Source organism: Pseudarthrobacter linnaei (genome assembly GCF_055412825.1).
The window spans coordinates 1-54,500 of sequence record NZ_JBVAYX010000021.1 but is presented as its reverse complement, the minus strand read 5'-3'; the positions used below and the strand labels follow the sequence as shown (position 1 = coordinate 54,500).

Below are 54,500 nucleotides of genomic sequence, written 5' to 3'. Positions count from 1 at the left end.
CCTGTGACAAAGGGGTGGTCCCTGAACAGCGGGTCCCGCGAGGCATCCGTTACAACGGTGGTCTCGCCGCGGAGGAATACGCTGGCGCACATCGAATCTTCAAGGGAACACACGCCCGGGTCCATCCCCACTGCCGCAACGTGGTGCTGACTGTCAGCGGTGATGATGTTGACCACGCCAAAGGGGATGCCGGTTGAACTGGTGGCCAGGACCAGCAGTTTCTGGAGCTGGGCAAGCGTATCGGGTGTCCCTGCTCCGGTCCGGGCTGCGAAGGGTTTGAGGTGCGGCAGTCCGTATTCAGTGAGCTGTGATTCGCGGCTCGCCACGGACCTGGTCCCTGGGGAGCCAGGTGCCGCGTAGCGGCCTGGCGAAACCGGGGACAACTAAGCTACCTCTTCCGCTGGAGCCATCCGGTATCCGACGCCGCGGACCGTGCGGATGAATCGTGGTTCCCGGCCCCGGTCGCCGAGCTTTTTGCGGAGGTTACCGATATGGACCTCAACGAGATGCTCGTCCATGGCCCATTCATTGCCCCAGACCTTGGTCAGGAGGGCTTTGCGGGTCCACACCCGGCGCGGTGCACCGGTCAGCGATTCCAGCAGGTCGAATTCCGTGCGCGTCAAAACCAGTTCCGTGCCGTCCAGCGAGGCAGTCCGGCCCTCGGGTTCGACAACGAGGGGCCCGTGTCGGCGGACGTCGGCGGACTCCGGAACCCGGGATGGAGCTGCCGCCAGGGCGGCCTCCGAGCCACGGCGACCGGATCCGGCCGCTCCGGCGGCCTCGGGCGGGAAGGATTCCGCCGGGACGGGTCCGACGTCGGAGGCCCTGCGTTGCGGGGTCCTGCGTTCTTCAGTGCCGGAGCTGGAGCGGGTGTTGGCTCGGTGGTCGGTGGCCCCGGCGGGCAGGAAATCACTTGCGCGGCGCTGGGGTGTGGGGCGTTGCGGCGTGGGCCGGTGACGGCGCAGCACGGCGGCCACGCGGGCCTGCACCGTGCGGGGACTGAACGGCTTTCCGATGAAGTCGTCGGCGCCGGTTTCCAGCCCGATCAGCTCGTCGATCTCGTCCACCCGGGCCGTGATCATAAAGACGTAGGCATCGGAGAACTTCCGGAGCCGGCGGCACACTTCCACGCCGTCCAAATCGGGAAGGTTGAGGTCCAGGGTCACGATGTCCGGCCGCTGTTCATTGATGACCAGGAGGGCCTCGGCTCCGGAGGAAGCTTCGAAAACGGCGAAGCCCTGCATTTCCAGTGTCCGGCGAAGGAGCAGGCGGATATCGCTGTCGTCGTCGACGACAACAGCTCGGAGTTGTCCCAGTGAATCAAACATGAACCCAGCTTCTAGACGAAGAGACTCACGTGTCACAGTCACCCCACGTGCCACACGCCGTGACATAGGCCTCATGTGTCACAGTGTTTCAGGCTAACACGCTTTTTTCTTGAGCCAATGTTGAAGATTTGCCGGGTCTGCCGTTGAGGCTGGTCTGCCAAGGTGGAGGTAGCAACTGATCCGCCCGTACAGAAAGCGTTTTTAGTGAACGTCGCCAAGCCCACTCCAGCAGCCCCGCGGGTCTTTCCCGCCTGGCTGGTGCGGCTGCGCGGTCTGCTCACGATCCCGGTGGCCGTGATGCTGGTGCTGGGCGCCCCGGGTCTCTCCTATGCGGCGTTCACAGCCCGAACCACCGCTTCCATGAGCATAGGAACCTACGAGATTCCCGCGCCGGCGACAGCGACAGGCAGCCGGACCTGCCAAACCGGGCCGCTCAGGGTCTCCATCACAATCTCCAGCTTTGCGCCCGTCAGCCGGGCCACGTCCTATATCGCAACCGTGACGGCCCCGGACGGCACGGTCAGCAGCAAGACCGTATCCGCCAGCGGGTTCAGCTTCACCAAGTCTTCCTCGAAGGCAGGTACCTACACGCTGCTGATCAAAGCGCGGGTCGGCGGCTGGACCGGGGCCGCGATCCAGAAGACCTACACCTGCAACTAGGCTGAGCTCGAACCTGCGTCAGCTGCCCTCGCCGCGCCCGGGCCGGCCGGCCTCGAACGCCAGGGTTTAGCGTGCCGGGATCGGGAAGAAGACCCGCGGATCCTGCAGCAGTGCCGGGTAGTCAAAGTCCGAGCGCTTCAGGATCTCGTCGACCTTGAAGTTGCGCGCGAAGCGGCCCTCCACGGTGATCGGACGGCCCAGGACCTTGCCCACGGCGAAGGACGCACCGCCGTCGAACGGGACGGCGACCGTCGAGTTGCCGGGAAGGGTGTTGAAAGCTTCTTCCTGATGCTGGCGCTTGCGGGTGGGCTTCTTCACGAGCTGCTTCGGCGGGAGCTTGCGCTGCTTCGCGGGCCGGCGGGCGCCCGAGTCGGCGTATACGAACTGGTAGTCGTCGTCGCCCGCGGCGGCAGCCTTCGCCTTGCCCATGAGGGGCAGGCTGACGGTGTCCAATTTTTCGGGCTCGGTCTCATCGAGCGGCAGGCGGAGGACCCACATGCGGTCGCCCGCAGGATCCTCCGGCACCAGCTCAAGCCTGGGCTCGGGCCAGACGTACTCCAGGTCAGGCTCGGTATCCGGGAACAGCTCCGTGTAGAACCGCGGGTCCTTGGAGATCAGCCGGGAGCGGTGGCTCAGGTGCAGTTCGGGGGCTCCGAGCCACGGCGGCATGGGGATCTTCGCGGCGTAGTCAGGGTGCGCTGCCTGCGGGGCGAATTCCATGATCTTCTCGCGGGTGGTGTCCTCGCCGCCGCGGGCGGTCCACTCATCGACCACGGTCAGGCCGTAGAGGGTCAGTGCGGGAACGTACCCCATCCACATCCGGATGGCCGGGTGCGACTGCCAGCCGTACTCCGGGATCACCAGCGCACGCAGGGTCTGCAGTGCTTCAACGCGCTGCTTGCCGAGCCGTGCACGGTCCAAAACCGCGGCGCTCTGCTGGAAATCGGGGAACGGGAGAAAAGTCTGCATCTCTCCAGTTTGGGGCCAAGGAGCCAATGCGCCAATTGCGGACGGCCGCGGGTGAGCGTGTTCACATTTTGGAATGGGACAGACAGCCACATCATCGGCGCGTAAACTAACACAAAACAGCCCCGCCCCACGGAAGACACGCGCCCATGTCGAAGAATCCAGTACTTGTTTCTGCGGCGCCGCCTGCGCCTGCGCCCCTGCCCAAATATGGACAATTATTGAGTCCCGACGCGCACGGCATCCTGGTTCTGGAGGAGTTCACGATCGATCCGGCGGCTGCCCGCAAGGAGCAGAACGGATTCCGGATGGCGCTCGCCTCCGTGGCGCTGACCATGCGGCGGCTGCTGGCGCTCCGGCTGTTTATCGCGTTTGTGGCGATCGGCAATCTTCCCCTGTTCCTGCTTTCCAGCGGCTGGGAGATCTATGTCGTCTCGCTGACCCTGGTGGTGGCGGTCCACGCCGGGGTGTCCTGGTTGAACCGGCACGAGCCCAAGATCCGCCAGCGGCGGATGCAGGAACTCCACCTCAACCGCGAAAAAAGCGACAACTACCGAAAGGTCCGCGACGCGGTGAAGTACGTCATCGACGCTCCGGCCCGCATGAACGAGAGCCTCTACCTCGAACTGCTCGCCGCCAAGCGGGTGGCGCTGCACCTGGCCATGGGGACCGTGGCCCTGCTGGACACCAGTGACGACACCGCGTGGAAAGTGCGGATCGTCCGCGAGATTCCGCAGGCCGCCTGAGTGAAAGCCGCCTGAGTGAAGGCAGCCTGAGTGGGGGCCGCCTGAGAGCGGCCGGTTGACTCTGGCCGGTTGCGGCCCCGGCCGCCACAGCCCGGGAAGTACCAAAGAAGCCAGCACGACGCCGGAGAATCCCCCTGGGGGAACGCTCCGGCGTCGTGGGTTAAGCGCTGTTGCCAAAGCCGGCAACGGGCCGGCCGGGCTCAGGTCAGGCCGGCAGCTGCAGCACCTGTCCCGGGAACACCACATCAGGATCGCTGATAGTGGCCGCGTTGGCATCGGCCAGCAGCTGCCAGCCGCCGGCAATGTTGAGCTTCTCGGCGACCTTGCTCAACGTATCGCCGCTCTGGATCGTGTAGCTCTCGCCGCTCAGCGGAACTGCCGCCACGTGGCGCGCAGCCGGGGCGGCTGCCTTAGGGGCTGCTGCCTTGGGAGCGGCTGCCTTCGGCGAGACAGCCTTGGGTGCCGCTGCCTTGGCGGGCGCCTTGGCTGCCGGGGCGGGAACGGATGCGGGCGCCTGCGTCACGGGCACGCTCTGCGGCGCGACTGCGCCGCCGGTCAGTCCGAGCTTCGCGGAGCAGGACGGCCACGCTCCCCAGCCCTGGCCGGCCTGAACCCGCTCGGCGACGGCGATCTGCTGCTCACGGCTGGCGCTGGCCGCAGACCCGGTCCCGCCATAGGCCGCCCAGGTGCTGGGGCTGAACTGCAGCCCGCCTGCGTAGCCGTTACCCGTGTTGATGCCCCAGTTCCCGCTGCTTTCGCACTGGGCCAAGGAATCCCAGACCGAACTGGCGGTGGCGGTGGGGACGGCTGCGTTCGCAGCCGAGGCGGATAGTGCAACGCCGGCGATCGAAACGGCGGCGAGAGTGGCGCCGCGGCGCGCGACAGTGCTGTACGTGGATTTCTTCATGGGATTGATGCTCCTGAGGGCCACCGGTGCTCGGTCCGTCCCCGGACGTTGTCGCACTACTGCCCGCCCCTGACAATAGAGGTCGTTGCGGTGTCTACCGGTCGGGCAGTATGTGGTGGTGGTAGCACCGGGCATTCATGCCCGGTGTCCGGGCATGACCACTAGGCTAATTCAGGCTGGCGCCGTTATCAAGCCGTTATCAAGCCCTAATTTCCGTGGCCCCCTGCTGGCTCAGCCGCCGGCGATTTCCCGGAGCACACTGAGGTGCTCCAGCCAGGCTTCCCTCCCCGTCTTCGTCAGGCTGACGGAAGTGCGGGGCCGCTTGCCCACGAAGTACTTGCGGATCTTGATGAAGCAGGCCTCCTCGAGGACGCTCAACTGCTTGCTGAGCACCGAATCGCTGACTTGCACAGTGTCGCGGAGGTCCTTGAAGTCGAGCTCTTGAGCCGCCGCCAGTCCAGCGAGTATGGAGAACCGGACGGGCTGATGGACGATCTCCGAGAGCCGATGCCGTGGGTGGTCTCCCGCTGGGATCATTGGCGGGCCTCGTGCCAGGCGCATGCGGTGGTCACGGCTGCCAGGGCGCCGGAGGAGAGGCAGACGCCGAGGAGGTTCTCACCCTGTGAGAGGGCAGCGAAGAGGATCGCAACAGCGTAGGTGGCGGTCCAAAGTCCGCCGTAGATCGCCCACCGCTTCGTGAAGCCCTTCTTGATTGACGCCGCGAAGACAGTCATGAAGGCGACCAGGATGATATTCCAGATCATAATGGCCATCATCGCGATGAAGTACGGCTGCCCCGTGGTCAGGCCCATTGCCAGTGTCCCCATGGAAGTGGAGACGCCAAAGCTGAGCATGAAGGCAATGTGCGGCCAGCCTGCGGCAGCTGTGGCTGAATTGCCCAGGGATTCAGCCCTGGCCAGCAGTTCCCGGGCCTCTTCGGGGGAGGGGGCGGTGCTGTCTGTGGCTGGCATGGTGACTGCTGTTCGCTGGCTGTGCAATCAGGATAGAAAGTACTTTCCAATCTGGCAAGTACTTTTCCAGTCTTGACCCTCTCAGCCTCCGAGCACCGCGGCCAGGTACGGCGCAGTCCTGCTCTTCTTGGACCGGGCGACGACGGCGGGCGTCCCCACTGCGATGATCTTGCCGCCGGCGTCCCCGCCTGCCGGGCCAAGATCGATGACCCAGTCGGCGGCGGCCACCACGTCCATCTCGTGCTCCACAACGATCACGGTGTTGCCGGCGTCGACCAGCCGGTGCAGCTGCGCCATGAGGAGTTCGACGTCGGCCGGGTGCAACCCGGTGGTGGGCTCGTCCAGCAGGTAGAGCGAGTGTCCGCGCTGGGCGCGCTGCAGTTCGGTGGCGAGCTTGATGCGCTGGGCTTCGCCGCCGGAGAGCTCGGTGGCGGGCTGGCCGAGCCGGAGGTAGCCCAGTCCCACCTCGCGGAGGGTTTCCAGGCTGCGCGCGGCGGCGGGGACGGCATCCAGGAACTCCGCGGCGGCGTTCACCGTCATGCCCAGGACCTCTGCCACGTTCTTGCCGCGGTAGGTGACCTCGAGGGTTTCCGGGTTGTAGCGCGAACCGTGGCATTCCGGGCAGGGGCCATAGCTGCCGGGCAGGAACAGCAGTTCGACGGCGACGAAGCCCTCGCCCTGGCAGGTCTCGCAGCGGCCGCCCGCAACGTTGAAGGAGAAGCGGCCGGCACCGAACCCGCGGGCCCGGGCCTCCTCGGTGGCCGCGAATTCCTTGCGGACCGCGTCGAAGAGGCCCGTGTACGTGGCGAGGTTGGAGCGCGGGGTGCGGCCGATCGGCTTCTGGTCCACCTTGACGAGGCGGTCCAGCTGGTCGAGTCCGGAGACCGGGCCGACGCTGAGCGGGCCGGCGGACTCGGCGTCCGCGGACTCCAGGTCCGCCGCGTCCTTCTCGGCGGCGTCCGTCTCCGGATGCAGCCGGGCGCCGACGACCTCGGCGAGGACCTGGCTGACCAGGGTTGACTTTCCGGAGCCGGAGACGCCGGTGACCGCGGTCAGCACCCCGAGCGGGAAGTCGGCGTCGAGTGCACGCAGGTTGTGTCGGGTGATGTCGCGCAGCTCCAGCCAGCCAGCGGCGTCCCGGCGGTCTCGGGCGTCGGGGGAGCCGCCGCCGGGGGAGCCGCCGCCGTCGGCTGTTTTCGACCCGTCCGCCTTCCCGGTTTTGTCGACCGAACCCGACCCGGGGAACAGGAACGGCCGGGTCACCGATTCGTCCACCTCCGCGAGCCCGGCGACGGGGCCGCTGTAGAGCACTTCGCCGCCACCCTCGCCGGCGCGCGGGCCGACGTCGACCAGCCAGTCGGCGCGGCGGACGATGTCCATGTTGTGCTCCACCACGAACACGGAGTTGCCGGAGGACTTGAGCTGGTCCAGGACCGCGAGGAGGGGCTCGGCGTCGGCCGGATGCAGGCCGGCGGAGGGCTCATCGAGCACGTAGATCACGCCGAAGAGGCCGGAACGCAGCTGGGTGGCGATCCGGAGCCGCTGCATCTCGCCGGGGGAGAGCGTCGGGGTGGACCGGCCCAGCGCGAGGTAGCCCAGGCCGAGGTCCAGCAGCACCGTGACCCGCTGGAGCAGGTCCCGGGTGATGGCGACCGCCACCTCGTTGGATTCGCCGGAGCTCTGCTTGCGCGAGGCGGTCCCGGCCTCCGTGAGTTCGGTGGTGGGCCGGATGATCCCGGCCAGTTCGCTCATGGGCACGGCGTTGAGCTCGGCGATGGTGCGGCCGGCGAACGTCACGGCCAGGGCGGCCGGGGTCAGGCCGGCGCCGCCGCAGACCGGGCAGGGGCCGGTTTCCATAAAGCGCAGCACCTTCTCGCGCATCGTGGTGCTCTTGGAGTCGGCGAGGGTGTGCAGCACGTAGCTCCTCGCGCTCCAGAACCGGCCCTTGTAGGGCTTGGCGACCCGGTCCCGCTGGGGCGTCACCTCCACGACGGGCTGTTCCTCGGTGAAGAGGATCCAGTCGCGGTCCTTCCGGGACAGCTTCCGCCAGGGGGTGTCGACGTCGTAGCCCAGGTGCGTGAGGATGTCGCGCAGGTTCTTGCCCTGCCAGGCGCCGGGCCAGGCCGCGATTGCGCCGTCGCGGACGCTCAGCGAGGTGTCCGGGACCAGCGAGGACTCGGTGACGGTGTGCGCGATGCCGAGGCCATGGCACTCCGGGCACGCACCGGCTGCGGTGTTGGGGGAGAACGCGTCCGAATCGAGCTGGCTGGCGCCCTCCGGGTAGCTGCCGGCGCGGGAGAAGAGCATCCGCAGGGAGTTCGACAGCGTCGTGACCGTGCCGACCGTGGACCGGGAACTGGGTGTCCCGCGGCGCTGTTGGAGCGCGACGGCGGGCGGCAGCCCCGAGATCATCTCCACCTTGGGGTTGTGGCCCTGCTGGATCAGCCGCCGGGCGTAGGGCGCCACGGACTCGAAGTAGCGGCGCTGGGCCTCGGCGTAGATGGTCCCGAAGGCCAGCGAGGACTTGCCGGAGCCGGAAACGCCGGTGAACGCGACGATCGCGTCGCGGGGCACGTCCACGTCCACGTTCCGCAGGTTGTTCTCCCGGGCGCCGCGCACCCGGACAAAGCCGTCCGTGGGACGGCCGGCGCCTAGCCCGGGAAGGGACGGGCCGGACAGGTGGGAAGCATGCTGATCACTGTGCATCCAATCGACTCTATCGGTGTCTGCTGCCTGCGGGCATATCCTTACCGAATGGAAACTAACGACGGCGTCGCTGCCACCGGGGACGCTGCACCGGACAGCCCACTACCTCCCACCCCCGAGAGTCCCGCCTTCGCCGAGGTTCCCGAGGAGGTGCACGGTCCGCTGCCGGTCGCTGAGCTCCATCTGCACATCGAGGGAACCCTTGAGCCCGAGCTGATCTTCGCCCTGGCGGAACGCAACGGCATCCAGCTTCCGTATGCGGACCTGGACGAGCTGCGTTCCCGCTATGAGTTCACGGACCTGCAGTCGTTCCTGGACCTCTACTACGCCAACATGGCGGTGCTGCGGACCGAGCAGGACTTCGCGGACATGACCCGGGCGTACCTGGCCCGGGCCGCGCTCGCCGGCGTCCGGCACGCCGAAATCATGCTGGATCCGCAGGCGCACCTGTCCCGCGGGGTGGCCCTGGAGACCTGCGTCAACGGCGTGGCGTCCGTGCTGGCCGGATCGGAGCAGGAGTTCGGGATGTCCACCCTGCTCATCGCCGCTTTCCTGCGCGACCTGTCCGAGGACGCCGCCCTGGAGGTGCTGGAGCAGCTGCTCGCCATGGACGCGCCGATCGCGGGCATCGGCCTCGACTCGGCCGAGGTGGGCAACCCGCCCGCCAAATTCGAACGGCTCTTCGCCCGGGCCAAGGACGCCGGGCTGCACCGGACCGCGCACGCCGGCGAGGAGGGCCCGCCGTCGTACATCATCGATGCGCTGGACATCCTGGACGTGGAGCGGATCGACCACGGGATCCGCTGCATGGAGGATCCGGACCTGGTGGAGCGGCTGGTGGAGGGGCTCGTGCCGCTCACTGTGTGCCCGCTGTCCAACGTCCGGCTCCGCGCGGTGGACACCCTGACGGAGCATCCGCTGCCCGCCATGCTTGCCGCGGGGCTGAACGTGAGCGTGAACTCCGATGACCCGGCGTATTTCGGCGGGTACGTGGACGACAACTTCGCGCAGCTGAAGTCGGTGGTTGGGCTGTCCGAATTCGACTGCGTGCGGATGGCGGCCAACTCGATCCGTTCGTCCTTCGCGAGCGAGGAACGCAAGACCGAGCTGCTGGCCGAACTGGCCGCCTCCGGGCACTAACCCCCCAAGCAACGCGGGGTCACCTACGGCCCATCCAGCAGCCTCGCATGGGCCCCAACTGACCCCGCGTTGCCCTGCCACTCCTGGTTGCTAAAACCTGTGGATGGGAACCATAACTGACAGGGCAACGCGGGGTCTCTCACTGCCCGTCGCGGGGCGCCGCTTCGGCTGGGGGTGCGGGATCTGCGAAGAGTCCGATCAGTCCGTCGATTTCCCGGGTCGCTGTGGTGGGGTGGCGGAAGTGCTGGTGGGGTTCAATGGCGTAGCGGGTACGTCGTCCTTCCCGGATGCGGCGCAGGTATCTGCCGTCTTCGAGATCCTTGAGGATCTGCAGGGTTGAGCGCGGAGTGATCCCGACCCTCGCGGCGATGTCGGTAATACGGGCCTGGGGGTCTGCGGCCACCGAGAGCAGCACGTGCCCGTGGTTCGTGAGAAAGGTCCAGGTTGGGCGCAAGGATGTTGGCGGTGCCGGATGAAGGGGCGGTCTCGGTCCCTCTCCCGAACCGGGTGGTGGGATTGTCATGGATTCTCCTTGCGGATGGCTGGTACCGGCAGCATTCCTGTCGGGACGCAGGCGCTGTGCCTTCGTGATGATCGTGCCATCATCTTGCCTTGCCGGCGTTACGAGGATGAAGGCGCGAATTCCCTGCACAATCTGGTGGCCCGTTCTTCGAACAACATCAACCAGTTCGCACGTCAGGCCAACGCCACGAGCGAGTTCCCCGCCGAGGCGCCAGCGCCAGCGCCTCAGCGACCGAGGGGGAGTTCGTCCGCCGTGCCCGGGACACCGGCCTACTGGTTCGGCCGCGCCACGCGAAGGACACGACCGACGTCATTGTCGGGTGATCCGTAGCCGAACGCCCCCAAGCAGGGCGAGCGGCCCATCAAACTGTGTCTCACATCAGTAGTACACCTCACCTGTGAGGCCGCGAACGCGTGCGGGTTGAATTTCCGGCGGTCATCCGTGGCTACCGTCGCCGCCTGTCGGGGGGACCCAGCGCAGGGTGTTCCTGGACTTGAGGCACTGGATCATTTTCTCGGCGGTGCCGAAGATACCCTCACGCTACATATCGGCAAGTTGAGCCTGATCGATAGGATCGAAAGCATGACTGACGCCCGCGACCTGGCACTCCCCACCGGTTACACCGACCTCCTCGGCGAGCTCAAGAGCCGGGTCCGGGCCGCACGCACCAAGGCGCTGCGGACAGTCAACACCCAATTGATAGAGCTGTACTGGTCCATCGATCGGACGATCCTGGAGCGCCAGGACGTTGAGAGCTGGGGGAGCGGGGTCATCGGACGGTTGGCAGATGACTTGCGGCGGAGTTCCCGGAGACGAAGGGGCTGTCCCGCCGCAACCTCTTTTACATGCGCGGGTTCGCCGCAGCCTGGCCGGAGGCAATTGTGCAACAGACTGTTGCACAATTGCCCTGGGGCCACATCACGGTCCTGCTGGACAAGGCGGACACCCCGGAACAACGTGCCTGGTACGCCGCAGCGGCCGTGGACTACGGATGGTCCCGCAACGTGCTCATGAACATGGTCATGAACAGGACCCGGGAACGCACCGGGGCAGCGCCGTCTAACTTCCAGCATCAGCTCGTAGCCCCGGATTCAGAGCTCGCGCAACAAATTGCCAAAGACCCCTACAACTTCGAGTTCCTCGGCCTGAGCGGGGAAGTCGCCGAACGGGACCTCGAGAACGCCCTCACCGGCAGGATCACCGAAACCCTGCGCGAACTCGGGCCCGGCTTTTCCTTCGTCGGCCGGCAAGTCCACTTCGACGTCGACGGAGACGATTTCTATGTGGACCTGCTCTTCTTCCACATCGAGCAATCCCGGTACGTCGTCATCGAGCTCAAGACCGGCAAGTTCCAGCCCGAAGACGCCGGCAAGCTCAACTTCTACGCCGCACTCGTCGACGACGTGCTTCGGCGCGGCCACCATAACGAAACCATCGGGATCCTGATCTGCGGCAGCAAGAATGACCGCAGCGTCCGCTACAGCCTCGGCCGCTCCACCTCGCCCATTGCCGTCGCCGCATACACGTATGAGGCTCTGCCCGATGACGTGCGGCAGGGGCTACCGGGTGCAGAGCACCTGACAGCTGCTCTCGAGTGGACCGAAGCCGAGGAGTCGTAACCATGATCGCCCGTTCCTTCAGGCCTGGACTCTGCGCCGCCATCGCCGCTCTCGTCCTGCTGGGCGGCTCGGTTACCGGTTGCAATGCCATCGAAGGAAATCCTGGGACATGGGGCCCCTCACAGCCCTACGCGCATGAGCCGATGAACGAGATCTCAGTGGCCACTCCGGTGGCGAGTGAGGGAGAAACAGGTAGTGTCGCCCGCTCATTGGAAAAGGCAGGGTTCTTCTGTGCACAGGTGAGGGCTAACGACAATGCCCGCCAGATCTGGTGCCGGCACACCCCTGCGGGGAGTTTTGATTCCGGGGAATCCGCTGTAACCCGTGTGGACCTTGTCAGTACACTCGATGGCCGCCTGCAGTACGCCTATCTCGGTCTTCCCGATCAAGCCGGCACCACCTGGGAGACGGACCAGGCCGGGAACCTGATGGCCGTGCTGGAGGCGTCCATGCTTGCGTTGTGGCCCGGCGACGCGGGACCGGTCCGCGACACGTTGGACAAAGTCGCAAACCCTGACACGGGAATTGGGAAGGACAGGAGCGATCCACGTCCTCCGGCCCGGGCGAGCATCACAACCGGACATGCCATCTACGCCATAGGGGAAGGGCGGCATTTTGGAGAAGGGATCACCGTTAGCGGTGCGCCCGGCCTGACAGTGACCGTGACTACTAAGGCCGCAACGGACCGCAGCTGGCCATATGGAGGCGAGCACTACGCCACAACCACTACTGCAGCGGCACCGGGTCTGGAAGCCGGCGGGTTCGACTGCTACGGCCCGGAACAGTCACCGTGTACTCGCCCCGCGGGAAACCAACAGATCACCTACACCACCCGCGACCGAACGGACCAGATCCTCGCCGCGGACGTGGGAATGGGGGGAGGCATCCTTCAGCCGGCGCAGGGTCCCACCAGCATCAGGGAATGGGGCTTTCCACAGGGTCTGACCTTTCTGACAAACGGTGTCCGACCGGCAGTGGAACAGCAACTCAACCATGCCCGGCTGACGGGCGAGTCCTTCATCGGCATCCTGGAAGGAACAGTAGTGGTGCTCGAGGCCCGGAAAACGCCATCGCAGCCGGACGGGACCTACGCCGTGCGCGTTGATCTCACCATCGGCGCACCCCTTGTCACCGTTCCGGGGAGCTGAAGGGGGAAACAGGGGAGACAGACTCCGGACTCACAGAGCCCGGAGGTCTGTCTCCCCTCAGTAGAAGCGCATAGATTCGGATTATGAAGCTGTGCCGCCATCGTGGAGATATGACCGTTCGACGGGGACGAAGACCGCGCTGGTCCGGTCGGCCAGCGGGGCAATCGGGGCCTTGCCGCTTTGGGCCTGGCGGACCAGCTTTCCCTACAACATCCTGGGGCCCTGATCGTTTCCCGGGAGGCACTGGTGGCGCGGTACCGCAGGCTAGCGGGCCAGGTACTGCTCGTGCTGGCGGTGCGCTTCGGCCACCTCGACGCGGATCGTGTCCACGTCCTTGGCCTTGTTGCGGTACTTCGGCTCCATCTGTTCGATCTGCCGTTCTTCTTCCAGCAGGGCCTTGTAGATCCGTTCGCGCTCGGCGGGGTCCGCGGTGTATTCAAGGTCCAGGTAGCTGACGGCGTGCCGGCGGGCATTGTTGATGGCAGTCTGTGCCATGCCGGCCTTGCTGACCAGCGATGCCACCACCGTGAAGACCAGAACGCCGATGATGACACTCAGGGACAGACCCGTGCTGATCTCCACGACCGGGACCGGCTCGCCGCCGTTGACGAACGGCAGGTTGTTCTCATGCAGGGCATGCAGGATCAGCTTGACGCCGATGAAGGCCAGGATCGCGGCCAGGCCGTAGGCGAGGTAGATCAGGCGGTCCAGCAGGCCGTCGATCAGGAAGTACAGCTGGCGCAGGCCCATCAGCGAGAACGCCGTGGCGGTGAACACGATGTAGACGTTCTGGGTCAGGCCGAAGATGGCCGGGATCGAGTCCAGCGCGAACAGGAGGTCCGTCCCGCCGATGGCCACCATGACCAACAGCATCGGGGTCAGGACCTTTTTGCCGTTTTCCATCGTGAACAGCTTGTCGCCGTCGTAGTGATCGGTGGTGTGGAAGAGCCGGCGGGCCAGGCGGATGATGAAGTTGTCGGCCGTGTCCTCGCCTTCGGGTTCGGGCTTGAGCAGGTTGCCGGCCGTGATCAGCAGGATCAAACCGAAGGCGTAGAAGACCCAGGCAAAGGAATTAATCAAGGCCGCGCCGAGGAAAATGAAGCCGGTGCGGGCAATCAGCGCGAACACGATGCCGAAGAGCAGGACCTTTTGCTGGTCCTCGCGTGGAACGCGGAAGCTGGCGATGATGATCAGGAAGACAAACAGGTTGTCCACCGAGAGCGCCTTCTCCGTGATGTACCCGGCGAAATACTCCGAGCCCATATCCGGGCCGCCGAAGATCAGAACGAGAATGCCGAAAACTACGGCGATGCCCACATAGAGGGCGGACCAGAAGGCCGCTTCCTTCAGCGTGGGGACGTGTGCCTTGCGTATATGGAAGAAGTAGTCAAAGGCCAGCAGGGCAAGAATGACCACAATGGTGATGCCCCAGATCAGGGGAGAAACAGTCAACGGAGTTCCTACTTTCGTAAGGTGGGTACTAGAGAGCCTCATAAGTCTCTCCGCCCGCCGTCCGGCTGGCCGCTGCACCCGGCCAGGCAACGGTGCCTGACGTGTTGACGATTGCAGCGCTTCGGAATACTCCCCTACGCGCCTTCACTCTAACCGGGATCTCAGCTAGACACGAATCAGCCAGCCGGCCGAGGAATAAACGGCCGCGACCGCCGGCAGGCTGGCTCCAGTATCGGAGGAAATCTGGAGCCAACCCAAGGAATCGGCACCTGGGGGTGTGCCGTGCGGTAGTTCCCAACGTCGGTGCCACGTCCCGCGATCAAGATATGGATTGGACCTGCGCATTTCCTTGGGAGTTACCATGACGCCATGGCCTCGGTCACCCTCGATGGGATCTCCGATGAGAAGCTGCGCCCGGACCCGGCCTCGATCCCGCGGCGGCGCCCGCGTGGACGTACGGCCACTATCCGAGAGCCATGGTCATGACCGGCGTGGACCTTGGCCCGAAGCCATCGAACAGCCGTCCTGGTCCGCGAGTCCGGAACGTGTCACCGTGACATGATCGAGGTCACCGCGCCAACGAACATCGGCAATACAGCCAGCGACGCCACGAGGAGCATGCCCCGCCCCGCCCAGAGGGCGGCCCGCGGATGCCCTGACCGTGTGTCGGGGACGACCTTGGCCCACGCCATCACGAGGAGCGCTCCGAGTCCGAGCACGATCCCCGCCGGCGGGAAAAGGACCGCCGCCAACAGCGGCAGATAGGACTTCCAGGTCTTATTGGTCAAGGGCCGAAGACGGTCACTGACCGCGCCGGCCACTGCCGCGACTGCGCCCCGTGGAACACGGCGAGGGTCGCGAACAAGACGACCGACAGCCAACCGGGTTCGGCAATGTCGAAGTCAATATTGTCCGGCCGCAGCGGATCCACGGACGCTCCGAAGCCCAGGAGAAGCACTACACCCAGCGCCGGACCCGCCAACCGGCCGGCGGGCAGCCACCGGCGCATCAGCATGTAGATGAATGCTGCGGCGAAGCCCGACGGCGACCCGCAGAAGGCTGTCGTCCTCGCGTCGATGCTCGCGTCGATCCTCGCGCTGGTGGTCGGCGTCATCATGATCCTCGCGTCCGTCGTGGTCCTCGCGATCGGGGCGACGTCGCTCTTCGGCCTCGCCGGCCGGGGCGTCTCACTGGTCGGGGAGCTTCCGCAGGGCTTCCCGCCGTTCACCATCCCCACCCTGGACGTCTCGGACTTCGCCCTGATGTTCGCCGGCGCCCTGGGGATTGCGCTGGTGTCGCTGACCGATACGATCTCGACGGCGTCGTCGTTTGCCGCCCGCTCCGGTGCGGAGATCTGCGGCAACCAGGAAATGATCGGCATCGGTGCCGCGAACCTGGCGGCCGGCCTCTTTCAGGGCTTCCCCGTGAGCGCCAGCGGCTCCCGGACGGCGGTCGCGGAGCGTGCCGGTTCGAAGACCCAGCTCACCGGCGTGACCGGTGCCCTGCTGATTCTCCTCATGCTGGTGCTGCTGCCGGGGCTGTTCCGGAACCTGCCCCAGCCGGCGCTGGCGGCTATCGTAATCACCGCATCAATATCCTTGGCCGACATCCCTGGCACCATTCGGCTCTGGCGCCAGCGCAGGACCGAGTTCAGTCTCGCTCGCGGCCTTCCTTGGCGTGACGTTGCTGGGGGTCCTGCCCGGCATCGGCATTGCGGTGGGGCTGTCCGTCCTCAACATCTTCCGCCGGGCCTGGTGGCCCTATGAGATGGTGATCGGGCGGGTGCCCGGAGTCGAGGGATTCCACGATGTGCATTTCCACCCGGACGTCCAGCACCTGCCCGGCCTGGTGATCTACCGCTTCGACGCGCCGCTGTTCTTCGCCAACGTCAGGCCGTTCCGCGAGAACATCCGGCGGCTGGCGCGAACCGAGCCCAAGCCCCGGTGGAACGTCATCGCGGCCGAACCCATCACCGACGTCGACACGACCGCCTCGGACGTGCTGCTCGAGCTGGACGTGGAGCTGAACGCGCAGGGCACCTCGCTCGTGTTCGCGGAGCTCAAGCACGGGGTCCGGGCGAAGATCGAACGCTACGAACTGACCCGCCAAATAGACCCGCGCCACTTCTACCGCACTATCGACGCCGCCGTGGCCGTCTACAGGGCGTTGCTCCTGCTGCGGCGGGCGCTACTTTGAGGTGCCGGACCGCGTGAACATGCGCCGCAGGAGGGTGGCCGTGAGCCACGTGACGGCGCTGCAGACCGCGACGCCCCAGGCGATGTCGGTCAGCGCCACCACGGCGGGGAAGTCCTTGAGCACCGCGAGCGCGGTCAGCGCCCACGTCGCGTAGGTGAAGAAGCCGAACAGGGCGGCTCCGGTCACCCGTTGCCGCAGGGTGGCGTCCGGGTCGTTGGGCCGGATGCCGTAGTGCACGATCCCAACGACATAGATCAGGTAGAACACGACGGCGCCGGCCAGGTTCACGCTGGGCGCCAGGAGCTCCCCGATCTGGCTTTCGTACTGGTTGTTCGCCACGGTGCCGATCCAGACGACGTCGACGACGGCGAAGATCACGGCGGCGACCGCGTATGACAGCAGCCACCTCTTGATTGGGGCGCTCATGCCTGGCTCCTTTTGTCCGTGTAGAGGCTGTCGACGACGTGGCGGACGCGTTCGGTGAAGGCGCCGCGCTTGAGCTTCATGGTGGGGGTCACGATGCCGTTGGCCTCACTGAGATCGGTGAGCAGCAGCACGAAGCGGCGCACCTGCTCGGAGCGCGCGATCTTCGCATTGGCGGCGCTGACCGCCTTGCCGATGGCGGTGAGGAGCCGCGCGTCGTCGATCTGGACGGCGCCGCCGTCGTCCGGGATGCGCAGGCCGGCCAGATCGGCGATGCCCTCGCGTTCCGCCCAGGCCGCGACGGACTCCGGGTCCAGCAGCACGAGCCCGCCGAGGAAGGGTTTGCCCTCTCCGACCATCACGGCGTGCGCCACGAGGGGGTCGCCCTCGACGTATCCTTCCCAGATGGCGGGCGAGACGGTCTTGCCGCCTGCGGTGACGATGACGTCCTTGATCCGGCCCTTGAGGGTGAGCCGTCCCAGGTCATCGAGCTCGCCGAGGTCGCCGGTGCGGAAGAACCCGTCCGCGAACGCGTCCGTGTTGTCCGCCGGTCTGCGGTAGCCGGCGAACACGCCGACGCCGCGGGCGAGCACCTCGCCCTCCTCCGAGAGGCGCACGGTGGTTCCCGGCATCGGGATGCCCACCGAGCCGGCCTTGATCGACCCGGGCATGTTTCCGGTCAGCGGGGCGGTTGTTTCGGTGAGGCCGTAGCCCTCGATGACCGGCAGGCCCAGGCCGCGGAAGAAGAGGGACAGCTCGGCGTCGAGCGCGGCGGCACCGGACAGGAGGTAGTCGAGGCGTCCGCCCATCAGCTTCCGCAGCCGGGCGTAGAACAGCCGGTCGAACAGTGCGTGCCGAACCCGCAGGCCCGGCGCGGCCCTGGCGGCCGGGTCGGCGTCGCGGGCTTCAGCGAACCGGCCCCAAGCGGCTGCGGTGCCCTGCGCTGACGCCCACACGGGTCCAAGGTGTTTCTTCGTCGCGGCGGCCGCGGCTGAGGCCTGGATCTTCTGCAGGACGCGGGGGACCACCACGAGGAAGGTTGGTTTCAGGACCCCGAGGGCGGGCACCACGTCCCGCGGGTCGGACAGGTGCGCAATGCGCATGCCGTTGGCCAGGCAGGTCAGCTGCAGTCCGCGGGCCAGCACATGGGCCATCGGCAGGAAGATGATGGTGTTGCCACTCTCACGGACCACTCCGGTGTAGGCGGCGGCCACGTTCAGCACCTGCCCCACGAAATTGCCGTGGGTGATGAGGGCGCCCTTGGGCGCGGCCGTGGTGCCGGAGGTGTAGACGATGGTCGCCACGGAGTCGAGAGCTGCCAGCAGGCGGCGGTCCTCGACCGCGCTGTCGGGAATCCCGGCGCCGCGGAGCACGAGGTCGGCCAGGTCCGCTCCCGGGCGGGGGTCCATCGTCCAGACCCCCAGGCCCGGTATCCCGGCATGTGCGAACCCCTGCTCCAGGAGGAGGGCATGCTCAGCGGTGCCGGCGACTGCGAGGCGCACCGCGGCGTCGGTGAGGATTGCCACCACCTGGGGCGCGGCTGACGTCTCATAGATGGGAACGACGACGGCGCCGGCGAACCACGCCGCCATGTCCGCCAGGGCCCACTCATACCGGGTGGGGGACATGATGGCGAGTGATTCACCGGGCTGCAGGCCCGCCGCGATGAAGCCCTTGGCCAGCGCGCGTACCTCGTCAACGAACTGCCGGGTGGTCACCCGGCGCCAGGGATCCGTGATCGCGGCGTTCTGTGCCCGTACCTCGAAGGCGATATGTTCCGGGGAGGTCCGGAACCGCTGCATGAGCAGCTCGGTCGCGTTCCGGTGACCGGACGCCTCATCCAGCAGGGGGGTGGTGAACTCTCTCATCGGGCGTCCTTCTCCGAAAGTGTGTGCAGGTGGTCTCGCATCAGGTGCTGGGCGACGCCGAGGAAGTCCGCGACGACGGCCCGTTGGTCGGCGGGCAGTGCCTTGATGTGTTCGTTGGTGATGGTCAGGAGGGGCCGCATCAGGTTCGTGATTTCGCGGGTGGCTGCCGGGGTGACGCTCACCTGGACGTGGCGCCGGTCTTCGGTGCTCCGGTGGCGTTCCACGTAGCCTCGGGACTCCATCCGGCTCACGATCGCGGTGGTGGTGGCCGGGGTGGCGCCCAGATCTTCGGCGAGCTTGCCCACCGTCACCGGGCCGGACTGCGCGAGCGCCGACAGGGCGCGGTAATCGGTCAGATTCAGCCCCATGACGCGGGCGATTTCCCGCTCGGTTTCGTTGGCGAGAGTGACCAGGCTCTGCAAGGCCGACGTGGCCGGGTGGTGCTGCGACGCGGACAAGTCCACTCCTTAGGTTCCAAATTCCGTTATTAGTCAATCTTGTTAGATGATCTATTATTCAATCTTATTTGATCATCTACTAGGATTGCCAAAACTGCTGATGCCCGGCGGGACGATCCCGGGCGTACTGCGAGCATCCGGCTCCGCGTGTGAAAGGAATTCCCTGATGAAGGAATCAGACCGTAAGGCGCTCATCGCCCTCCCGGTGGTAGTGCTGATTGGGGCGCTTGTCGCCGTGGCCGGCAGCCAGGGCGGGGCAACCCTGGGCGGGATCCCCGTCTTCGCGATGGCGGTCGGGGCCGCGTTCCTCATCCAGTGGCTGGCGTTCATTCCGTCCTTCGCGGCCCAGACCGAGAAGTTCTACGACCTGACCGGCACCCTGACCTACACCGCCATCACCCTTCTGCTCATCGTGCTGACGCCGGGGGTCGACGCCCGCGCCCTGCTGCTGGCGGCCATGGTGCTCGCCTGGACACTGCGGCTGGGCATGTTCCTATTCCGCCGCATCAGCAAGGCCGGCAAGGACGACCGCTTTGACGAGATCAAGCCCTCCTTCATCCGGTTCCTGAACGCGTGGACCATCCAGGGACTCTGGGTCGTCTTCACCGCGGCCGCAGCGTGGGTGGCGATTACCTCGGCGACCAGGGTAGCGCTGGACTGGTTCGCGCTGGTTGGCTTCCTGGTCTGGGCCGTCGGTTTCGGCATCGAGATCCTGGCCGACAACCAGAAGAGCCGCTTCAATGCCGACCCGGCCAACAAGGGCAAATTCATCTCCACCGGGTTGTGGTCCAAGTCCCGCCATCCGAACTACTTCGGCGAAATCCTGCTCTGGGTCGGTGTCGCGATCATCGCCGTCCCCGCGCTGCAGGGCTGGCAGTGGGTCGCCCTGATCTCCCCGGTGTTCGTCACCCTGCTGCTCACCAAGGTCAGCGGCGTGCCGCTCCTGGAGCAGAAGTCCGACAAGAAGTGGGGCGGCCAGGCGGATTACGAGGCCTACAAGAAGAACACCCCCGTCCTGATCCCCAAGCCCTAGCAACAGCCCCCGGTTCCAAGCAACGCGGGGTCACCTACGGCCCATCCCGGACCCCGGGATGGGCCGTAGGTGACCCCGCGTTGCTTTGTTACCCGCGGGTACACTGCCCCGTCCATTTTGTTACCGGCGGGTACTCCTGCCCCTGACCCCTCGCGCCCGCCGCCATGGGGTGTAATAGTGGGTCACGACACGCAGAGTTAACCGATCCGACTCGCGGAAACTCGACGATCCTTGGCAAAATGCAGGTGGATCAATTGCTTCTAAAGGAGACCCATGGGCGCGAACACTGCCGAAAACACCACCCGTCGACTGAAGGCCGTACTGGACGTGCTGGCAGAGGGGGTGTGGACGGGCGAGCAGCTGAACGCCGGAGCGGTGCTGGGCGAGGCGATCGCACGCGTTCCGCTCAACGATTTCGAGCGCGAACTGCTCAGCGGCGGAATTCCCCGCGGCCACAAGACCCTGACCACCGCCACCGCGAAGCTGGTCAAGGCCGGCTGGCTCGTCAAGGGCCGTGCAGGCTGGACCATCACCGAGGACGGCCAGCGCGCCACGGTCGCGTTCGCTGCCCCTGACGCGTTCGCCGCAGCGCTCGACGCCGGAACTCCCGTTCCCGCCGACACCCCGCTGCCGTCGGCGCCCCCCGCCGGAACGCCGGCCCGGACGGCAGCCGCTCCCACGGCGGCTCCGAAGGCCGCCGCTCCGTCGGCTGCCCCGAAGGCCGCCAAGGTGGCCGAAAAGGTCGCCGGCAAGGCCGCCAAACTGGTGGAAGAGGCCGTGGCCCCGGTCGCCAAGGTGGTCCGCAGGCGCAAGGCAGCGGACAAGCCGGCTGGGGCTCCCGCCTCGGCCCCGGCTGCTGCGGCACCCGCCGGCGCAGCCACTGCAGCTCCCGCGGCCGCAGCCACTGCAGCTCCCGCAGCCGCAGCTACTGCAGCTCCCGCGGCCGCGGCACCAGCCACCGGCGGGGAGACCATCGAGCAGCCGGAAGCAGTCGCCGTCGCGGGTGACTTCAACATCCTGCTGGGCGCCCCCGCCAACTGGGCCCCGCAGTACGACGAATCCCAGATGGAACTGGATCTCGTTGATCAGCTCTGGAAGCTCGCGGCTAACCTCCCGGCCGGCACGTACAGCTTCAAGATCGCGCTCAACCGCTCCTGGGAGGAGAACTTCGGTGCCTTCGGAGCATTCGACGGCGCCAACCACGAGGTGCACCACTACGGCGGCCAGATGGTTATCCACTACGACCACCGGACCCGCGACATCATCCTGCCGTAGCCAGCGACACGCATTTTTCCTGGCGCCGCGCTAAAAACCCTTCGATGCCTGAACTCGGGCGTCGAAGGGTCTTTTGCGCAGCGCGGGCTGCTCAGCGCGTCGTCAACCTTCGCCGCGCGCCGTCGTCGGGCGCCCGGATCCGCGCGCAGTCGCCGCGCGCCGGATCCGCCGCCGCGTCCGGACCCTGCCCGGCAACTGCCGACCTGCCTAGCATTGGATTCTGGAAACCGTCGAGGTTGAGGGGCTGCCGATCGCGTACCAGCGGGTCGGTCAGGGACCGCCGCTGGTGCTGTTCCATGGCGTCGGGGAGGACACCCGGATCTGGCGCCCCCAGCTGGAGGGACGAGTTCACGGTGTTCGCCTGGGACGCTCCCGGGTGTGGCCGGTCCGACGACGCCGACCGGGATATATCCGCCGAGAATCTCGGGGCCATCACCGCCGGCTTCCTGCGCGCGGCCGTCCCTGCCAAGCCACACCTCCTGGGGCTGTCGTGGGGTTCCATGGTGGCCCTGGAGCTGTACCGCAGAGATCCCGGACTGCCCGCGTCACTGGTGCTGGCCCCTGCTTACGCCGGCCGGGCGGGATCGTTGCCGCCCGAGGAAGTGGAGCGGCGCTACGCCCAGGTGGAGACCGAGATCGATCAGCCTCCGGAGAAGTTCATCGACGAGTGGCTGCCATCACTGTTCACGGACAAGGCCGATCCCGCCGTGGTAGCCGAAGCGAGCAGGATCATGGCAGACCTGCGCCCGGCCGGAATGTGGGCCCAGCTCTCCGCCAGCAGCACGGGCCGACTACCGGCCCGTGCTGCCCACCATCAGCATTCCCACGCTCCTGCTCTACGGCGCCCGCCGCGTGACGGGGCCGGCCCGCGTGACGGGAAGCCGGCGCGCGGGTGGGGCGGGCCGGCACTTCCGTGAGCGAGCCCGCCGGCTGGTGGGCCCGCCAAATGGAATGGCCGCCGGTTGGGCCTGTCTAGAACCGCGTCGGGTCCGGCCGTGGTGGCGGGACCGGACCGGGGTCGGGAATCGGCAGCGGCCCCGGAAACGGCCCGGGCATTGGCGCGGGACCCGGCCCCGGAATCGGCGCCGGGGGCGGAACCGGTCCGGGCTCCGGGGGAAACGGTTCCCCGGGCTGAGGCTCAGGCGCGGTCGGCCCGGGTTCCGGCGGAAACGGCTCAGGTTCGTTTGGCGGTGGAATGGTCATGCCAGGCTCCCTCACTCGTGGTGGATGATGCGCGCTGCTCCGGCGCGGAAGACCTTCAGCTCCCACGGCCGGAGATGGAGGCGGGGCACCGCCGCGTCGGCGGGGTAGTTGCCCAGGACCAGCTCCGCGCTGTCCCACACCACGGGAACGTCGGCGGCGTCGAGCGTCACCTCCTGGTCCTGGCCGGAGAAGTTGCCCAGCACCAGCAGCTTGGTCTCCGGCAGGGACCGGACGAAGGCGTAGATGTGCTCGTCCCGCGGCAGCAGCATGGTGAAGTCCCCGCGTGACACCACGGGCTCGCTGTGCCGCAGCGCGATGACCGCCCGGTAGAAGCTGTATACCGAGTCCGGATCGTCGACCTGCGCGGCGGCGTTGATGTGGTTGGCGTTCGGATTCACGGCAATCCAGGGCGAGCCGGTGGTGAACCCGGCGTGCCGCGAGGCGTCCCATTGGACCGGGGTGCGCGCGTTGTCGCGGTTCAGCGGCGCGAGCGCGGCGAGAACGTCGGCGTCGGTGTGGCCCAGATGCGTGGTGGCCTCGCGGTGGTGGTTGAGCACCTCGATGTCGCGGTAATCGCTGATCGCCCCGAAGGCCATGTTCGTCATGCCGAGTTCCTCGCCCTGGTAAACGTAGGGTGTGCCGCGGTGCAGGTGCAGGACGCCGGCGAGCATCTTGGCGGAGAGCTCGCGGTACTTGCCGTCGTCGCCGAAACGCGACACCGCCCGGGCCTGGTCGTGGTTGCCCCAGTAGAGGCTGTTCCAGCCCCGGTCGGCCAGGCCGGTCTGCCAGTGGCCCAGGGTCCTCTTGAGGTCCGTGAGCTTGAGCTTCTTCGGCCGCCACTTGTTGCCGCCCTCCTGGTCCAGGGCGACATGCTCGAACTGGAACACCATGTCCACCTCGGCGCGCTCCGGATCGGTGAACAGGATGGCCTCGTCCACGGTGACGCCGGGCATCTCGCCGACGGTCAGCAGCTGGCCCGGGCGGCCGGCGAAGACTTCGCGGTGCATCTCCTGCAGGAATTCGTGAATCCGGGGACCGCCGATGTAGAACGGGCTGCCGTCGCCGTAGAGCATCCCGGCAGCGACGGGCCCGTCCGGCAGTGCGGTGTCCTTGGAGATGAAGTTGATGACGTCCATCCGGAAGCCGTCCACACCCCGGTCCAGCCACCAGTTCATCATCTCGTAGACCGCCGCCCGGACGTCCGGGTTTTCCCAGTTCAGGTCCGGCTGCTTCCTGGAGAAGATGTGAAGGTAGTACTCGCCCGAGGCCTGGTCGAACTCCCAAGCAGGGCCGGAGAACGCCGAGCCCCAGTTGTTCGGTGCCGCGCCCGGGCCGCCGGCGGAGCCGTCAGTGGTCGTCTCGCGCGGCGGACGCCACCAGTACCAGTCGCGCTTGGGATTGTCCTTCGAGGAGCGTGACTCCACGAACCAGGGGTGCTCGTCCGAGGTGTGGTTGACCACCAGGTCCATGACCAGCTTCATGCCCCGGGCGTGCAGCCCGTCCGTCAGTTCCCGCAGTTCCTCGAGCGTGCCGAAAATCGGGTCCACGTTGCGGTAGTCGCTGATGTCATAGCCGTTGTCGTCCTGCGGGGAGGTGTAGATCGGGGACAGCCAGAGGACGTCGACGCCGAGCCGGTGCAGGTAGTCCAGCTTGCCGATGATGCCCCGCAGGTCCCCGATGCCGTCCCCGTTGGAGTCGGCGAAGCTGCGCGGATAGATCTGATAGACGACGGCGCTCTGGAACCAGTCGCGGGCGGGAACCGCAACGGATGCTTCAGTCGGCTGTTCTGCCGTCATGGGACTCCTCAGCTGGTCCGGCAGCCAGCACCGACGCTGGCTCACCAACGTCTGATTATTGAACAGTTCCCGCGGGCAGGGAAGACCCCGCCGGTGCCATGTGGACGGCGCCAGCCGGCAGCCGCCCGGCGGGGCAGCCGGCCGGCAGCCGCGAGGACCGGGCAACCGGACCGGGCAACCGGACCGGGCAACCGGACCGGGCAACCGGACCGGGCAACCAGACCGGGTCCTAGTTCTGCGAGGCGATGCTCTTGTCGCGGTCCTCGAACACTTCCTCGCCGGGGCCGGTGAAGGCCCGCGAGCGCTGGACGGCCTCGATGGATCCGGTGAACAGCTGGGAATCGTGCGGATCGGCCGGGTGCCGGCTGGGCTCGTCCGCGGCGGATACCTTGCCCGGCTGCTTCGCGGCAGAGCCGGACGCAGCGGACGGACCGGGAGTGCCCGTCCCAAGCGAAACGGCACCGAGCGATTCGAGCCGGACGTGGGGGAGCGCCGTCGGGTGTTCCTGCTGCAGGAACAGCACCAGCTCCTCGCGGATCAGGCAGCGCAGGTCAAAGAGCGTGGCGCTGTCGGCGGCGCTGACCAGGATGCGGACCCGGACGAAACCGGCGGTCGCGTCGGTGATCTGCAGGATGCCCACGCGCTCATCCCAGAGCTCGGTGCCGGCCAGGACCCGCTTGAGTTCGGCGCGCATGTCCTCGACCGGGGCGCGCCAGTCGAGGTCGAACTCCACGGTGCCCATGACCTCGGACTGCCGCCGGGTCCAGTTCTCGAACGGGGTGGTGGTGAAGTAGGTGGAGGGCAGGATCATCCGCCGGTCGTCCCAGATGTGGACCACCACGTAGGTCAGCGTGATCTCCTCGATCCGGCCCCATTCCTTCTGCACCACCACTACGTCGTCCACCCGGATCGCGTCGGTGAAGGCGAGCTGGATGCCGGCGAAGACATTGACCAGGGAGGTCTGCGCGGCGAGGCCGGCGACGATCGAGATCACGCCGGCGGAGGCCAGCAGCCCGGCGCCGAGGGCCTGGACGGCAGGGAACGTCAGCATCGCGATGCCCAGCGCCAAGATGACGACCAGGGCGACGCCGATCCGCCGGGCCAGGATGACCTGGGTGCGGAGCCTGCGCGCGCGGCGGTTGTCCGCCACGTCCACCCGGTAGCGGGTGAGCACCATGGTCTCGATGATGAGAAACACCGCGATGGCCAGCCACGCGAGGGACCCGATCAGCGCGATCTGCAGCGCGTGATCCAGGTTGCGGCGCCATTCGGCGTCCTCGGTGGTGAGGCCCAGGGCGATCCGGACGCCGATCAGGCAGAGCGCAAACCGCAGCGGCAGGCGCGCCACCCGGGAGGTCTCGCGGAGGGCGGCCTGGTTGCGGTTGAGCCGGAGCACAACCCGGCGCACGAGCCAGGAGGAGAGGAGCCCGCCGGCGACGGCGAGGGCCACTGCGAGGAGGGGGGCCAGAAACGGCATGGCGGGATCGAGGATGTCTTGCATTACTTAAGCTCTAGCAAGCTTCCTCGGGCAACTGAAATCTGCAGGGCGCAACGTGGGTAGCATCACGGCCGGGCACCGGGGCCGGGTTCGGTGAGGGTGAGGGCGCCAAGGCCGCCAAGGGCCCAAAGCCCCTAGTTTCCTCGCGGAAAGATCCGAGAATTATCCAGTCACGTTATTTTCCCAGGGGGAGGGTGCCATGCGCCGCGTCGCGTCGTTCGCCACGGCTTTTTCCGCTTTCTGCGCTGCTGCCGTCCTGGCCGGATGCGGCTCACCCGCAACGGCCCCGGCCACCGGTTCCCCGCCGGCAGAGACGAGCACGGCCAGTGCCACGCCGGGAACAGCCAGCCCGCCTGCCGTTACCGCGACGGCCGGCTGGAAGACGTTCACGACGTCGGACGGCTCGCTCGCGTTCGACTATCCGGAGTCGTGGACCATCAAGGACCCGGCCGCCCAGTCAGCAGAGGGCGGTCTCGCTGTGGATCTGGTGAGTGACTACGGCAAGACCATGGCGACCCTGCGGACCAACATGGTCACCGGTGCCGAGTGCACGGAGAAGTTCCCCTTTATGTTGTACGACTCCGAGCCCGTCCCGGCGCTGGCCCAGGGCGGTGTGGCGCCGCGGTTCGTCTACGAGGGGCGGACCAACCCGGGCTCGAGTGATCCGGCGGCGTCGCTGACCCTGGCCTACGGACTGACGTCCGCGCCGGAACCCACCGGGGACACGGCCTGCCCGATTTTCCACTTCTTCACCTGGCCGCCCAGCGGCGCCATGTTCGGAGGGGTCTACGATCCGTTCGACACCACACCGGGAGGCCCCATGCACGTGGATACCCCCGAGGTGTACATGGACACCACCGAGTACAAGAACGTCAAGCAGGCAATCACGTCACTGCGGCCGGCTGGAAAGCAATGACGTGAGGAGGCCGGCGGGTTCACCCGGCCCTGGCACCCGCATCCTTCCGGTAACGACGGCAGCCGCCACCCTGTGCACGTCGCTGGGACTGGCCGTGCTGCTGACCTCATGCGGCCAGTTTTCCGCCGGGGCTGGGGGTCCCTTCTTTTCGGCGAGCCAGTCCCAGGGCAGCAGCCCGGCTCCGTCCGACCCGGCCTCCGGGCCCCTGACGGCGGACGGGCCAGCTACGGAGGAGCCGACGTCGGGCTGGCAGACCTTCACGACGACGGACGGCGCACTGTCCTTCGACTACCCCGCGGACTGGACGGTGAGGGACCCCGGCGGGGGGCTCGACGGCGACTTCGTGGACGTGCTGAACGCCGAGGGGATGCCGATGGCGGGCCTGCGCACCAATATCGTGACCGGGGCGGAATGCGTCGGCAAGACACCGTACGAGGTCTACGATTCCGAGCCGATGGTCGCCCTTGCCGAGGGCGGGGGCGCCGACGGCGGCGTGCCCCGGTACGTGTTCGAGTCCCGGGGCCAGGACACTGATCCCGTGGCCACCCGGTCCACCATCGCGGCCTACGGCATCACCATGGTCCCCGAAGAGGCCGGGGACATGGCGTGCCCGATGTTCCACCTGTTCCTGTGGCCGCCGAGCGGCGCCTTCTTCGGTGGGACGTACAACCCGGAGCACAATGAGACGCCCGGGGACCCGGCGCTGCCGTACCTGGTGAAGGCCAGGCTGTACGCGTCCACCCCGGAATACCGGGACGTCCGGACGATGATCGCGTCCCTGCGGCCGGGCGAAATGCCGGCTGGTTAGCAGCCGCGGCGGGCCTGCCCCGGGCAGCGCCCGCGGGGTTACGCTTGCCCTACCAGTCTTTTCGTCCCGGCACCGCCTCTGCCACTGAAAGGCACGCCATGAGGTTCAATCCTCGTCGCACGGATGCTTCCCCTCCCAACCCCACTGCCGCCACGGATGCCGAATCCATTTCCGGCCGGCGCCGGACGAGGCGCCGAAATCGGTTGCGCGTCCTCGCCATGGTGGCCCTGATCGCCGTCGGGCTGGGCCTGGCCTCGACAGGCGCCAACCTGCTGCTTGAGCGGCAGGAACGGGCCAGCATCGCCCCCTATGGCGAACGGATTGAGATCACGGGCGGAGCCGTCAATGTGTATCGCAATGGCCAGCCGGGGACGCCGATCGTGCTCCTCAGCGGACTGGGGACGGCCGCCCCGGCGCTCGACTTCGCGCCGCTGATCCGGGAGCTGGGTGACTACAACGTCACCGTCGTGGAGGGATTCGGCTACGGCTACAGCGACATGAGTGCCAGCGAGCGGAGCAACAGGAACATCAACACCGAACTCCACGAAGTGCTGGGCAAGCTCAACATCACCCAGCCCTACATCCTGGCCGGTCACTCGATCGCCGGCTTTTACATGCTGGACTACACCAACCGCTACCCTGCGGAGGTGGCGGCCGTGATCGCGATCGACGCGACGGTGCCGAAAGCCACAGGCGGTCCGGTAGACGTGGAGTCAGGAGGCGTCAATGTGTTTCGGCTGCTCGCCATCGCCGGAGTCGTCCGCTCCGCACTTGTGGTGGCCCCCGGGCTCGGTGAACCCGACGGTGACGCCTACACGCCGGAGGAACGTGAACGCATGCGCCTGATGATGAGCTGGAATTTTGGCAACCAGGCTGTCGCTGATGAGACGGCCCGGATCGGAAACAACGCCTCGGATTTGCGCGGAATCAGTTATCCCGACGGGCTTCCCGTGCTCGCTTTCGTCGCCGACGACGGTTCCCCGGAGGCAGCCACCAAAGCTGCGGCGCTGAAGAATCTGCTGAAAAACGTCAAACGCCACGAAATCGTCCCGCTGGCCGGAGGCCACTACCTGCATTGGACCCAGTCCAAGACCATGGCCGAGACGATCAGGACCTTCCTGGCTAGCCGGTAGCCCGGGAGTCCGGGGCACGGCCGCTCTCAGTAAGCCGGGGCACGGCCGCCCTCAGTAAGCCGGGGCACGGCCGCTCTCAGTAAGCCGGGGCACGGCCGCCCTCAGCAAGCTGGCAGGCCGGCCGCCTCAGTGAGCCGGGCCCGGCCGCCCTCAGCCGCCCGCCGACGTCGTCGGCGGCCCGTCAGCGGCAGGGTGCCGCGATCCGGCACGCAGCGCCGTCCGGACATTGACCTTCGAGGTGTACGAGATCGAGCCGTACTGGAAGAGCCGCACGGCGAGGCGGAGCATCACGGCCGCGCCGACGAACAGGATCACGATCACAATGCCGGCCTCGAGCAGGCCCAGCGAACCGAAGGCGTTGCGCAGCAGGGCGGTCACCGGCGCGGAGAACGGGAAGTAGGTGAAGATCTGCACGATCACCGACTGCGGATCGGAGACCACCAGGGCCACGGCGTAAAACGGTACAAAGATCAGCGCCATCATTACGCCCATGAAGTTACCGGCCTCCTTGGCGGTGGGCATCACAGCGCCGATGGCCACGAGGGTGGTGGTGAACAGGGCGAAACCGCCGACGAGGATGAGCAGGCCAATGGTCATCCGAACCGGGTCCAGGATCAGCGGGGGCAGGTCCAGGGCCGTGAGGCTGAGTTCCTCGGGGAAGAACAGCCGGCCGATCAGCACGGGGGAGAGGAACACGGTCATCTGCACCAGGCCGATCGCGAACAGCGCGATGACCTTGCCCGCGATGAGCGTCGTCGGTTTGAGCGTGGTCAGGATCATTTCGGTGACGCGGTTTTCCTTTTCCTCGAGCGTTGAGTTGAGCATCTGCCCGGCCAGGAGCACGATCAGTCCGTAGAAGATGACCAGGAAGACCATCGGCGGGATCACCGAGCCCAGGCCGCCGGATTCCTCGGTGCCGTCATACGTGACGGTCTCGATCTGCACCCGCCCGGCCGCGAGTGCGGACAGCTGCGGCAAACCGATCCGCTGTTCGACGGCGTGCGTCAGCATGGCCTGTGCGACGGCGGCATACTTGCCGTTCTCGAAGAGGCCCCGGTCCGCGCCGTAAACGCGCACGGCCGTCGACTCGGGCTGCGCCGGGTAGTCGAAGAACGCGTCGACGGCGCCGGTCTGGACGGCGGTGATCCCGGCGTCGGGGGAGTCCGCGGCGGTGGCGCCGAAGAGCGCGGCGTCCTCGGCGGTGATCAGTCCCGAGGCGTCGGTGTAGGTGATGCTGAACTGGGCGCTTTTCTGCGCCGCAGCCGCGGTGTCCGTGGTGCTGTTGCTGAGGAAGATCAGCCCGAAGACCACGGCCATGATCAGCGGGACGGACAAGGTTCCGATCCAGAACCGGCGTTTGGTCACGGTGCGGATGAACTCGAAACTCAGGACCGTACCTAGATTGTGCTGCGCCACGGCACTACGCCCCGTCCCGGGCGGGGGTGGGTGCAATGCCGGACGTCCCTGCCGCGGCAGGGATGTTCTGGTCGCCGTAGACCCGGATGAAGATGTCCTCCAGGGAGATTTTGGTGGTGGTGAAGCTCCGGACGGTCACTCCGGCGTCGATCAGGTTCTTGAGGATGACGGCTTCGTCGGTGGCATCGGTGATCGAGAGCTCTGAGTAGTTCGTCTCCTGGAGTACCGCCTCGTAGTGCGGCGAGGGCGGGATGGCGCCGGTGTGCCTGATCCGGATGATGCGGCCGCCGTACTTGTTCTGCACCTCGTCGATGGTCCCGTAGGCCTCCGCGGTGCCGTCCTTGAGCAGGATGACCCGGTCGCAGAGCCGTTCGACTTCCTCCATCTGGTGGGTCACCATGACCACGGTGGCGCCGCCGTGCTTTTGCTCGGCGATGATGTCCATCAGCAGGCGCCGGTTTACGGGGTCAAAGCCCTTCGTGGGTTCGTCCAGGATCAGCAGCTCGGGGTTGTTCATGATGGTGACACCGAGCTGGACCTTTTGCTGCTGCCCGCTGGAGAGCTTGTCCAGCACGGCGTTCGCCCGGTCCGCCAGCGCCACCCGGGCCAGGTACTCGAGCGACCATTGCCGGGCGGTGCGCCGTCCCATCCCCTTGAGCCGGCCGAAGTAGGTCATGATGTCGATGACCTTTTCCTTCTTGTAGAGCCCGCGCTCTTCGGGAAGGTAGCCCAGCCGGTCGCCGTGCTCGGGTTTGAAGTCCCGGCCGTTGATGTGGAGGATCCCTGCGGTGGGCTCGTAGATGCCGAGCAGGGCCCGGATGGTGGTGGTCTTGCCGGAGCCGTTGCTGCCGAGGAAGCCGAAGGTCTCACCGGCGTGCACGTCAAAGGACAGGTCGCGGACCACGGTGGTGTCGCCGAAGTCCATCCGGAAGCCGCTGATGTGGACCCGTGCTTCGTCCATTGCGGCTCCCGATGGTGCCGGGCTGCCCGCCCGGGGTGTTGCCGATTCGCCGCCTAGACGGCGGGGGCATGCCGGTGCCGGCGGTGGGCCGGTGTCGGCAGGCCTGCCCTGGTGCTGCCGGTGCCGCCCCAGGCATTGGAGCGGGCCTCTTTGATCAGGCCGGTGCCGGCGCATTCGCGGACCGCCATGATGCCGTCTGCGGCGGACTGCTTGTCTTCAAAGGCCTTGGAAATCGCCAAAACAGTGCCGTCGGCACCGAGGAGCCGGAAACGGACGTTGGCCTCAGCGTCCGTGAAGATCTCGAATTGTCCTGCCATCTTGATTTGTCCTTTCGGGCAATGCAGTACGGCGGGAGGGTGAGGCACTTCCATGTGCCATGCCGTTTTCTCGACATGTCCCCGCAGCGCACCTGACCATCCTTTCGGCTGGGCTCTGCCGAAGGTAAGGGGCAAAGGTCCCTATGTGGAAAGTGCACGATTCCTCTGGCGGTGGGATCGGCGATGGGCGCTAGATTGGGTGCATGGCTGAGGTTCCGAGGGACGATTCCGGCGAATGGGTCCGGCTGACGGCGCGGGTGGACGGCGTGGTGCAGGCCGTGGGCTTCCGCTATTGGACGGTGCGCCGGGCGGACGAGCTGGGGCTGACCGGCACGGTCAGGAACAACACCGACGGTTCGGTGGGCGTCGTCGCGGAGGGACCCCAGTCGGTGGTGCTGGAGTTCCGGCGCTGGCTGCGCTCACCGGAAGCGCCCGGACGGGTGGAGCACGTTGAGGAATCGATCTCCCGGGCCACGGGGGCGTTCAGTAATTTCCGGGTGGTGTACTGAGCTTTAGCAGTCCGTGGCCCAGGACGGTTTTGCGCGACAGGGTTCGGTAGCCCTCGCGGTCGAACAGCACGGTGAGGAGGTCGCCGTCGTGCCCCATGACCAGGCCGGGCCCCCAGAGGGCATGCTCAACGCGGGAGTTCAGCGGGAACTCCCCAGCCCCGCCCCCAGCCCCGCACCCAGCACCCCTTCCCGTAGCCGGTGGGCATGACGGCGAGGACGTCCCGGCCGGCGGCGAGGGCGCGCATCCCGGCGAGCTGGCCTTCGCGCAGGTGCGGCAGGCCAAAGGTGATGTCCGCGAGCTGGCGCAGTCCGGCGTCGTCGGGGGCCTCGGTCGTGGGTGCAGCTCCGTTGCGACATTGCGACAATGTGGGGTGAGGCGGGCAGGCAGGGGCCGGCTGTTGGTTTCAGGGTAGGACTTCCCGGAAAAGTTACAAAGAAGTCCCCACTGTCGCCGGAAAGGCCGGTCCAGGCGGGACCGGGGCAAAGGTCCCTCGGCAGCCGGCCCGTTTCTGGGTAGGGTGGCCCCATGCAGAAGATATCGCTCGACGCCCTTGCCCGTCAGCAGTTGGCGGCTGCGGTGGCGGCACCCAGTGGACGTGCTGCAGACACGGCGTTTGGCGGCCATGAGAAAACGCTGCGCCAGACGGTGATGGCGTTCCGGGCCGGGACGCAGTTGAGCGAGCACCAGAACCCCGGCGAAGCGACCGTGTTTGTGCTCCGCGGCTGTGTGCGGCTCCGCGCGGGCAACGAGTCCTGGCAGGGCAAGGCCGGGGACCTGCTGATCGTGCCGGACGGGCTGCACAGCCTGGAAGCAGAAGAGGACTCGGCGATCCTGATGACCGTCGCGAAAATCAAGACCTGACGACCTGGCCTCAGACCGGGGGACCAGTCGAGGCGATCGCCCGGGCCGGATTACCGCAAGGAGCTGGACATGACTGTCGTTCCGTTCGAAGTGGTTACACGGACCCGGCGGTCGTGGGCGCAGGCCGCTTATGTCGCGGTCATCTGCGCGGCCCTGGTCCCGCTGGCAGCCGCGGGGGTGGCGGGCACTGTGGCGCTGCTCCTGACCGCTGCCGGCGGACTCGTGGTGACCGTGGTGGGGATCTACTGGTTCCTCATCAGCCGTGGCTTTCTGCGCTGGTGTGCGCTGGCGCTGGCGGTGCTCGCCCCGCTGGTGGTCCTCTTCCTCTTCATCCAGGCCGGCCTGCTGTCGGAGGTCATGATCACCGTGGGGCTGGCGTTCGTGGCTTTGGTCTGCGCCCGCGCTGCCCTCCGTGAGCCCCGGGCAGGGTCGAAAATGACCGAGTACCCTGCCCCCACCACGAGCCATCCCTTCTTGGTGATGAATCCGCGGTCCGGCGGGGGCAAGGTGGTGAAGTTCGAGCTGCAGCGGAAAGCTGAGGAGCTCGGGGCCGAGGTGGCGCTCCTTGAGGGCCCGGGCAAGGTGGATGTCGCGGCCCTGGCCCGGGATGCCGTGGCCCGGGGAGCCGACCTGCTCGGCGTCGCCGGCGGCGACGGAACCCAGGCCCTGGTGGCCGGCATCGCGGCCGAGCACAACCTCCCGTTCCTGGTGATCAGCGCCGGCACCCGCAACCATTTCGCCCTGGATCTCGGCCTGGACCGGGAGGACCCCACGGCCTGCCTGGGTGCCCTCCGTGACGGGGTGGAGCTGCGCGTCGACCTGGGCAGGATCAACGGCCGCACGTTCGTCAACAATGCCTCCTTCGGGGTCTATGCCGAGGTGGTGCAGAGCCCGGAGTACCGCGATGACAAGGCCGGTACCGTGCTGCAGATGCTGCCGGACCTGATCAGTGGCGCCAAGGGCGCGCGGCTGCAAGCCAAGATTGGCGGCACCACCGTGGACGGGCCCCAGGCGGTGTTGGTGAGCAATGGCCCGTACGGCAGCAACGACCTCGCCGGCCTGGGCCGCCGTACCCGGCTCGACCGTGGTGTGCTCGGTGCGGTGGCACTCTCCACCTCCAGCACCCGGAAAGCTGTCGGCCTGCTGCGGCGGGCGACGAAGCGCGGCCTGATCCAGCGCACGGCGGTGGAGGTGGTGGTCGACGCCGATGTGCCCGAGATCCCGGTCGGAGTGGACGGCGAGGCGCTGCTGCTTCCCACCCCGGTGCGGTGCAGCATCGAACCTGCCGCCCTGCGCGTTGTGGTCCCGCGGAACCGTCCGGGTGTCCCGCCCGCCCAGCCGGCGCTGGATCTGATCCGGCTCCGCGAGCTGGCGTGGGGGCACCGGGCTGTGTACGCCGCGGCGTAGCGGTCTGCAAGTCCAGCGGGCCGTGCGGCTGATGGCACGGAGGCGCACGTTGCGCCTCGTCCCTAGTTGCAGCCAGGCGAGCTGGCACGTCTCGGGTTCGTCCAGGTCAAGGCCGAAGAGTGGCATTGAGATCTTCGCGGACGGGCTGCGGCGTACGATGACGTTAGTGGGCGTTTCCAGCATTTCGGAGTTGAAGACTCGAGGCGGGGAAATTCGGCGGGACATCCGTCAGTCCGGAGAAATCCTAGAAACTCCAGCGTCAGGCAACACGCTCAAAAGAGTTCTGAACTTGCAGGCACCCGGTGCCCTTCTCCCGCAGACTTGCGGGAACCAAGGGACACTCAGAACAGCTAAGGAAACCATGCGCACCCGTTACCTCCTCCCCGTTCTCACCATCGCCACCGCGCTCGCGCTCTCCGGCTGCGTCGACAATAGCCAACCGGCCGCCACCGGCGCGGCATCCGGAAGCAGCGACGCCATCGAAGTGAAAAAGAATGACGCCATCGCCGCGATGCTCCCGGAGAAGATGAAGACCGCGGGCGTGCTCAACGTCGGCATGGCCAACAACTACCCGCCCAACGAGTTCAAGGACGACAACGGTGCGCCGGCCGGCTGGGCCGTGGACCTCACCAACGCCCTGGGGCAGGTCATGGGCCTGAAGGTCAACTTCGACATCGGCACCTTCGACAACATCCTTCCGGCGGTCAAGGCAGGAAAGGACGACATCGGCGTCTCCTCCTTCACCGACACCCTCGAACGCGAACAACAGGTCGATTTCGTCAACTACTACTCCGCCGGAATCCAGTGGGCGGCCCCGAAGGGCAAGACCGTGGACCCCGACAACGCCTGCGGGCTCAAGGTCGCGGTCCAGGCCACCACCTACCAGGACACGCACGAGGTGCCGGCGAAGTCCAAGGCCTGCACCGACGCAGGCAAGCCCGCCATCACCATCTTCAAGTACGACGCCCAGGACCAGGCCACCAACGCGCTGGTGGTGGGACAGGTGGACGCGATGAGCGCCGATTCCCCGGTGACCCTTTACGCGATCTCCAAGACCAAGGACAAGCTGCAGACCGCCGGTGACGCTTTTGAAGTGGCACCCTACGGGATGCCGGTCGCCAAGGGCAGCGAATTCACGCCCGTTCTGCAGAAGGCCCTCCAGACGCTGATCGACGACGGCACGTACACCAAGATCCTCGCCAAGTGGGGCGTGGAAGCAGGCGGCGTCAAAACGGCGGACCTCAACGTGGCAGCCAAAGGGTGATAGCCGATGAGCGAGCCGGAATCCGACCGGATGATTGACTCGGAACCCGGCAGGGGCGGGGAGTCCGGCAGGACCCCGCGTGCCGGCAGGGGGCGGCACGACGACGGCACGCCGCCGGAAGCGATCGTCGCCATCCCGCTGCGCCACCCCTGGCGGAACGTGGTGGCGGTACTCCTCGTCCTCGGGCTGGCGGTCTTTGTGCTGGATGCCGCCCAGCGCTCGGACTATGGCTGGCCGGACGTGGGCAAGTACATCTTCGACCGGCGGATCAGCCAGGCCGCATGGGTGACGTTGTGGCTGACCATCTACGCGATGATCGGCGCGATCGTCATCGGCCTGCTGCTGGCCATCATGCGGCTTTCGCCGAACCCGGTGCTGAAGAGCATTGCCTGGCTGTATATCTGGATCTTCCGGGGAACCCCGGTCTACGTGCAACTGGTCTTCTGGGGCATTGTGTCCTTGATCTATCCGGTGTTCACGCTGGGCATTCCGTTTACGGAGCCGTGGGTCACCATCCCGAATGAGATCTTCACCAACCTCTTCATCACCGCCGTGATCGGGCTGGCCCTGAACGAAGCCGCCTACATGTCCGAAATCGTGCGTGCCGGGCTGCTGTCCGTGGACGAGGGCCAGGAGGAAGCCTCGACGGCGCTGGCCATGTCCTGGGGCCAGACCATGCGGTTCGTCGTGGTTCCGCAGGCGATGAAGATCATCATTCCGCCCACCGGCAACGAAGTGATCTCCATGCTCAAGACCACATCGCTGGTGGCCGCGATTCCGTTGAGCATCGATCTTTACGGCGTGTCCCGCGGTATTTCCGCGGTGACCTTCACTCCGGTGCCGCTGCTGATTGTGGCGTCCCTCTGGTACCTGCTTTTCACCTCCATCCTGATGGTGGGACAGCACTTCATTGAGAAGCGGTTCTCCCGCGGCACCGGGCGGGTCAAGACGGACAAGGAACCGGCGACGCCGGGACCGGCACCGACGGCGGTTCCCGGCGGGCCCACCCCACCGATCAGCACAGATTTTGGAGGAAAAGGATGACGGACGCGCCGATGGTGCTCGCGGAGCGGGTCTCCAAGAATTTCGGCACCAACAAGGTGCTGCGCGGGATCAGTCTCGAGGTCGACCCCGGCGAGGTGCTCTGCATTGTGGGCCCCAGCGGCTCGGGCAAATCGACGTTCCTGCGGTGCATCAACCACCTGGAACGGGTTGACGGCGGCCGGCTTTCGGTCGACGGACAGCTGGTTGGCTACCGTCAAAAGGGAGACAAGCTCTACGAACTGAAGCTCAAGGAAGCAGCCTTCCAGCGCCAGGAAATCGGGATGGTGTTCCAGCGGTTCAACCTGTTCCCGCACCTGACCGCGGTGGAGAACATCACCCTGGCCCCCATCCGGGTGAAGGGTCTGTCCAAGGCACAGGCCACCGCCCGGGCCATGGAACTGCTGGAACGTGTGGGGCTGGGCGACAAGGGGGACGCCTATCCGGCGCACCTGTCCGGCGGCCAGCAGCAGCGGGTGGCGATCGCCCGTGCGCTGGCCATGGACCCGAAGCTGATGCTCTTCGACGAGCCGACAAGCGCGCTGGACCCCGAACTGGTGGGCGAGGTGCTTGACGTCATGAAGGAACTGGCCAAGAGCGGCATGACCATGATCGTGGTGACCCATGAGATGGGGTTCGCCCGCGAGGTGGCGGACACGCTCGTGTTCATGGACGAAGGCGTGGTGGTGGAGGCCGGACCGCCGCGGGAGATCCTGGGCAATCCGCAGCATGACCGGACCAAGGCGTTCCTTTCCAAGGTTCTCTGACCCTGGAGGTCACGACGGCAGGTGACCGCGCGGCGACGCACCTGGCTTGGCGTGGGGGAGCTGTGGCCCCGCCGCCGGGTCTGAGCCTGGCCGCAAGCTGGGCCGGTCCGGGCCACGGCCGCCGCCCCATCGACCTGGGATGCGGACGCAGCCACCCGGCTCAGCATCGAGGTCCGGGCCTCCCAGAACCTCCGGACGCGCCCGCCGGCGGAGCTCACCTTCGCCTGCTATTCGCTGCCCGCTAACCGACAACTTCGCCGGGTTCTGGGCTGTGACGCTGAACGCCCTCCAGTGCCCCGGGATTCTGGCCGTGAACCTGTTCGGGGACCGGGATTCCTGGGCGGGCATCCCGGAATGGAACTTCCACACCGAAGCCGGGGCACGGCAACTCTTCTTCGCGGGCTGGAGATCCTGAAGTTCGAGGTACGACGACGACGGGCAGTCGTGCCGGGGACGCAAGCACTGGCACATCTGCGACGTGATCGCCCGCCAACCGTGATGCAGGCGTCACTGGCAGCAGTCTTTTCCCTCCCCGCCGCGAGGCTTGCCGCGCTATTCTGCGGGAACCCGGCTGACGCAGGCCCAAAAACCTGCCCTGCGTGACGCGGCAGCTGGCCCGAAGCCGCGATTTTGACGGCCGGTTCGATTTTGGCCGGCACCGTGGGACAGACTGTTGCCGTGAGCAACTCTCCCCGGACGGGCCTCGCCGTCGCAGGACTCAGCCTGGGCACGGCCCTGAACCCGCTGAACTCCTCGATGATCGCCGTCGCACTAGTGGTACTGCGCGCCGACTTCGGGCTCGACGTCGCCACCGTCACCTGGGTGATCACCTCCTTTTACCTCACCTCCGCGGCGGGCCAGCCGCTGATGGGCCGGCTGGCTGACCGCTTCGGCCCGCGGCGGCTGTTCATGATCGGCATGGCGCTGGTGGCCGTGACCTGCGCGCTGGCCCCGTTCGCACCGAACTTCCTGGTGCTCTGCGTGGCCCGCGCCTTCATGGCCCTCGGCACGGCAGCCGCGTACCCGAGCGCCGTCGTGATGGTCGGGGCCTTGGCGAAACTGGCGAACGTGAAGTCCACCCGGCCGCTGGGCCGGATCCAGATGGCGAACACCTCGGCAGCCGCTGTCGGGCCCGTGGTAGGCGGGCTCCTGGTGGGTTTCGTCGGCTGGGAGGCCTTGTTCCTTATCAACGTCCCGCTGGCCTTGGCAGCGATCGTCCTGGTGCGCCGCTTTGCCCCGGCGGACGAGGACCGGGAAAGTGGCCGGGTCGTGGAGCTGCTGCGGGACTCGGACATCCCCGGCATCCTGGCCTTCAACGGATCCATGGTCCTGGTGATGATGGCGCTGCTCAACGTGCTGCCGGGTTATCGCTGGTGGCTGCTGGGCGGGGGTACCCTGCTGGCCGTGCTGTTCGTGTGGCGTGAGCTGCGCTTCGCCCCGGCGTTCCTGGACCTGCGGCTGCTGGGCAGGAACCGGCCGCTGCTGCTGGTCTACCTGGGGTTCGCCCTGTTTAGCGCCGTCTACTACTTCGCATTCTTCGGCTTGCCGCAGCTGCTGCAGGAAGCCGGCGGCTATGAGCCCGGGGTGGTGGGCCTGCTGATGTTGCCGCTGGCCGCGATGTCGGTGGTGGTGACGCCATTAGCGGTCCGCGCCATCGACCGGATCGGGGTCAAGCGGGTGCTGGTCTCCGGCGTCGTTCTACTCATGGTCGCCTCGGCGGCAATGTGGCTGCTGACCACCTCGTTCAACATCCCGCTTGCCCTGGCGCTGACGGCGTTCCTGGGCGTGCCGTACGGAGTGGCCAGCATCGCCTACAACCAGGGCATGTACCTCTCCACCCGGCCGGAGGAACGCGGTGTGGCCGCCGGGATCTTCCAGACCTGCCGGTACCTCGGGGCGATCACCGCCACGGTGCTGATCGGGATTTTCTACGGCACTGGCGTGACCCAGGCCAATTGGGGGCTCATGGTGTTTGTCATGCTGGGACTCGGCGCGGTGGTGTTCGTGGTGTCGCTGCTGTGGCGGCAGCGGCGAGGCTAAGGGCAGCCGGCGCGGCCGCCAACGGCGACTCCGACGCCGGCTCCCTGCCGGAGGGGCTTTCGTAATCACGGTGATAGTGACGCAGGTCGTTGGACCGGACAGGGTCTTTAAGCTTCACCATCGCTGCGACCTCGATCCGCCGGACGCATTCTCGGGTCATCCCGAAATCCTTCGCTACCGCGTCCAGGGTCTTCGGTTGGCCGCCGGCCAGGCCGAAGCGCATCGCAAGGACCCGGGCCTCGCGGTCCTCGAGCGTGCCGAGTACGGCACGTAGCTGCGCCTTCATCTGTTGCTGGAAGAGCGCATCGGCCGCGTCCGGGGCGGAGGAATCCCACAGCTGTTCGGCCAGGGCTTCGGTTCCGCCCTTTCCGTCGGGCACCTGAGCGTCCAACGAACAGATTGGCTGGTCCAAGGTCAGCAGGCACTCGATCTTCCCGGGCGCAGTGTGTGTCAGCCGGCTGAGGTCCTCGATGCTGCAGATGGCCCCTGTCATGGTGGCCGTCCGTTGTGCGGACCGGACTTTCTGCAGCTGGTCGATGACGTTAGTCGGCAGCCGGATGAGTCTTGACTGATCAGCGAGCGCTTGGGTGATGGCGCTCCGGATGTGCCACGTGGCGTGGGTGGAGAACTTGAAACCCTTGGTGAAGTCGAACGTGCGCACTGCCCTGTGCAGTCCCAGATTTCCCTCCTGGATCAGGTCCTCAAAATCAAGGCCCCGGCGGGTGTAGTGCTTGGCGATCGACACGACGAGCCGGAGGTTGGCGTGGAGCAGCGCCTCGACGGCCCGCTTGCCCATGAGAACGATGATCCAAAGCTCCCCGCTGTCCCGGCCGGCCCGCGGTGTGCCGTCCGCCAGGAGCTGTTCCGCGAAAAGCCCGGCCTCGATGTCTTGCGCCAGTTCCACTTCCTGTTCGGCAGTGAGCAAGTCGTATCGGCCCAGCCGGCGCAGGTAGTCCCCGACCGTGTCGTCGGTGAGCCCGCCGGTGGCAGCCAGTAATTCCGGCCAGCCAGGGTCATTTGGCTCGACTGATCCACGGGCCGGGGCAGCTGCTGCAGGCGAGGATGGTGCCCTGCCGATTGCCTCGTGGATCCGGTCAGTCATGTCATCCCCTGTTGGACGGTTCACGCTTGTGAACGCAGACTACGAGACCGGTGTGACACTTTTCGGAGGGCATGGACGGAGCCTGCAAAGGTGGCAGCCGCGGCATATTGACACGCTCGAAGAGCCGGAATATGTTCTGCCTTAAAAGGGCATTTCGCCCGTTTCACACCACTTACTCGCAGTCTCTGTCGGCGCTCCGCTCGGGCGCACTTTTTGGAAATGGCAGACTGTCGGCGTGGGTTCGTGCGGCGTGCCCGGTCAACGCGCTGGGGGATCCCAGTCGGTCTCTCGCCTGTAAGGAGTCGGAAATGTCTGAAGGAACAGGATTAATCAAGCGGTTCTACACCGAGGTACTTGGCGAAGGGAATCTCGCCCTCATCGACGAAATGGTGAGTGATGACTTTGTCGATCATGATCCCATGCCCGGACAATCACCCTCCAAGGACGGGATCGGGTTCTTCGTCAACACGATGCGGGCGGCGTTCCCGGATCTCAAGGCCACGACAAACGAACCGGCGCTCGTGGATGGAAATCTGGAGGCGCTGTACGTGGTCCTGACCGGAACGCATCAGGGCGCACTGATGGGTATCGAGCCCACAGGCCGCAGCGTCGAATTCAGCGGCATCGATATCATCCGCACCGACGGTGGCAAGGTCATCGAGCATTGGGGAGCCACGGACATGATGGCCCTCATGCAGCAGATCGGCGCCGTGGACCTTGGCTGAGCGGTACCACAGCACGGCGGGCCGCCGGACTCAAGTACCGCTTCGCGGAAAACGCCAACTACGAGCCAATCGGCGACGGGAAGTGCTGGAGGTTCAAGCCCTTAGCGGAGCGCGGCACCAGGGTCCCCGCCAGGATGCCGCTGACGAAACGCAGGATCTCCTCGCCGGCCAGGACACCGGACGCCGACGTCACCGTCAGGTGCGGCCGGGAAAAGCAGTCGCTGTCGAGTTCGCCGTGCGCGGGACGGATGGCGATGTCCGCCAGCTCAAGGATGCCCGCATCCAGCCGCGAGTCGCCCGCGGCTACCAGAAGACCTGCACCGCTGCGCCGCCGGATCTCGTCCACAGCGGCTTCCTTGGTGATGGGGGCGGGCACGCAGTACAGCTTCCGCCCCTGCAAGGATATTGTCCAGCCGCGGGCGTTGCACCAGGCGCCGAGCTCGTCGAGGTACGTTTCGGGCATTGCCTCGCGGTCAACGATCGAGTACACAAAGACGTCTTCGGCGGTGCGGACCCTCAGGATGGCGGGGATCGCCCCGCTGCCCTTGAGATGGCCCAGCACGTCGTCCAGGGGCGCACAATCTGCTCCCAGGGACCGCTCAATGTGGCGCGACCAGTCGCGGTCCGGCTCGCCGTCGTGCAGGAGCACGGCCCCGTTCGTCGTCACGGCGTACCCTTGGCCGAAGCTAGGCAGCCGCACGCGGGAGAACTGCGCCCGGGTCCGGGTGGTGACGGGCACGAACACGCTCCGCCCCACGATCCCTTCCAACAGCTCCTCGGCCGCCCGCGTCATGAAGGACAGCGGCGCCGCGTCATAGACTTCGGCGACCACCATGCGGGGGGCCAAGTGGTCGCTTCCCACGAGGGCCATGGAGTTCGCCGAGTAGATCAAGGTTCGGTCCAGGTCGCTGGCCACCATCACCGGGGCGGCGCTTGAGTGAACGCTCATACGTCGACCACCGCCCTGCCGTCCGCGCCGGTCGCTCCCGGGGTGTGGATCGGGTGGATCAGCCCGACACAGCTGTAAGCCAGGCCCGGAACCTCCAGCACCTCGACGCCGCGCTGTTCGGCCAGGTGCAGCACGTGGGCGAGCTCCGGCATTGCATCGGGGCGCACCAGCACCTTCCAGGGCACGCGCCGCAGGAGGACCCTGGTGGTTTCGCCGACGCCCGGTTTGACGAGGTTCACGTTGTTAATGCCGAAGCTGCGGCTGATTTCCTCGACGGCGGACCACCCGGACCAGTCTGCTTCCGGGAGCCCCGCGACGGTTGAGGGGGCGTGGGCTGCGGCTCGTAGGACGTCGTCCCGAACGCCGGGGAACTGGCGTGTGACCGCGGCCAGGAAGTCGTTGGAGACGTCGCTGCCGGCGAGCTCCGCGTAGAACTTGGCCCCATGGAAATCCCCGGGCCCGATCAGCGCCGTGTTGTACACGGTGCGTGAGACGAGACCGGAAACGGTCGAATTCAGGCACGCCGAAGGCACCAAATAGTCCTCCCGCGTGCCGAAAATCCGGACGCAATGCCCCGGATCCGCGAGGACCGCCAGGTCCGGGCCGAACGCCGGCCCGTCGGTCTGTCGGAAGAGGTCGACGGCGGCGGCGAGCTCGCGGGCGATGGCTCCCTTCCCGGTCCAGCCGTCGACGAACATGACATCCTCCGGGCGGTGCCGGGAGGCGAGGTAGCCGAGGGCACTCTGGTCGATGCCGAGCCCGCGCACGATGCTGATGGCATAGTGCGGCAGCTGCAGTCCGTGGACTTCCCAGGCCCAACGCTTCATCAGAATTCCCACGGGGGTTCCTGCGCGGGCGAGGGAAACCAGCACGGGCGCGTTGCCGCGCAGCTTCAGGACCTGCTCGGTGAGCGTCCCGACGGCGTGCGCGATCCGGCCGGCCGAGCCTTCCAGTGCGGCCTCGAACAAGGCGCTGTACTCGGGCGAGGGTTCGAATTCCTGCGGCAGCGATTCGGCGTAACTGGCCTTACCGGACTGGATCGCGGCTTCACGCTCGGCCTTGGGCGCTTCCAGCTGCGCAAAACTCAGGTCCTTGAGTAGCCACTCCACGTCCTCCGGCAGGTAGGAACCGAACCCGGGCCCGGTCAGCGGCGGCGGGAACGTTGACTGGGCCGGCAGCATGAGAAGCCGGACATCGTCGGCGCTGTTGGCAACGGCCCCGGCGATCTTTCCGGGGGCCAGGAGTTCGGACTCCGCGGTGCCGGGTTCCGGCATGATCACCACCGTGTCGAAGCGTCCTTCGAGGTGGATGAAGTTATAGGCAAACCGCGCCCTGGACCCGTCCGCGGCGTCATCGCCGCTGTCAAAGGCAATCGCTGAACGGATCGCGTAGCCCGGTTCATCCAGCGCGGCGATCGGTGAGCGGGTACTGGTGGAATAGCGGATATCGGCGTCAGGGCGCAGGTCCTGCAACCGGGCGGCGACCGCCAAGGGCAGGGCCATGAATTCCTCCGTGGCGAGGACCAGCACTCGGGCTCCCGCTCCGGCGCTGCTGCCGAGGGCCGCGGCCAGGGCGTCGGCAATGCGCTCCGCCTGGTCCGGATCAGGGCGCCCGGCCACGCCGAAGCGGGCGCTGCGGACTGGCGGCACGAGTCCGTTCAGGTCGACCAGCTGGATCCGGCCGGGGCCGGGGCCGGTGACCGATGCGCCGGGGAGGGGGAGGGGGAGGATGAGGCTGCTGATCAGGTCTGCGGCGTCCGCAGCGAGCGTTTCCGGCAGGTCGATGCTGCCCTGCGCCAGTGCCACGGCGCTGATTTTGGTGCCGAGTTCGTGCGCCAGTTCATCAAGGCGGCCCCGGTCAGCCGCGGAGCGCAGATCCACCAGGGAGGCGACGACGTAGTGGCGGTGCGGGGCAGTGCGGTGCAGTTCGCGGATGGTGTTGATGATCGTGGCGCCGGTGCTCAACTCGTCATCCACGAGCACCACGGTCTCGGCCAGGTTAAGGGCGGCGCGGCCGGTCGGCAGCAGCTGATGGGAGGTCGCATGCGAATGCACTTCCTCGAACGCGCCGTACGGCTCCACCCCGCTGCCGCCCAGCCGGGTGGAGTGAATGTAATAGGTTCCCAGTTGCCCGGCCACCAGCTGGCCCAGCCCGGTCGCGGTTTCCGCGTAACCGATGGTCACGACGCCGGGAAGTTCCGTCTGCTCGCCGGCGAGCAGCTCGCACAGGCCCGACACGGCGGCCATCCTGGTGCGGCGTTCGTCCTGGTCCGGGGCGGTCCCGCCGTCCGGGCACGAATGCCCGTCCAGCAGGCGCCCCAGCCTGTCCACGGCCTCGTCGATGACGGCGGTCAGTGGTCCGGAGCTCAGCGATCCGGCGGGCGCGTCCGGACCGGGCGCACCGGGTCCGGAGCTCAGCGATCCGGCGGGCGCGTCCGGACCGGGGCCGGTGGAGGCGGGGACCTGGAGTTTCCGGAGGACCAGGAGCCCCAGCAACTGGCCCGCCGCCGTCGCGATCCCGGGTTCGGTGGGGACGTGCTTGGCCAGCACGCGCGAGACGAGCAGGTGGGCCCGTTTCGGGTTGCGCCGCAGCGCCAGCCCGACCAGGGCGGTCACCGGCAGCACGCTGCGACCGGGGTCTGACGCCACTTCGACGCCGAGGGCGTCGCGCACGTAAGCGCCGCTCCAGGGAGCATCCGTCGAGAGTTGCTTCACCGCATGCTCGCTTCCAGTAGTTCGACAAAATTGACGCCGGGCCTCGCGACCCCGAAGGCCCTGGCCCGCAACAGGGTGCGCTCCGCCCAGGCACGGTGCGGCTTGAACTCGTTCATCTTGTTTCCATAAGACGATGCCTTTACGCCGCCCCCTGCGCTCCCGGTGATGTCCAGGGCATCGAGGTACTCCTCGTGGCTCACGACGCACATGGCGTGCACCACGGGCACGTGGCTGGGATGGATCACAGTCTTGCCCAGCAGACCGTTCGCGAGATCCAGTTCGATCTCGCGGATCAGGCCATCCAGATTGTCCATCAGGATGCGCTTCCGGAGTCCGCCCACGTTGACGGCCTCGAACGGCGTGGACCGCAGCTGGGGCCGCAGGACCCGTTCGGTGTTGACGAAGTGTTCCCACACGGGGCCGGAGATGACCCAGCCGTCTTGCGGGCGGCCGAAGATGTTCACGACGTCGCCAATTATGTTCGCGACGACCTTAACGTTATAGATCGTCAGGTCGCGGGAACGCCGCAGGCCAAAGGCACTGGACATGTCCGTGGCCCCGATCCGGACGCACAGCACCAGGTCGCGGAACTCTTCCACGAGGGCCAGGTTGTCCGTCAGGACCCGGACCCGTGACTCCAGATGGGTTGTCGAGAGGTCCTCGATGATTGGCATCGCCCTCAGGGGGTGTTCCTTGGAGTCCCCGGTGCGTCCGGCTTCCTCGTTCAACAGCTGCAGTGCCGCCAGGAAGGCACGCCCGCGGCCTGTCTCGTTCTCGAACTTGGGCAGCACGAAGCCGTAGACGACGGCGAGAGCGGCACCTGCCCTGCGTCCGACGTCGAGCAGCTGTTCGGGCGTCCGGCACCGGATAAAAATCAGCGGGAGCTCGTCCGGATCGTCCAGCGACAGTTCGTCCAGTGCAGCGAGCAGGTTCTCCTCCGCTGCGGGCACTTCCTCGTCGGGAACGGCGTCTTCGAGACAGACGACGATGCTGAGGCAACCCGCCGCGGCTTGCTTCCGGATTCCGGCTGCCAGAGAGCTTCTCGTGGCCGGCGAGTACAAGGTGGCCCCCAGCGCGACGGCCAGCAGGCCGGGATCCGAGGTGCGGTGCAGGGGTTCGGGGTGCAGGTGGAAGAGACGATCCCTGACGGATTCGGCCAAGGCTTTGAAGTGCTGCATTGTCCCCTAGGTGTTGTCAGTGGTGCGCTGCCGGATCAACGCTGGAGGACCCGACGGTCCAGTGGAATGGTCATCGTGAAACCGAAAATAGCCCAGATGGCTGCGTCGGAGGCGTCTGCCGGGACGAACTCGGCGCGGAGCTCCAGCACCGCGCCAACCCGCACGACGTACAGAACGCTCCGCAGCCCGGCATCGTTCCGGGCAGCAACCGTGGCGGCCGCGCCGTCGAAGACCCCGACCGTCAGCGGGGTCTCTCCCGCGACGAACAGGAGGCGGCGAAGGAGCCGGACGTGGCGAAGGGACACGACGCCGGCCCCGTCCTGGACGCCGGCCAGGGGCCGGTTTCCGGGAGTGAGGACGGCGGTGCCGGCAGCGTGCCCTTCCGAGTGATGGGCACCCGTGGTGAGCTTCTGGTCCTCCCAGGCCACCGAGCGGACCCCGGCCACCAGGAGTGAGCCAATCGCGGATTGCCTGGCGTTCAGGCGCACCACAGGGTTCGCTTCCCCCAACTCGCGGACGCTGCCAAAGTCCGGGGCCGGGAACAGCCGCTCCGACGCCCCCGGAGCGGGCCGGGGCCCCGGCCTTGCTGCCGCTGGGGTCTTCGTGGACGGTGACGCCGCCGGGCTGGCACCGAGGGTGAGTCCGCCGGAACCAGTGGACGGTGCCGCCGCCGGGCTGGCACCGAGGGTGAGTCCGCCGGAACCAGTGGACGGTGACGCCGCCGGGCTGGCACCAAGGGTGAGTCCGCCGGAACCCGTGGACGGTGCCGCCGCCCGGCTGGCTCCGAGGGTGAGCCCGCCGGAACCCGTGGACGGTGACGCCGCCGGGCTGGCACCGAGGGTGGGCCTGCCGGAACCGGAACCCGCCCGGCCGGCACCGAGGGTGAGTCCGCCGGAACCCGCCGGGCTGGCACCGGGGTTCAGGGACGGGGCGGTACTGGCCGAAGGGGGCCGGGTGGGTTCCGGCTGCACCACCGGCTTCGGGCGCCGGCTGAGGTAGGGGATGTCGGTCCGCAGCGCGGTTCGATTCACCGCCATGCTCAGAGTTTCAACTTGAAGTCGGCGGCAACGGCTGCGAGCCCGGCCTCATAGCCTTGACCGAGGGCACGGAACTTCCAGCCGCCCGCGTGCCGGTAAAGTTCCCCGAGAATCATGGCGTTGATTTTGTCGAGATTCCCCCGCGGAACGGTGAAGCGCAGCAGCTCCCGGTTGTGTTCGGTGGCGACCCGCAGGTAGGCATTCTTCACGGCGCCGAACGTGCCGGGGCCGCGCACCTCCGGATCCACGTAGAGCAGCACAATGATCTTGTGGACCCCGTCGGGCACCCGGCTCAGGTCGACGTCGATCTGGTCCTGGTCTTCCGCGCCGGCGAAGGAAATGCTGCCTTCGGGGCTGACGATCTGGTTGAAGAAGACCAGATGGTCATCCGAAACGGCACGGCCGTCCGTCCCGCACATGATCACCATGGGCACCAGCTCGGCCTGCGGGCCACGGCTCGGGACCATGTCCCAGCCGATTCCGAGCAGCACTTTTTCCAGCCCGGGGTTCTCAGCGGTGAGGGGGGCGTTGCTGCCCGCGACCATAGAAGCCACTAGCGTCCTTCCAGATGGAGACCATCAATATCGAACTTGTCCCGGAGGAACTGGCCATGGACTGCCAGTTCCGTAATGGCCCCCGTGCGGACCTGGTTGTCCAGGTTCTTGACGGTGGAGTAGAGCACGTCGAACTGTTCCAGCAACACCGTCGTGTCGGCCGAATCGTCCCGCCGCGACCCGGCGGCCAGCATCAGGTAGGCCCGCAGCGGGGACGGCAGATAGTCGGTGATGACGGCGTTGAGCAGGACACGCTGCTCGGTCGATGCCCCCGACCGGCCGATGTAGCCGATAAGGGCGCGCAGGATGTCGGTCAGCTGCAGCACCTGTGACACCACGAGGGGAGGCAGTTCGGCGCCGTGGGCCAGTACCATCCGCCGCAGCTCCTCGAGCGCGGCGGCAGTGACTGTCAGCTCGTCCGCAGACGGATCAACGGCGGGAGATTCGGCACCGGGGACGGCGGCGGGGCGGGATTCCGCTCCGCCGCCGAACAACGAGCCTAAGAATTTTGCGACCATAGCCCGTAAGCCTATTGCTCAGGGCTGGCGACCACTAATTCCCTTCCTGCTGCCGCACCCGGTCCAGATAAGGGCGGGCCCGTTCCAGCCCGGTTTCGAGGGCCTGCACCGTGCCTTCCATGCTCTTGTTGGCCTGGGAACGGAAGGTGTCGATGGCGTCCATGGTCTGGAACACGTTGTCGAACGCCTTCTGCAGCGTTTCCACGCTGACGCCGGAGCTCGCCGCCTGCTGGTGGATCCGGGCGGTCTGATCCTTGAGCATCTCGGAAGTCTTGAGGATCATGTTGTTCGTCGTCGTGTTGATGGCGTCGATCTGATCCAGCACCATCTTCTGGTTCGCCAGTGCCTGGGCCACGATGACGGCGGTCCGCAGCGCGGAGATCGTCGTCGTGCGTGCCCGTTCGACGCCCTTGATCAGTTCGGTGTTGTTCTTGCGGATCATGTCGATAGCCAGGTAGCCCTGAACCGAGACGGCCAGCTGGGTCAGGATGTCCTGGTGGCGCTGCCGGATCGGATAGAGCACGTCCGAGTCGAGTTTGCCCGCCTCCTCGATCTGGCCCTGCATCTTCATCTCATCGATCTTGCTGGCTGTTGCGGTGTCCAGGGCCTTGGCAAATACGGCGTATTCGCTCAGCGCCTGCATGGTGTCCCACAACTGGGTCTTTTCCTGCGCAAGGGAGGCGTTGTCCTTGAGCAGCGCGTCCTGGCCCGCCATCAGGGACTTGATGATCTTGTCGAGCTGGGTTTGCGCACTCTCGTATTTCTGGAAATACTTCGCGAGCTTGTTGCCGCCCGGAATGATGCCCAGGATCTTCCGGCCCACGCTCAAATCGGCGTTGCTGGGTGTCAGGTCTTCCACGGTGGAACGAAGCTCACCGAGCGTAGAGGCAACCTGCACCTGGGCGTTGCTGCCGGACTTCTTGGCACCGGCCAGCGACGTGGAGGACCGCTCCAGCAGCCGGCTTGAGGTGTTGGCCGATGCCACAAGCTGCTGGCCGCCCAGCCGGTTGATGCCGTCGATCTTGGTGGAGTACTCGGGGCTGAACGGGCTCATCGCCGACACTTCACTGACGAAGGCGCGCGCCTGGGCGTTGATCTCCTGCTGGCGTTCGGCGGGAACCGGTACCATCCCGGGTGCGTCGTCGACCTTGACGATCTCGACGGACGCCGGCGCGTCCAGCACGAGGGGGTTCGATGCCGAGGTCTCAGGCGGGGTGAGTTGCATGCTCATTGTTGCTTCTCTCTTTCGTAGGTCTCGGACTCTCAGCCGAGCTGGACGCCGAAGTCCGCGGCAATTCCCGCGAGGCCGGTGGCGTAGCCCTGGCCGACGGCCTTGAACTTCCACTCGCCGTTGTGCCGGTACAGCTCTGAAAAGATCATGCAGGTCTCCGGCGCCGAGTCCTCGCTCAGGTCGTAGCGGACGATTTCCGCGTCGCTTTCCTGGTTGACGATGCGGCAGTAGGCGCCGCGCACCTGGCCGAAGTTCTGCCGGCGGGTGTCCGCCTGATCGATCGAAACCACGAAGACGATCCGCTCCACGTCGGAACCGACGGCAGAGAGCTCGACGGCGACCACTTCGTCGTCGCCGTCGCCGTCACCGGAGCGGTTGTCCCCTTTGTGGACGACCGAACCGTCGGCGGCGGCCGGCTGGTTATAGAAGATGAAGTCCGCGGAGCTGCGGACCTTGCCGTCGGCGCCAAGCAGGAGCGCCGAGGCATCCAGGTCGAAGGCGTCGCCGGTGGTGGTGCGGGGATCCCAGCCCAGCCCGACGAGAACCTTGTTCAGTCCCGGATCGGTCTTGGTGAGCGAGAGGTTACTGCCTTTGGTAAGCGTCAAGCCAGCCATGGTTATTCTCCTTGTTAAGTCTGGTGGATACGTGAAGGAGTGGCCCGGGTTCCCCCGGACCACCCAGCACCTAATCCAGTGAGATACCGAAGTCCGATGCAACGCCGCGGAGGCCTGAGGCGTAGCCCTGGCCGACGGCACGGAACTTCCATTCTCCGTTGTGGCGGTAGATTTCGGCGAAAATCATGCAGGTTTCGGCTGCTGCGTCCTCGGTGAGGTCGTAGCGGACCACTTCGTTGTCGGTCTCTTGGTTCACAACCCTGCAGAACGCGTCACGGATCTGGCCGAAGTTCTGGCGGCGGGCGTCTGCCTGGTCGATCGACACGACGATGACAATCTTCTCGATGTCCAGGGCAACGGTGTCGAGATCGATGAGGATCTGCTCGTCGTCGCCGTCACCGTCTCCGGTGCGGTTATCGCCCTGGTGGACGACCGAGCCGTCCGGAGAGGACAGCTGGTTGTAGAAGATGAAGTCGTCATTCGATCCGACCTTGCCGTCGGCGCGGACCAGGAGGGCCGAGGCGTCGAGGTCGAACTGTTCCCCGGCAGTGGTCCGGGGATCCCAGCCGAGGCCAATCATGGCCTTGCGAAGTCCGGGGTCGGCTTTCGTCAGGGACAGGTTGCTGCCCTTGCTCAAAGTCAGGCTAGCCAAGAGGTGCTCCTTCAGTTCGGTGTTCGTTCAGCAGGGCCAGAACGATGGTCCCGTCGGGCTAGAGGGCGGAAGCCGCGGCGCCGAGGACGTCCCCGGCCGTGCGGCCGTTGGCCGGAGTGCCGATCGCCTGGAAGGTCCAGGCGTTGCCGGTCCGCGACAGCTTTGACATGACCATGGCCGTGTTCGGGCCCGCTTCGGTGAGGGAGTAACGGGCGACTTCCGGGCTGCCCGCGGCCGAGTCGTCGATGACCCGGCAGAACGCGTTCTGGACCATGTCGAAGGTCTGCTGGCTGTAGCTGGTGATGACGAACACGATGTTCTGGACCGCGGGCGAGACGGCGGGCAGGTTGACCATCATGGTTTCGTCGTCACCGTCTCCGGCGCCGGTGAGATTGTCCCCGGCGTGGCGGACGGCACCGTCCTTGCTGGTGAGCTGGTTGAAGAAGACCGTGTCCAGGTGCTTGCCTTCGGCGTCGAACATGATGGCTGAAGCGTCCAGGTCGATCTCAACGGTTTTCGTGCCGCCGAAAAACCCCTTCTTGGCCGGGACGGCAGAGTCCCACCCCAGGCCCAGACGGACGTTGGTCAGGGACTCGCCGTTCTGCTTGGTGAGTGACAGTGACTGGCCTTTTTGCAAACTCAAACCCATTGATTTACTCGCATTTCTTAGTGGTGGATGTTGCTTCTTTGAATGCTAGTGAGCTAGCTGTTGGCGTCCGTAGATTCAAGCACGTCTACCGGCTCGGCGGCGCGTTTTTTCTTGTTGCGGAGGATCGAACCTGTAAAGGCGGCACCGATGAAGACCATGCCGATGAGGCCGGTAATGATTTCGTTGATGGGGACCACGATGGTGATCAGCAGGATAACCGCCAGGGCACCGATTGCCCAGTGCGCGCCGTGGTCAAGGTACTCGAACTCGTCCAACGTTCCTTCCCGGACCAGGAAGACGGTCAGGGAGCGGACGAACATCGCACCGATGAAGCCGAGCCCGAGGGCAATGATGATCGGGTCAGAGGTAATGGCGAAGGCGCCGATGACGCCGTCGAACGAGAAGGAGGCGTCGATGACTTCCAGGTAGAGGAAGAGCATAAAGGCGGCCTTGCCGGCCAGCTTGGCGGAACCGGAGGGTCCTGTGTGAGCCATGAGTTGCGCGTCCACCTCGTCGACGTCGCCGTCCTGGTCCACGTCGAAGAGATTTCCGAGGCCGTTCACCAGGAAGTAGGTGATCATACCCAGCAGTCCCGAGAGGAGGACGATGCCCTGCTTCTCTCCGGAGACGGCACCGGCGAAGGCCAGTGCGGCCATCCCTATGATCAAGGATGCGCCCTCGAGTTTGCCCAGCCGGGCCAGCGGGATTTCGAGGAACTTGATCCACTTGATGTCACGGTGGGCGAGGATGAAGTCCAGGAACAGCATGAGGAGGAACATTCCACCGAATGCGGCGATCTGCGGGTGGGCTTCGTGGAGCAGGTACCCGTAGCTGCCGGGGGTGTTCGGGTCACCCTTTTCCATCGCAAGAGTGACGGCTTCAACCGGGTTGAGTCCGGCGGTGACCCCCACGATGAGCAGGGGGAAGAGGATCCGCATGCCGAAGACAGCAATGATGATGCCGACGCTGAGGAACATCTTCTGCCAGAACTCATTCATGCGTTCCAGAATCCGCGCATTGACAACGGCGTTGTCGAAACTCAGGCTGACTTCAAGAATGCCCAGGATGATGCAGAGAATGAGCGCCTCAGGGCCGCCGTAAAGAAAAGCGATCACTAACGCGATGATGGTGACCGCGAACGACCACCCGAAAGTCTTGAAGATCAAGCTGGAACAACTCCTGGAACGACAGGTCCTGTCACGTCAACGACGGCAGGACGGCGAAAAAGCATCCCGGAAGTTTTCCCCCAGGACTTCGTGGCACCCATCCTATCTGCAGGCTGCGACGCTTTGTCAGCGGCGCCCCCTCCTTTTTGACTCTGATCGTGGGTTTCTCGCCTCTACGCGCAGGCGACGCCGTCGCCGTCGCGGTCCAGCTTTCGGCTGTAGCCGGGCGGGCAGGCGCGGATCGGCGCGGATCGGCGCTGCCCCGGCAGCCCGGACCGCAGCGCAGGTGGCGGGGTAGACCGCCGGCAGCGCCGGGGGCACAGAGGCCGGTGCCGGCGGAACGTAGGGTGCGGGCGGGATCTGCCGGTCAGCTCGTCGCCACCGTTCAAAAGCCCGCGGCGCTGAAGGTCTACTGGGGCGGTTGACGCGGCCGGTCCTTAGGTGCGGCTAATCAATACCGCCTGCAGTTTCTCGAAGGACTCGGTCCATCCGGTGCGGTGCAGGGCCAGCCGCTCCTCCGTCAGGAATGGGCCCTGCGAGAGCACCAGGCGCGTGTCCTCGCCGGTAATTCCGAGGGCGAGGTCGACGACGGTTTCCCGGTCGTCTGGGGTCGGTTCCTCCCAGCGGAATGTGAACACCAGACGCCATGGAGGATCGATCTCCAGGAACTCGCCTGAGAGGTGGAACGGTTCGCCGTCCGGTGGCGTCATGCGGAATCCGTAGGTGCCGCCTTCCGTGACGTTCAGTTCGGCTGCAGGGATGGTGAAGCCGTGCGGACCCCACCACTTCGCCAGCTCCGTCGATTCCGTCAGCATCCTGAAGACTTCTTCCGGGGGAGCATCGAGCGTGCATTCGAAGTTCAGGACCAGTCCGCCAGTTTCCCTGTTCCCGGGTGTCTCGTTCATTGTTCAACTCTGGCATCCTGCGGACGCTGACGGAAGCGAATACTGCTGGCAGCCGCGTGTCCCGTCGCCGGCGCCAGGAGCTGACTTCCGGTCACGGCCACCGCACCTACTGGGCTGCCGGTCTCTTGGACAGCCATTTCGGTTGTCCGCGGCGCATTCGGTGGGGACATACTGCGCCAATCAGCGCAATTGGTGGGTTGTTCCGTCAAACTAATCTCGGCACATGGATTCTTGGGGGATGCCGTCGACGACGGTGCTGCCGCCCGAACGCCGTGGCTGCATCATCACTCAGCGAAAGGCACCACCATGACACACCCCCACCCCGACGCGAACGCCGTCCCTCCGGAAGGCTACGACCAGCCAGCAGCCCCGCCGTACCAGGGCGGAGTGAACCCGACGGGAGCCCAGCCGCAGCAGCCCTACGCCGGCCCGCAGCAGGGCCACCCGGCCGGACCGCAGGAGCCGCAGCAGGGCTACCCGGCCGGACCGCAGGAGCCGTACGCGGGACAGCCTCAGTACCAGGCTTACCCGCCGGCGCCCCAGCAGCCGCAGTACCAGCAGCCGCAGTACCAGCAGCAGCCGTACCAGCAGCAGCCGCCGATGCCGAACCAGGCCTACGGCTACACGCAGCCGAAATCAAAAATCGTCGCCGGTCTGCTGGGCATCTTCCTGGGCGGACTGGGTATCCACCGCTTCTACCTCGGCTACACCAAGGTGGCGGTCATCCAGCTCGTCCTCACCCTCGTCCTGGGCATCTTCACGCTCGGCCTCGGGTTCATTGTCGGCCTGTGGGGCGTCGTCGAGGGCATCATGATCATCGCCGGCGCGGCCCAGTTCCGGACCGACGCCCAGGGCGTCCCGCTCCGCGACTGACCGCGGCCCGGATCCTCCACCCCTCCGAACCAGGGAATCGCAACGATTGGACTGTTTCGGCAAGGGACAGCTTGCTCGCTGAAGGGCCGTCCACATTTCCAAAGTGGACGGCCCTCTTTCGTGTGGCGGGATTGTGGACTTTCACGGTTCAGTGGGCGGCACGATGCACGGACCGAGCGCCAAACACCCGCCCGTTTCACCACGACGGCGGCGCCCGCCTTGCGCCCGGCGCCCGCGTTGCGCCCGGCGCCCGCGCCGGCGGCCGCGGCGGCGTCC

At 66.6% G+C, this 54,500-nt stretch carries 56 protein-coding genes and 2 pseudogenes (1 of these 58 running past the window's edge); 24 read left to right on the top strand and 34 right to left on the bottom strand.

Annotation, left to right across the window (positions count from 1 at the left end; translation table 11 throughout):
- A protein-coding gene (locus tag ACZYZ3_RS15715; RefSeq protein ID WP_463964746.1) for a GAF domain-containing sensor histidine kinase crosses the window boundary here: on the bottom strand, window positions 1–326 show its 5' portion. 913 nt of this gene lie to the left of the window's left edge; the window shows 326 of its 1,239 coding nt (coding positions 1–326); its start codon is at window positions 324–326; its stop codon lies off the left edge, out of view.
- Between the two features lie 57 nt (window positions 327–383).
- Complete coding sequence (locus ACZYZ3_RS15710; protein ID WP_463964745.1) at window positions 384–1,328, bottom strand: response regulator transcription factor; 945 nt, start codon at window positions 1,326–1,328, stop codon at window positions 384–386.
- Window positions 1,329–1,490: 162 nt separating this feature from the next.
- Here ACZYZ3_RS15710 and ACZYZ3_RS15705 point away from each other — a divergent pair, with 162 nt between their 5' ends.
- Window positions 1,491–1,988 carry a hypothetical protein gene (locus tag ACZYZ3_RS15705; RefSeq protein ID WP_463964744.1) on the top strand — a complete coding sequence of 166 codons (498 nt, stop codon included), beginning with the start codon at window positions 1,491–1,493 and terminating at the stop codon, window positions 1,986–1,988.
- A 66-nt stretch (window positions 1,989–2,054) separates the two neighbouring features.
- Here ACZYZ3_RS15705 and ACZYZ3_RS15700 read toward each other — a convergent pair whose 3' ends face one another.
- Complete coding sequence (locus ACZYZ3_RS15700; protein WP_463964743.1) at window positions 2,055–2,957, bottom strand: MSMEG_6728 family protein; 903 nt, start codon at window positions 2,955–2,957, stop codon at window positions 2,055–2,057.
- Between the two features lie 146 nt (window positions 2,958–3,103).
- On the opposite strand from ACZYZ3_RS15700, the gene ACZYZ3_RS15695 reads away from it, so the two are divergent.
- Entirely contained in the window at window positions 3,104–3,700 is a 597-nt protein-coding gene (locus ACZYZ3_RS15695; protein WP_463964742.1) for a hypothetical protein, read from the top strand.
- 205 nt (window positions 3,701–3,905) lie between these two features.
- Here the strand turns inward: ACZYZ3_RS15695 and ACZYZ3_RS15690 are convergent, their stop codons facing one another.
- The 4 genes from ACZYZ3_RS15690 to ACZYZ3_RS15675 form a co-directional block, all read right to left on the bottom strand.
- Window positions 3,906–4,607 (bottom strand): transglycosylase family protein, encoded by a 702-nt coding sequence (locus tag ACZYZ3_RS15690; RefSeq protein WP_463964741.1) that lies wholly within the window; start codon window positions 4,605–4,607, stop codon window positions 3,906–3,908.
- Window positions 4,608–4,838: 231 nt separating this feature from the next.
- On the bottom strand, window positions 4,839–5,144 hold the full coding sequence (locus ACZYZ3_RS15685) for a winged helix-turn-helix domain-containing protein (RefSeq protein WP_463964740.1): 306 nt from the start codon (window positions 5,142–5,144) through the stop codon (window positions 4,839–4,841).
- Window positions 5,141–5,578 carry a hypothetical protein gene (locus tag ACZYZ3_RS15680; RefSeq protein ID WP_463964739.1) on the bottom strand — a complete coding sequence of 146 codons (438 nt, stop codon included), beginning with the start codon at window positions 5,576–5,578 and terminating at the stop codon, window positions 5,141–5,143. The genes ACZYZ3_RS15685 and ACZYZ3_RS15680 overlap by 4 nt, the downstream gene beginning before the upstream one ends.
- A gap of 81 nt (window positions 5,579–5,659) precedes the next feature.
- Window positions 5,660–8,284, bottom strand: coding sequence for an excinuclease ABC subunit UvrA (locus tag ACZYZ3_RS15675; RefSeq protein ID WP_463964738.1), 2,625 nt, complete (start codon window positions 8,282–8,284; stop codon window positions 5,660–5,662).
- Window positions 8,285–8,332: 48 nt separating this feature from the next.
- Between ACZYZ3_RS15675 and ACZYZ3_RS15670 the strand changes: the two genes are divergently transcribed.
- Window positions 8,333–9,424 (top strand): adenosine deaminase, encoded by a 1,092-nt coding sequence (locus ACZYZ3_RS15670; RefSeq protein WP_463964737.1) that lies wholly within the window; start codon window positions 8,333–8,335, stop codon window positions 9,422–9,424.
- A 139-nt stretch (window positions 9,425–9,563) separates the two neighbouring features.
- Here the strand turns inward: ACZYZ3_RS15670 and ACZYZ3_RS15665 are convergent, their stop codons facing one another.
- The gene (locus ACZYZ3_RS15665; protein ID WP_463964736.1) at window positions 9,564–9,878 is read right to left on the bottom strand and encodes a winged helix-turn-helix transcriptional regulator; all 315 of its coding nucleotides are present in this window, start codon (window positions 9,876–9,878) and stop codon (window positions 9,564–9,566) included.
- An 18-nt stretch (window positions 9,879–9,896) separates the two neighbouring features.
- Here ACZYZ3_RS15665 and mobC point away from each other — a divergent pair, with 18 nt between their 5' ends.
- The 3 genes and pseudogenes from mobC to ACZYZ3_RS15650 all read left to right on the top strand — a co-directional run bounded on the left by mobC (window position 9,897) and on the right by ACZYZ3_RS15650 (window position 12,714).
- Window positions 9,897–10,277 carry a plasmid mobilization relaxosome protein MobC gene (gene mobC, locus ACZYZ3_RS15660; RefSeq protein ID WP_463964735.1) on the top strand — a complete coding sequence of 127 codons (381 nt, stop codon included), beginning with the start codon at window positions 9,897–9,899 and terminating at the stop codon, window positions 10,275–10,277.
- 252 nt (window positions 10,278–10,529) lie between these two features.
- A pseudogene (locus ACZYZ3_RS15655) lies at window positions 10,530–11,566 on the top strand (PDDEXK nuclease domain-containing protein).
- 662 nt (window positions 11,567–12,228) lie between these two features.
- Window positions 12,229–12,714 (top strand): hypothetical protein, encoded by a 486-nt coding sequence (locus tag ACZYZ3_RS15650; RefSeq protein ID WP_463964734.1) that lies wholly within the window; start codon window positions 12,229–12,231, stop codon window positions 12,712–12,714.
- A 264-nt stretch (window positions 12,715–12,978) separates the two neighbouring features.
- Here ACZYZ3_RS15650 and ACZYZ3_RS15645 read toward each other — a convergent pair whose 3' ends face one another.
- The 3 genes from ACZYZ3_RS15645 to ACZYZ3_RS15635 form a co-directional block, all read right to left on the bottom strand.
- Entirely contained in the window at window positions 12,979–14,166 is a 1,188-nt protein-coding gene (locus ACZYZ3_RS15645; protein ID WP_463964733.1) for a TerC family protein, read from the bottom strand.
- 548 nt (window positions 14,167–14,714) lie between these two features.
- On the bottom strand, window positions 14,715–14,954 hold the full coding sequence (locus tag ACZYZ3_RS15640) for a hypothetical protein (protein WP_463964732.1): 240 nt from the start codon (window positions 14,952–14,954) through the stop codon (window positions 14,715–14,717).
- Window positions 14,951–15,181, bottom strand: a complete 231-nt coding sequence (locus tag ACZYZ3_RS15635; protein WP_463964731.1) for a hypothetical protein — start codon at window positions 15,179–15,181, stop codon at window positions 14,951–14,953. The genes ACZYZ3_RS15640 and ACZYZ3_RS15635 overlap by 4 nt, the downstream gene beginning before the upstream one ends.
- A gap of 4 nt (window positions 15,182–15,185) precedes the next feature.
- Between ACZYZ3_RS15635 and ACZYZ3_RS15630 the strand changes: the two genes are divergently transcribed.
- Window positions 15,186–15,932, top strand: coding sequence for a SulP family inorganic anion transporter (locus ACZYZ3_RS15630; RefSeq protein WP_463964730.1), 747 nt, complete (start codon window positions 15,186–15,188; stop codon window positions 15,930–15,932).
- Window positions 15,883–16,362 (top strand): STAS domain-containing protein, encoded by a 480-nt coding sequence (locus ACZYZ3_RS15625; protein WP_463964729.1) that lies wholly within the window; start codon window positions 15,883–15,885, stop codon window positions 16,360–16,362. The genes ACZYZ3_RS15630 and ACZYZ3_RS15625 overlap by 50 nt, the downstream gene beginning before the upstream one ends.
- On the opposite strand, the gene ACZYZ3_RS15620 is transcribed toward ACZYZ3_RS15625, so the two are convergent.
- Genes ACZYZ3_RS15620 through ACZYZ3_RS15610 form a run of 3 tightly spaced genes read right to left on the bottom strand, consistent with a single transcriptional unit; the run spans window position 16,354 to window position 19,111 of the window.
- Window positions 16,354–16,788, bottom strand: a complete 435-nt coding sequence (locus ACZYZ3_RS15620) for a DUF2177 family protein (protein ID WP_463964728.1) — start codon at window positions 16,786–16,788, stop codon at window positions 16,354–16,356. The two genes, ACZYZ3_RS15625 and ACZYZ3_RS15620, sit on opposite strands and share 9 nt — an antisense overlap.
- Complete coding sequence (locus tag ACZYZ3_RS15615) at window positions 16,785–18,653, bottom strand: AMP-dependent synthetase/ligase (RefSeq protein WP_463964727.1); 1,869 nt, start codon at window positions 18,651–18,653, stop codon at window positions 16,785–16,787. The genes ACZYZ3_RS15620 and ACZYZ3_RS15615 overlap by 4 nt, the downstream gene beginning before the upstream one ends.
- Complete coding sequence (locus ACZYZ3_RS15610) at window positions 18,650–19,111, bottom strand: MarR family winged helix-turn-helix transcriptional regulator (protein WP_463964726.1); 462 nt, start codon at window positions 19,109–19,111, stop codon at window positions 18,650–18,652. The genes ACZYZ3_RS15615 and ACZYZ3_RS15610 overlap by 4 nt, the downstream gene beginning before the upstream one ends.
- Window positions 19,112–19,277: 166 nt before the next feature.
- On the opposite strand from ACZYZ3_RS15610, the gene ACZYZ3_RS15605 reads away from it, so the two are divergent.
- From ACZYZ3_RS15605 to ACZYZ3_RS15595, 3 genes are all read left to right on the top strand, one after another.
- Complete coding sequence (locus tag ACZYZ3_RS15605; RefSeq protein WP_463964725.1) at window positions 19,278–20,144, top strand: DUF1295 domain-containing protein; 867 nt, start codon at window positions 19,278–19,280, stop codon at window positions 20,142–20,144.
- A gap of 273 nt (window positions 20,145–20,417) precedes the next feature.
- A complete protein-coding gene (locus ACZYZ3_RS15600; protein WP_463964724.1) occupies window positions 20,418–21,419 on the top strand; it encodes a pullulanase X25 domain-containing protein in 1,002 nt (333 codons plus the stop codon).
- A 353-nt stretch (window positions 21,420–21,772) separates the two neighbouring features.
- On the top strand, window positions 21,773–22,336 hold the full coding sequence (locus ACZYZ3_RS15595; protein ID WP_463964723.1) for an alpha/beta fold hydrolase: 564 nt from the start codon (window positions 21,773–21,775) through the stop codon (window positions 22,334–22,336).
- Between the two features lie 297 nt (window positions 22,337–22,633).
- Here the strand turns inward: ACZYZ3_RS15595 and ACZYZ3_RS15590 are convergent, their stop codons facing one another.
- Window positions 22,634–24,418, bottom strand: a complete 1,785-nt coding sequence (locus ACZYZ3_RS15590; RefSeq protein ID WP_463964722.1) for a glycoside hydrolase family 13 protein — start codon at window positions 24,416–24,418, stop codon at window positions 22,634–22,636.
- 229 nt (window positions 24,419–24,647) lie between these two features.
- Window positions 24,648–25,919: a mechanosensitive ion channel family protein gene (locus ACZYZ3_RS15585; RefSeq protein WP_463964721.1), complete on the bottom strand. Its 1,272-nt coding sequence runs from the start codon at window positions 25,917–25,919 to the stop codon at window positions 24,648–24,650.
- Window positions 25,920–26,115: 196 nt separating this feature from the next.
- Between ACZYZ3_RS15585 and ACZYZ3_RS15580 the strand changes: the two genes are divergently transcribed.
- The 3 genes from ACZYZ3_RS15580 to ACZYZ3_RS15570 all read left to right on the top strand — a co-directional run bounded on the left by ACZYZ3_RS15580 (window position 26,116) and on the right by ACZYZ3_RS15570 (window position 28,773).
- On the top strand, window positions 26,116–26,832 hold the full coding sequence (locus ACZYZ3_RS15580; protein ID WP_463964720.1) for a hypothetical protein: 717 nt from the start codon (window positions 26,116–26,118) through the stop codon (window positions 26,830–26,832).
- A gap of 1 nt (window position 26,833) precedes the next feature.
- On the top strand, window positions 26,834–27,640 hold the full coding sequence (locus ACZYZ3_RS15575) for a hypothetical protein (protein ID WP_463964719.1): 807 nt from the start codon (window positions 26,834–26,836) through the stop codon (window positions 27,638–27,640).
- Between the two features lie 98 nt (window positions 27,641–27,738).
- A complete protein-coding gene (locus ACZYZ3_RS15570) occupies window positions 27,739–28,773 on the top strand; it encodes an alpha/beta fold hydrolase (RefSeq protein ID WP_463964718.1) in 1,035 nt (344 codons plus the stop codon).
- 150 nt (window positions 28,774–28,923) lie between these two features.
- Here the strand turns inward: ACZYZ3_RS15570 and ACZYZ3_RS15565 are convergent, their stop codons facing one another.
- From ACZYZ3_RS15565 to ACZYZ3_RS15555, 3 genes are read right to left on the bottom strand one after another with little or no spacing between them, the layout of a single operon-like run.
- Entirely contained in the window at window positions 28,924–30,189 is a 1,266-nt protein-coding gene (locus ACZYZ3_RS15565; RefSeq protein ID WP_463964717.1) for an ABC transporter permease, read from the bottom strand.
- A 4-nt stretch (window positions 30,190–30,193) separates the two neighbouring features.
- A complete protein-coding gene (locus tag ACZYZ3_RS15560) occupies window positions 30,194–31,150 on the bottom strand; it encodes an ABC transporter ATP-binding protein (protein WP_463964716.1) in 957 nt (318 codons plus the stop codon).
- Between the two features lie 53 nt (window positions 31,151–31,203).
- Window positions 31,204–31,467: a YegP family protein gene (locus ACZYZ3_RS15555; RefSeq protein WP_463964715.1), complete on the bottom strand. Its 264-nt coding sequence runs from the start codon at window positions 31,465–31,467 to the stop codon at window positions 31,204–31,206.
- Between the two features lie 203 nt (window positions 31,468–31,670).
- Here ACZYZ3_RS15555 and ACZYZ3_RS15550 point away from each other — a divergent pair, with 203 nt between their 5' ends.
- Window positions 31,671–31,976 carry an acylphosphatase gene (locus ACZYZ3_RS15550; RefSeq protein WP_463964714.1) on the top strand — a complete coding sequence of 102 codons (306 nt, stop codon included), beginning with the start codon at window positions 31,671–31,673 and terminating at the stop codon, window positions 31,974–31,976.
- 185 nt (window positions 31,977–32,161) lie between these two features.
- On the opposite strand, the pseudogene ACZYZ3_RS15545 reads toward ACZYZ3_RS15550, so the two are convergent.
- Window positions 32,162–32,341 (bottom strand): annotated as a pseudogene (locus ACZYZ3_RS15545) (hypothetical protein); the annotation flags it as partial.
- A gap of 161 nt (window positions 32,342–32,502) precedes the next feature.
- On the opposite strand from ACZYZ3_RS15545, the gene ACZYZ3_RS15540 reads away from it, so the two are divergent.
- From ACZYZ3_RS15540 to ACZYZ3_RS15510, 7 genes are all read left to right on the top strand, one after another.
- Window positions 32,503–32,838: a cupin domain-containing protein gene (locus ACZYZ3_RS15540; protein WP_463964713.1), complete on the top strand. Its 336-nt coding sequence runs from the start codon at window positions 32,503–32,505 to the stop codon at window positions 32,836–32,838.
- 69 nt (window positions 32,839–32,907) lie between these two features.
- Window positions 32,908–34,245, top strand: coding sequence for a diacylglycerol/lipid kinase family protein (locus ACZYZ3_RS15535; protein ID WP_463964712.1), 1,338 nt, complete (start codon window positions 32,908–32,910; stop codon window positions 34,243–34,245).
- A gap of 361 nt (window positions 34,246–34,606) precedes the next feature.
- Window positions 34,607–35,509: an ABC transporter substrate-binding protein gene (locus ACZYZ3_RS15530; RefSeq protein ID WP_463964711.1), complete on the top strand. Its 903-nt coding sequence runs from the start codon at window positions 34,607–34,609 to the stop codon at window positions 35,507–35,509.
- Between the two features lie 6 nt (window positions 35,510–35,515).
- Window positions 35,516–36,553, top strand: a complete 1,038-nt coding sequence (locus tag ACZYZ3_RS15525; RefSeq protein WP_463964710.1) for an amino acid ABC transporter permease — start codon at window positions 35,516–35,518, stop codon at window positions 36,551–36,553.
- Window positions 36,550–37,317, top strand: a complete 768-nt coding sequence (locus tag ACZYZ3_RS15520; RefSeq protein ID WP_463964709.1) for an amino acid ABC transporter ATP-binding protein — start codon at window positions 36,550–36,552, stop codon at window positions 37,315–37,317. Before ACZYZ3_RS15525 ends, ACZYZ3_RS15520 begins: the two co-directional genes overlap by 4 nt.
- Before the next feature lie 271 nt (window positions 37,318–37,588).
- Entirely contained in the window at window positions 37,589–37,732 is a 144-nt protein-coding gene (locus ACZYZ3_RS15515; protein WP_463964708.1) for a hypothetical protein, read from the top strand.
- A 263-nt stretch (window positions 37,733–37,995) separates the two neighbouring features.
- The gene (locus tag ACZYZ3_RS15510) at window positions 37,996–39,357 is read left to right on the top strand and encodes an MFS transporter (protein ID WP_463964707.1); all 1,362 of its coding nucleotides are present in this window, start codon (window positions 37,996–37,998) and stop codon (window positions 39,355–39,357) included.
- On the opposite strand, the gene ACZYZ3_RS15505 is transcribed toward ACZYZ3_RS15510, so the two are convergent.
- A complete protein-coding gene (locus tag ACZYZ3_RS15505) occupies window positions 39,293–40,459 on the bottom strand; it encodes a sigma-70 family RNA polymerase sigma factor (RefSeq protein ID WP_463964706.1) in 1,167 nt (388 codons plus the stop codon). The genes ACZYZ3_RS15510 and ACZYZ3_RS15505 overlap by 65 nt on opposite strands.
- 308 nt (window positions 40,460–40,767) lie before the next feature.
- On the opposite strand from ACZYZ3_RS15505, the gene ACZYZ3_RS15500 reads away from it, so the two are divergent.
- Window positions 40,768–41,184: an ester cyclase gene (locus tag ACZYZ3_RS15500; RefSeq protein ID WP_463964705.1), complete on the top strand. Its 417-nt coding sequence runs from the start codon at window positions 40,768–40,770 to the stop codon at window positions 41,182–41,184.
- Between the two features lie 58 nt (window positions 41,185–41,242).
- Here the strand turns inward: ACZYZ3_RS15500 and ACZYZ3_RS15495 are convergent, their stop codons facing one another.
- The 13 genes from ACZYZ3_RS15495 to ACZYZ3_RS15435 form a co-directional block, all read right to left on the bottom strand.
- Window positions 41,243–42,133: an HAD family hydrolase gene (locus ACZYZ3_RS15495; RefSeq protein ID WP_463964704.1), complete on the bottom strand. Its 891-nt coding sequence runs from the start codon at window positions 42,131–42,133 to the stop codon at window positions 41,243–41,245.
- Window positions 42,130–44,847 (bottom strand): phosphoribosyltransferase domain-containing protein, encoded by a 2,718-nt coding sequence (locus ACZYZ3_RS15490; RefSeq protein WP_463964703.1) that lies wholly within the window; start codon window positions 44,845–44,847, stop codon window positions 42,130–42,132. Before ACZYZ3_RS15490 ends, ACZYZ3_RS15495 begins: the two co-directional genes overlap by 4 nt.
- The gene (locus tag ACZYZ3_RS15485; RefSeq protein ID WP_463964702.1) at window positions 44,844–46,025 is read right to left on the bottom strand and encodes an HpcH/HpaI aldolase/citrate lyase family protein; all 1,182 of its coding nucleotides are present in this window, start codon (window positions 46,023–46,025) and stop codon (window positions 44,844–44,846) included. The genes ACZYZ3_RS15490 and ACZYZ3_RS15485 overlap by 4 nt, the downstream gene beginning before the upstream one ends.
- A gap of 35 nt (window positions 46,026–46,060) precedes the next feature.
- The gene (locus ACZYZ3_RS15480) at window positions 46,061–47,062 is read right to left on the bottom strand and encodes a hypothetical protein (protein ID WP_463964701.1); all 1,002 of its coding nucleotides are present in this window, start codon (window positions 47,060–47,062) and stop codon (window positions 46,061–46,063) included.
- A 2-nt stretch (window positions 47,063–47,064) separates the two neighbouring features.
- Complete coding sequence (locus ACZYZ3_RS15475) at window positions 47,065–47,607, bottom strand: TerD family protein (protein ID WP_463964754.1); 543 nt, start codon at window positions 47,605–47,607, stop codon at window positions 47,065–47,067.
- Window positions 47,608–47,615: 8 nt separating this feature from the next.
- Window positions 47,616–48,134: a hypothetical protein gene (locus ACZYZ3_RS15470; RefSeq protein ID WP_463964700.1), complete on the bottom strand. Its 519-nt coding sequence runs from the start codon at window positions 48,132–48,134 to the stop codon at window positions 47,616–47,618.
- 34 nt (window positions 48,135–48,168) lie between these two features.
- Entirely contained in the window at window positions 48,169–49,365 is a 1,197-nt protein-coding gene (locus tag ACZYZ3_RS15465; protein WP_463964699.1) for a toxic anion resistance protein, read from the bottom strand.
- Between the two features lie 32 nt (window positions 49,366–49,397).
- Entirely contained in the window at window positions 49,398–49,979 is a 582-nt protein-coding gene (locus tag ACZYZ3_RS15460) for a TerD family protein (protein WP_463964698.1), read from the bottom strand.
- 70 nt (window positions 49,980–50,049) lie between these two features.
- On the bottom strand, window positions 50,050–50,631 hold the full coding sequence (locus ACZYZ3_RS15455) for a TerD family protein (RefSeq protein WP_463964697.1): 582 nt from the start codon (window positions 50,629–50,631) through the stop codon (window positions 50,050–50,052).
- 58 nt (window positions 50,632–50,689) lie between these two features.
- Window positions 50,690–51,280: a TerD family protein gene (locus ACZYZ3_RS15450; RefSeq protein WP_463964696.1), complete on the bottom strand. Its 591-nt coding sequence runs from the start codon at window positions 51,278–51,280 to the stop codon at window positions 50,690–50,692.
- Between the two features lie 53 nt (window positions 51,281–51,333).
- Window positions 51,334–52,446 (bottom strand): DUF475 domain-containing protein, encoded by a 1,113-nt coding sequence (locus ACZYZ3_RS15445; protein WP_463964695.1) that lies wholly within the window; start codon window positions 52,444–52,446, stop codon window positions 51,334–51,336.
- Between the two features lie 173 nt (window positions 52,447–52,619).
- Window positions 52,620–52,835: an excalibur calcium-binding domain-containing protein gene (locus ACZYZ3_RS15440; RefSeq protein WP_463964694.1), complete on the bottom strand. Its 216-nt coding sequence runs from the start codon at window positions 52,833–52,835 to the stop codon at window positions 52,620–52,622.
- A 48-nt stretch (window positions 52,836–52,883) separates the two neighbouring features.
- The gene (locus ACZYZ3_RS15435) at window positions 52,884–53,351 is read right to left on the bottom strand and encodes an SRPBCC family protein (protein ID WP_463964693.1); all 468 of its coding nucleotides are present in this window, start codon (window positions 53,349–53,351) and stop codon (window positions 52,884–52,886) included.
- Between the two features lie 306 nt (window positions 53,352–53,657).
- Between ACZYZ3_RS15435 and ACZYZ3_RS15430 the strand changes: the two genes are divergently transcribed.
- The gene (locus tag ACZYZ3_RS15430) at window positions 53,658–54,224 is read left to right on the top strand and encodes a TM2 domain-containing protein (RefSeq protein WP_463964692.1); all 567 of its coding nucleotides are present in this window, start codon (window positions 53,658–53,660) and stop codon (window positions 54,222–54,224) included.
- The last annotated feature ends 276 nt before the right edge of the window (window positions 54,225–54,500 follow it).

Excerpts from the sequence above, each read along its gene's own strand:
- ACZYZ3_RS15710 (WP_463964745.1), bottom strand. The coding sequence starts at position 1,328 with ATGTTTGATTCACTGGGACAACTCCGAGCTGTTGTCGTCGACGACGAC.
- ACZYZ3_RS15700 (WP_463964743.1), bottom strand. The coding sequence starts at position 2,957 with ATGCAGACTTTTCTCCCGTTCCCCGATTTCCAGCAGAGCGCCGCGGTT.
- ACZYZ3_RS15695 (WP_463964742.1), top strand. The coding sequence starts at position 3,104 with ATGTCGAAGAATCCAGTACTTGTTTCTGCGGCGCCGCCTGCGCCTGCG.
- ACZYZ3_RS15690 (WP_463964741.1), bottom strand. The coding sequence starts at position 4,607 with ATGAAGAAATCCACGTACAGCACTGTCGCGCGCCGCGGCGCCACTCTC.
- ACZYZ3_RS15685 (WP_463964740.1), bottom strand. The coding sequence starts at position 5,144 with ATGATCCCAGCGGGAGACCACCCACGGCATCGGCTCTCGGAGATCGTC.
- ACZYZ3_RS15680 (WP_463964739.1), bottom strand. The coding sequence starts at position 5,578 with ATGCCAGCCACAGACAGCACCGCCCCCTCCCCCGAAGAGGCCCGGGAA.
- ACZYZ3_RS15675 (WP_463964738.1), bottom strand. The coding sequence starts at position 8,284 with ATGCACAGTGATCAGCATGCTTCCCACCTGTCCGGCCCGTCCCTTCCC.
- ACZYZ3_RS15670 (WP_463964737.1), top strand. The coding sequence starts at position 8,333 with ATGGAAACTAACGACGGCGTCGCTGCCACCGGGGACGCTGCACCGGAC.
- mobC (WP_463964735.1), top strand. The coding sequence starts at position 9,897 with ATGAAGGGGCGGTCTCGGTCCCTCTCCCGAACCGGGTGGTGGGATTGT.
- ACZYZ3_RS15635 (WP_463964731.1), bottom strand. The coding sequence starts at position 15,181 with ATGCTGATGCGCCGGTGGCTGCCCGCCGGCCGGTTGGCGGGTCCGGCG.
- ACZYZ3_RS15630 (WP_463964730.1), top strand. The coding sequence starts at position 15,186 with ATGAATGCTGCGGCGAAGCCCGACGGCGACCCGCAGAAGGCTGTCGTC.
- ACZYZ3_RS15620 (WP_463964728.1), bottom strand. The coding sequence starts at position 16,788 with ATGAGCGCCCCAATCAAGAGGTGGCTGCTGTCATACGCGGTCGCCGCC.
- ACZYZ3_RS15615 (WP_463964727.1), bottom strand. The coding sequence starts at position 18,653 with ATGAGAGAGTTCACCACCCCCCTGCTGGATGAGGCGTCCGGTCACCGG.
- ACZYZ3_RS15605 (WP_463964725.1), top strand. The coding sequence starts at position 19,278 with ATGAAGGAATCAGACCGTAAGGCGCTCATCGCCCTCCCGGTGGTAGTG.
- ACZYZ3_RS15600 (WP_463964724.1), top strand. The coding sequence starts at position 20,418 with ATGGGCGCGAACACTGCCGAAAACACCACCCGTCGACTGAAGGCCGTA.
- ACZYZ3_RS15590 (WP_463964722.1), bottom strand. The coding sequence starts at position 24,418 with ATGACGGCAGAACAGCCGACTGAAGCATCCGTTGCGGTTCCCGCCCGC.
- ACZYZ3_RS15585 (WP_463964721.1), bottom strand. The coding sequence starts at position 25,919 with ATGCAAGACATCCTCGATCCCGCCATGCCGTTTCTGGCCCCCCTCCTC.
- ACZYZ3_RS15580 (WP_463964720.1), top strand. The coding sequence starts at position 26,116 with ATGCGCCGCGTCGCGTCGTTCGCCACGGCTTTTTCCGCTTTCTGCGCT.
- ACZYZ3_RS15570 (WP_463964718.1), top strand. The coding sequence starts at position 27,739 with ATGAGGTTCAATCCTCGTCGCACGGATGCTTCCCCTCCCAACCCCACT.
- ACZYZ3_RS15560 (WP_463964716.1), bottom strand. The coding sequence starts at position 31,150 with ATGGACGAAGCACGGGTCCACATCAGCGGCTTCCGGATGGACTTCGGC.
- ACZYZ3_RS15555 (WP_463964715.1), bottom strand. The coding sequence starts at position 31,467 with ATGGCAGGACAATTCGAGATCTTCACGGACGCTGAGGCCAACGTCCGT.
- ACZYZ3_RS15550 (WP_463964714.1), top strand. The coding sequence starts at position 31,671 with ATGGCTGAGGTTCCGAGGGACGATTCCGGCGAATGGGTCCGGCTGACG.
- ACZYZ3_RS15540 (WP_463964713.1), top strand. The coding sequence starts at position 32,503 with ATGCAGAAGATATCGCTCGACGCCCTTGCCCGTCAGCAGTTGGCGGCT.
- ACZYZ3_RS15535 (WP_463964712.1), top strand. The coding sequence starts at position 32,908 with ATGACTGTCGTTCCGTTCGAAGTGGTTACACGGACCCGGCGGTCGTGG.
- ACZYZ3_RS15530 (WP_463964711.1), top strand. The coding sequence starts at position 34,607 with ATGCGCACCCGTTACCTCCTCCCCGTTCTCACCATCGCCACCGCGCTC.
- ACZYZ3_RS15525 (WP_463964710.1), top strand. The coding sequence starts at position 35,516 with ATGAGCGAGCCGGAATCCGACCGGATGATTGACTCGGAACCCGGCAGG.
- ACZYZ3_RS15520 (WP_463964709.1), top strand. The coding sequence starts at position 36,550 with ATGACGGACGCGCCGATGGTGCTCGCGGAGCGGGTCTCCAAGAATTTC.
- ACZYZ3_RS15505 (WP_463964706.1), bottom strand. The coding sequence starts at position 40,459 with ATGACTGACCGGATCCACGAGGCAATCGGCAGGGCACCATCCTCGCCT.
- ACZYZ3_RS15500 (WP_463964705.1), top strand. The coding sequence starts at position 40,768 with ATGTCTGAAGGAACAGGATTAATCAAGCGGTTCTACACCGAGGTACTT.
- ACZYZ3_RS15495 (WP_463964704.1), bottom strand. The coding sequence starts at position 42,133 with ATGAGCGTTCACTCAAGCGCCGCCCCGGTGATGGTGGCCAGCGACCTG.
- ACZYZ3_RS15485 (WP_463964702.1), bottom strand. The coding sequence starts at position 46,025 with ATGCAGCACTTCAAAGCCTTGGCCGAATCCGTCAGGGATCGTCTCTTC.
- ACZYZ3_RS15480 (WP_463964701.1), bottom strand. The coding sequence starts at position 47,062 with ATGGCGGTGAATCGAACCGCGCTGCGGACCGACATCCCCTACCTCAGC.
- ACZYZ3_RS15475 (WP_463964754.1), bottom strand. The coding sequence starts at position 47,607 with ATGGTCGCGGGCAGCAACGCCCCCCTCACCGCTGAGAACCCCGGGCTG.
- ACZYZ3_RS15470 (WP_463964700.1), bottom strand. The coding sequence starts at position 48,134 with ATGGTCGCAAAATTCTTAGGCTCGTTGTTCGGCGGCGGAGCGGAATCC.
- ACZYZ3_RS15465 (WP_463964699.1), bottom strand. The coding sequence starts at position 49,365 with ATGAGCATGCAACTCACCCCGCCTGAGACCTCGGCATCGAACCCCCTC.
- ACZYZ3_RS15460 (WP_463964698.1), bottom strand. The coding sequence starts at position 49,979 with ATGGCTGGCTTGACGCTTACCAAAGGCAGTAACCTCTCGCTCACCAAG.
- ACZYZ3_RS15450 (WP_463964696.1), bottom strand. The coding sequence starts at position 51,280 with ATGGGTTTGAGTTTGCAAAAAGGCCAGTCACTGTCACTCACCAAGCAG.
- ACZYZ3_RS15435 (WP_463964693.1), bottom strand. The coding sequence starts at position 53,351 with ATGAACGAGACACCCGGGAACAGGGAAACTGGCGGACTGGTCCTGAAC.
- ACZYZ3_RS15430 (WP_463964692.1), top strand. The coding sequence starts at position 53,658 with ATGACACACCCCCACCCCGACGCGAACGCCGTCCCTCCGGAAGGCTAC.